The organism is Pseudomonas sp. PAMC 26793 (genome assembly GCF_000313235.1).
GTDB lineage: Bacteria > Pseudomonadota > Gammaproteobacteria > Pseudomonadales > Pseudomonadaceae > Aquipseudomonas > Aquipseudomonas yamanorum.
On sequence record NZ_AMXG01000041.1, the window covers coordinates 1 to 55377 of the forward strand.

Genomic DNA, 55377 nt, shown 5'->3' on the forward strand with positions numbered 1-55377 from the left:
GTGTACATATCCGTTGCTGCGGTAACGGCGACTTAGGGTTCCGCTCTTACAGCGGGTCACTTTTGGCAAACGCCCCAAAAGTAACCAAAAGGTCTTTGCCCCACCACTCGGTGCCTCGCTTAGGCTCGGCATGCCCGCACTCCGGCACGATTCCGCGGGCCGCCGCGACGGGCCATCCATGGCCCGGCGCGGGTAAATCGGCATCCTTGCCGATTTACCCGCTCCACCGTGCCTACTTGCGGCCATCGTGGTTAACGGGGCCCGCAGATCAAAATCAAAAGCAGAGCACAGCGGCCTCCGGCCGGCTTGAGTGTTAAAAGCCAGATCAAAAGCCAGGCGAAAGCAAGCTGCTTTTCTGTGGGAGCGGGCTTGCTCGCGAAAAACCTGAGAGCGCCGCGTTGAATCAGGATGCCCACGTCATCGTTAACGACCTTCGCGAGCAAGCCCGCTCCCACATTTTTTGGACCGTGCCCGCTTTAGCTTTTGATTGTGCTGTTGCTCTAAAACACTCAAGCCGGCCGGGAGGCCGCTGTGCTCTTGCTTTTGATCTTGATCTTAGGCGCCCCGTTAAACCACGCTGGCCGAACGCAGGCTTTGGAGCGTGGGTAACCTGGCAGGACGCCAGGTTAGCCGTCCTGGGCCAGGGATGGCCCATGACGGCGGCCCACGGTCCAAAGCCGGAGTGAGGGCACACCGAGCCTGGGCGAGGTGCCGAGTGGTGGGGCAAGAGCGTTTTGCTTACTTTTGCGCTGTTCAAAAGTGAGCCGCTGTAAGAGCGGAACCATAGGCAGCCGTTACCTAAATAACGGATATACCCCCTAACCCAACAACGCCCGAGCAAACTCATCAGACGCAATAAAGTCCATGGCCTTGCGCAACTCGCAAGCCGCCTCAGCCCCAAACACCTCATCAAACCGCACCGCCATCTGCCTGGACACCACCCGCGCCTCCTCGTACTTACGCTGCCCCGCATCGGTCAACAGCACCCTCCGGCTCCGGCGGTCCAACTCATCCACCCGCAACACCACCAACCCATCCCGCACCAGCGGCTTGAGCGTATGCCCCAGGGCCGACAAATCCATCACCAACGACTGCGCCAAGTCACGCATTTTGGGCGCGTCCCCATTGGCAATGTGGTTCATCAACGAATATTGAGTGGCCTTCAGCCCAAACGGCAAAAACGCCTCATCATAGATTTGCGCCATCCGCCGGGACGCACGACGCACGGCTCCATTGGAACAGGTGCTGGGACTATTGAGGACGGGCGGTGCGCATTTCACAGGCTGATCACTCGCTACAGCTAAAGGGTTAACCGAACGTTAATCCGGCAAGATGAATATTGACACATATTGCAACAAATTAGTTGCGTATGCCTCTAAACGCTATATCGTGGCATATGCCTCTATATTGACCGGATGTCAGTGCAGTTGGCCCGGATTACAGACGGGCGGGGCAGGAGGGAAGCGCTGTTTGGTACCTCCTTCAGTCATCAACTTCCTGTCTGGATCACATCTATGCTCAACCTCGTGCGCATCGCATTACGGCGCCCCTATACCTTCCTGGTATTGGCTATTTTCATTCTGATTGTGGGCCCGCTCGCGGCCTGGCGTACCCCGACCGACATCTTCCCCGAAATTCGCATTCCTGTGATTGCCGTGATCTGGCAGTACACCGGCTTACCACCGGATCAGATGGCCGGCCGGATCACCTCGCCGTTCGAGCGGGTGCTGACCACCACGGTCAACGACATCCGCCATATCGAGGCGGAGTCGTTGAACGGCTTCGGCATCGTCAAGGTGTACTTCCAGCCGGGGGTCAATATCAGTACGGCCAACGCACAAGTGACTTCGGTTTCCCAGGCCATCCTGCGTCAATTGCCACCGGGCACCACGCCGCCGCTGATTCTCAACTACAGCGCCTCGACGGTGCCGATCGTGCAACTGGCATTGTCCGGCAAAGGCCTCAGCGAACAGAGGCTGGGCGACCTGGGCCTCAACACCGTGCGGCTGATGCTGACCACGGTGCCCGGCGCGGCGCTGCCGTATCCGTTTGGCGGCAAGACCCGTCAGGTGCAGATCGACCTCGACTCGGCGCGGATGCAGGCGCGCGGGCTGTCGGCGCAAGACGTTGCCACCGCCCTGGCCACCCAGAACCTGATCACCCCGGTGGGCACGCAAAAGATCGGCAGCTATGAATTCAACCTGCAACTGAACAACTCGCCGACGGATTTCCACGACCTGGAAAACCTGCCGATCAAGACCGCCGACGGCACCACCGTGTTGATTCGTGACGTGGCCACCGTGCGTGACGGCAACCCGCCGCAAACCAACATCGTGCACGTCAACGGCAACCGTTCTGTATTGCTGCCGGTGCTCAAGACCGGTTCGGCGTCGACCCTCGGAGTGATCGCCGGGATCAAGGACAAACTGGCCGACAACAAAGGCGCGTTGCCGCCCAACCTGAATATCGACCTGATCGGCGACCAGTCGCTGTTCGTGCGCTCAGCCATCAGCGGTGTGGCCCGTGAAGGGGTGATTGCGGCGGCGCTGACTAGCCTGATGATCCTGTTGTTCCTCGGCAGTTGGCGCTCCACGGTGATCATCGCCACTTCGATTCCCCTGGCCATCCTGTCGTCGATTGCCACGCTGTCGGCGCTCGGCGAAACCCTCAACATCATGACCCTCGGCGGCCTCGCATTGGCCGTGGGGATTCTGGTGGACGACGCCACGGTGACCATTGAGAACATCAACTGGCACTTGGAGCAGGGCAAGCCGGTGGAGACGGCGATCCTCGACGGTGCGGCGCAGATCGTCACGCCGGCGTTCGTGTCGCTGCTGTGTATCTGCATCGTGTTCGTGCCGATGTTTTTCCTGGAAGGGGTGGCGCGCTTCCTGTTTGTGCCGATGGCGGAAGCGGTGATCTTCGCGATGATCGCCTCGTTCATCCTCTCGCGAACCCTGGTGCCGACCCTCGCCAATTACCTGCTCAAGCCTCACGAACATCATGCCGACGGCACGCCGGTGGTCGCGCCGTCGAGTAACCCGTTGGTGAAATTCCAGCGTGGGCTCGAGCGCCAGTTCGAGGCGTTTCGCGGGGTTTACCACGGGGCACTGGAGAGTGCCTTGCATCACCGCCGTATCGTGGTAATCGCGCTGCTGGCGTTTGTCGCCGTGTCGTTTGCGCTGGTGCCGTTTCTGGGGCGCAACTTCTTCCCCGAGGTCGACTCCGGGCAGATCCTGCTGCATGTGCGTGCACCGATTGGCACACGGGTCGAAAGCAATGCGCGGCTGGTGTCGCAGATCGAAAACACCCTTCATAAGGTGATTGAGCCCCAGGAGCTGGCGGCTATCGTCGATAACATCGGTCTGGCCATCAGCGGGATCAACGTGGCCTATAACAACACCGGCACCGTGGGCTCCCAGGACAGCGATATCCAGATCAGCCTGAAAGAGGGCCATCGTCCCACCGCCGAATACATGCGCGAACTGCGGGAACGACTGCCTCGCGAATTCCCGAGTGCGGTGTTCTCGTTCCCGGCGTCGGACATCGTCGGGCAGATCCTCAACTTCGGTTCTTCGGCGCCGGTGGATGTGCAAGTCAGCGGCAATAACCTGCCAGCCAACTTCACCTATGCCAGCACGTTGCTGCGGGAAATCCGGCGGGTGCCGGGGGTGGTGGATGCGCGTATCCAGCAGTCGCGGCAGCTGCCAACCTTCAATATCAACGTGGACCGCACTCAAGCCCAACTGGTGGGCCTGAACGAGCGTGACGTGACCAACAGCCTGGTGGTTAACCTCGCCGGTTCCAGCCAGGTGGCGCCGACGTTCTGGCTCAACCCGGCCAACGGCGTGTCCTACCCGATTGTGATGCAAACCCCGCAGTACGGCCTCGACACCCTGGCCGCGTTGCATAACCTGCCGTTGAGCGGCAGTGCCGGTGCGGCAGCGGACCAGACCCTCGGCGGCCTGGCTTCCATCGACCGCAGCCACAGCAACTCAGTGGTGACCCAATCGGATATCCAGCCGGTGGTGGAGGTGTTGACCGCGATCCAGGGCCGTGACCTCGGCGCCGTCGCCGCCGACATCCAGAAAATCCTCGCCGCCCACGCCAGCGAGGTGCCCACCGGTTCCAAGGTGCTGTTGCAGGGCCAGGTGCAAACCATGAACGCAGCCTTCAGTGGCTTGCTGTTTGGCCTGCTCGGCGCCGTGGTGCTGATCTACCTGTTGATCGTGGTCAACTTCCAGTCCTGGGTTGACCCGTTCGTGATCATCACCGCCTTGCCGGCGGCGCTCGCGGGCATTGTGTGGATGCTGTTTATCACCCACACGCCGCTGTCGGTGCCGGCGCTGACCGGGGCGATCATGTGCATGGGGGTGGCCACCGCCAACGCCATCCTCGTGGTCAGCTTCTGCCGGGAACGCCTGGCGGTGCACGGGGATGCGGTGCAGGCGGCGCTTGAAGCCGGCTTTACCCGTCTGCGCCCGGTATTGATGACTGCGATTTCGATGATCATCGGTATGGCGCCCATGGCCCTGAGCCTGGGGGAGGGCGGCGAACAGAACGCTCCGCTGGGCCGTGCGGTCATCGGCGGGTTGGCCTTCGCCACCATTGCCACGCTGTTCCTGGTTCCGCTGATTTTCAGTCTTGTGCACGGGCGGCGTCAGCACGCCACGCTTGCGACCACCGCCACTCAAGGGGTTTGACATGTCCACTTCCGTTTCCAATCCGGGTTCACCCCGCCGTAAATCCCCTGGCCTGCTCTGGCTGGTGCTGGGGCTGGTGGTGCTGGTCGCCGTGGTGGTGTTCGGCATCGGCGTGCGCGCCAGCGAATCCCGCGACCTGAAAACCTGGACCGACGCCCAGGCCTTGCCCAGCGTGATACTGATCACCCCGAGCGTGCAGCCCCAAGGGCCGATCCTGAATTTGCCGGGGCGCCTAGAGGCGTATTCGCGGGCGTCGATTTTTGCCCGGGTCAATGGCTACCTCAAGACCTGGAACGTCGACATCGGCGACCACGTAAAGGCCGGGCAACTGCTGGCTGAAATCGACACGCCAGAGCTCGATCAACAACTGCTGCAAGCCAAGGCTGTACTGGCTTCGGCCCAGGCCGACGAGTCGTTGGCGCAGACCACCGCCAAGCGCTGGCAGGCGATGCTGGCCTCGGATTCGGTGTCGCGCCAGGACGTGGATGAGCGCACCGGCGACCTCACCACCAAGCAGGCCAAAGTGGTCGCGGCCAAGGCCAACGTCGACCAGTTGATTGCCACCAAGGGCTTCCAGCGGTTGACCGCACCGTTCGCCGGCGTGGTCACCGCGCGTTCCACCGATGTAGGTGCCTTGATCAGTGCCGGTGGCGCCACCGGCAAAGAGCTGTTCGCAGTCTCCGATGTCAGCCGCCTGCGGGTGTACGTGCAGGTGCCGCAGTCGTCGGCGCCGCAGATCAAGGTTGGCACCGTGGCCCGTCTGAGCGTGCCGGAATATCGTGGCGAAGCCTTCACCGCCAAGGTGATCGCCACCGCCGATGCGGTCAATGCCGCGTCCGGCAGCACCCTGGTGCAACTGCTGGTGGACAATCCCGGCAGCCGCCTGTTGCCGGGCGGCTACACCAGCGTGCAGTTCACCTTGCCAGTGCAGACCGACGTGCTGCGCCTGCCTGCCAGCGCCCTGGTGTTCGATGACAAGGGCATGCGCGTGGCCACTCTCGACGCGAATAATCATGTGCACTTCAAGACCGTGACCATCGCCCGGGACTTTGGTGACAGCGTGGAAATCGGCAGTGGTCTCGTCGCCACTGACCGAGTGATCGACACCCCGCCCGACGGCCTGGCCGACGACGATTCGGTGCAACTGGCCGCCAACCCCGTAGAGGCCAAACCCCATGGCTAAGCGTACTTGCCTGGTATTGATCGCGACCCTGGGCCTGGGCGCCTGCCACCTGGCGCCGCCGCTGGACGTGCCGGAGGTACCCGTGGCCACGCAGTTCCATACCCAGGGCCCGTGGACCGTCGGCACACCGAACGACCAAGCGAGTCGCGACGGTTGGTGGCACATCTACAAGGACCCGCAACTGGACGCCATGGAGCAGCAGTTGCTGCAAAACAACCCGGACTTGAGCGCGGCATTGGCTCACTATTCCCAGGCCCAGGCGTTTTTGGCCCAGGCCCAATCCGGGCTGTTTCCGAAGCTCATCGGGTCGGGCAATGCCCAGCGCATTCGCCAGTCGGACACCCGGCCACTGCGCTCGGCCAGCCCGCCGAATGTCTACGATTCCGGGACCGTGGGGGTAGAGCTGGACTATGAAGTCGACCTATGGGGCCGCGTGCGCGACACCGTTGCCGCCGGCACCAGCGACGCCCAGGCCGCCAAAGCTGACCTGGCCTCAGTACGTCTGAGCTTGCAGGCGCAATTGGCCGACAGCTACATCCGCCTGCGTGGCATCGACCGGCAAGACCAACTGCTACAGGAAACCAGCGACGCCTACGCCAAGGCCCTGAGCCTGACCGAGGGCTTGCACGGCGGCGGTATCGTTTCCGGCCTGGACGTAGCGCGGGCGCGTACCCAACTGTCGACGGTCAAATCGCAACTGAGCCAGAATTTGGTGCAGCGTGCAGTGCTCGAACACTCGATAGCGGCGATGCTGGGTGAGTCCGCATCGACTTACGCGATTGCCCCCAGCGTCGCGGATATCGCCTTGCCCGGCGTGCCCACCGGTGTACCGTCTACGCTGTTGCAGCGCCGGCCGGACATCGCCGCTGCCGAGCGCCGGATTGCCTCGGCCAATGCACGCATAGGCGTCGCGAAAGCCGCGTGGTTCCCGGCCCTCACCCTGAGTGCCCAAGGCGGTTTCCAGAGCGATGAGTTCGCGCACTTGTTGAGCGCGCCCAACATCTTCTGGGCCATTGGCCCGTCGCTGGTGGGGACAATCTTTGACGGCGGCGCGCGCCAGGCCGGCGTCGACAGTGCCAAGGCGGCAACCGATGAAGCCGCGGCCAAGTATCGTAGTGTAGTGTTGACCGCGTTCGAGCAGGTGGAGAACAACCTGTCGATCCTCTCCGGGCTCGACGCCGCGCTGGTGGATCAGCGCGATGCCGCCGCTGCCGCGCAGTACGCCGAGGACTTGTCCCTGGCGCGCTATCGCCAGGGCGGCGCGGCGTACCTGGATGTGGTGACGGCGCAGGTAGCGTCGTTGCAGGCACAGCGAACTGTGCTCGATCTACAGACTCAACAGTTAAGCGCCAACGTAGGGCTGATCAAGGCCTTGGGTGGCGGCTGGAATATCGCCCAACTGGCGCAAAAGAACCTGTAGGAGCGAGCTTGCTCGCGAAGGTCGTCAACGATAACGCGGGCATCCTGAAAGCACACGGCGCTCTCGAGTTTTTCGCGAGCAAGCTCGCTCCTACCGTTAGTTGTTGTGAACATTGAATCCAAGGAGTAGTGGCATGACTGATTACGTACCGCCAAAAGTCTGGACCTGGAAAACCCAAAACGGCGGCACCTTCGCCAGCATCAACCGGCCCATCGCCGGCGCGACCCACGACAAGGAATTGCCGGTCGGTCGTCATCCGTTGCAGCTGTATTCGTTGGCAACGCCCAATGGCCAGAAGGTCACGATCTTGCTGGAAGAGCTGTTGGCCCTGGGTCACCAGGGTGCTGAATACGATGCGTGGTTGATCAAGATCGGTGACGGCGACCAGTTCGGCAGTGGCTTCGTCGGCGTGAACCCGAACTCGAAGATTCCCGCGCTGCTGGACCGCAGCGGGCCCAAGCCGATTCGAGTGTTCGAGTCCGGGGCGATCCTGCAATACCTGGCCGAGAAGTTCGGCGCGTTCCTGCCCACCGAACCGGCGGCCCGTGCCGAGTGCCTGTCGTGGTTGTTCTGGCAGATGGGCAGCGCGCCGTACCTGGGCGGTGGCTTTGGGCATTTCTATGCCTACGCGCCGACCAAGATCGAATACGCCATCGACCGTTTCGCCATGGAAACCAAACGCCAACTGGACGTGCTGGACAAGCAACTGGCCGAGCACGAATACATCGCCGGCGACGACTACACCATCGCCGACATGGCGATCTGGCCGTGGTATGGCGGCCTGGTGAAAGGCCGCTTGTATGAGGCGGGGGAGTTTCTCTCGGTGCAGGATTACAAGCACGTCGTGCGCTGGGCCAACGCCATCGAAGCGCGGCCGGCGGTGCAGCGAGGGCGCCGGGTCAACCGCGTGTCGGGCGATCCTTCAGAGCAACTGCGCGAGCGTCATGAGGCGTCGGACCTCGACTGACCCACCACACCCGCCCCTTGTGGCGAGGGAGCTTATCGAATCGTCGCACCGTCCCGCTGGGCTGCGAAGCAGCCCCAACACCTGCGCCACGCTCTACCTGAAAGAATGCGGGATGCTTATTGGGGCCGCTTCGCAGCCCAGCGGGAGCAAGCTCCCTCGCCACAGGTTTCTGCGGTGCTCTCTCGCCTTTCCCACTTGGCAATCACCAGCGGTGCCAGGGCATTGCCCAGCACGTTCAACGCGGTGGTCGGCATTTCCATCAGGCGATACACCCCGGCGATAAAGGCGATGCCCTCCAACGGCAAGCCCGCACTCGCCAGGGTCGCCGACAAGATCACGAACATGAACCCCGGCACCCCGGCCGCGCCCTTGGACGTCAGCACCATGGTCACCACCAGCAGTGCCTGGTCGCCCAGGCTCAGGTCGATGCCATACAACTGCGCCACGAACAGCGTGCCGATCCCCAAAAACAGCGACGCACCGTCCAGGTTGAACGAGTACCCCACCGGCACCACAAAGCTCACCAGCGAAGGCGGTACGCCGTAGGTTTCGAGCTTCTTCATCAGTTGCGGCATCACCGCCGCCGAGCTGGCGGTGGAGAACGCCAGGATCAGTTCGTCCTTGATATGCCGCATCAACGCAAACAGGTTGATCCCGCACAGCCGCGCCACCAGGTTGAGCACCACCAGCACGAAGAACGCAATCGACACGTAGCTGACCATGATCAACTTGGCCAACGGCAGCAGCGAACTGAAGCCGAAGTTGGCCACGGTCACCGCGATCATCCCGAACACGCCGATGGGCGAGTAGGCCATGATCATCGACGTGACCTTGAACATTGCCTCCGACACCCCGCGCAGCAGGGCAATCACCGGGTCCTTGCGCTCGGCGGGCAAGCGTGAAACCCCGAGGCCAAACATCACCGCGAAGAACAGTACCGACAGCAGGCTGCCCTGGGCCATGGCGTTGATCACATTGTCCGGAATGATCCCGACAATGATCTGCCCCAGGCTGTGGCCGCCGCTGGCGCTGCTGGTGGGCAAGGTCACGGCACTGGCTTTCAGGCTGGCCAGTTCGGTGCCGGCGCCCGGCTGGAGCAGGTTGCCCATCACCAGCCCGACGATGATCGCCAGGGTGGTGATGCAGAAGAAATAGCCCAGGGACTTGGCCCCGATGCGTCCTAACGATTTACCGTCACCGTGCCCGGCGATGCCCACCACCATGCAGGCAAACACGATGGGCACGACGATCATCTTCATCAGCTTGATAAATATATCGCCCGCCGGTTGCAGCAGGTTGTCCACCAGCCACGGCCGGGATTCGGGAAAACGGTGCAGCAGGGCACCGACGGCGATGCCGGCGAGCAGGCCGATCAGGATTTGCCAGACCAGCGCGATGCGGGGCTTGTGCATGGGAATGCCTCATTTTTATCAATGATTATGAGTGTTGTTCTAGGCAGTCAATGAGCGGCCATCCCTGGCCGCCGGGTGGGGCGAGAATCCGTCAGCGCAATCGATGGCACGCTTCATTCAGGCGACGGCAACCTTCGTCAATCACTTCAAGGGAGCTGGCGAACGACAGCCGGATATACGGCGACATGCCGTACGCCGCACCACTCACGGTGGCCAGGCCGTATTCGCGCAGCAGGTGCTCGGCCAGTTGTGTGTCGCTGTCGATCCGCTCGCCGTGCTCGGTGGTCTTGCCCATCAGCCCGGCGACGTTGGCGAACACGTAGAACGCGCCATCCGGCGGGGTGAAGCTCACGCCGGGAACCTCTTCGAGCAGGCTCAGCATGTGTTCGCGGCGTTGTTGGTACACCTCGCGCATCCCGGCGATGGGCGCCTGGTCGCCGGCGAAGGCGGCAACTGCGGCAGCCTGGCTGAGGGAACTGGGGCAGGTGGTGGTTTGCGAAAGCAACTTGGCAATGGCCGCGATCAGCCAGGCCGGGCCTGCACCGAAACCCAGGCGCCAGCCGGTCATGGCATAGCCCTTGGACGCGCCGTTGACGATCAGCGTGCGCGGCTTCAGGTCCGGTGCGAGTCGGGTCAGGGAAACGTGGCGGGCATCGTCGTAGACGAAGTGTTCATAGATCTCGTCGGCCATGATCAGCACATGGGGATGACGCCGCAGCACCTCGGCCAGGGCCAACAGCTCGGCTTCGTTATACACCGCGCCGCTGGGGTTGTTCGGGCTGTTGAGGATCACCCATTTGCTGCGCGGGGTGATCGCCTGTTCCAGGGCTTGCGGTGACAGCTTGAACCCCAGTGACTCATCGCCGGGAATGATCACCGGCGTCGCGTCATTCAGCCGTGCGATGTCCGGGTACGACACCCAATACGGTGTGTGCACGATGACTTCGTCGCCGCGATTCAGGGTCGCCGCCAGGGCGTGATAGATGATGTGCTTGCCACCGCAGCCGGCAATCACTTCGTCCAGCCCATAGTCCAGCTGGTTATCACGCTTGAGTTTGAGGCAGATCGCCTGGCGCAGGGCGAGGGTGCCATTGGTGGCGGTGTAGTGCGTGTCGCCACTGTGCATCGCGACGCTGGCTGCTTCGAGGATATGCGCGGGCGTATCGAAATCCGGCTCGCCCACGGTGAAGTTGACGATGTCCCGGCCCTGGGCGCGCAGTTCGCTGACCAGTGCGTTGGCGGCGATGCTCGGGGAAGGCGCAATGCCCAGCACCCGATCGGACAGAAAGGCAGTACTCATGATGATCCCCTTCAGCCCGCCAGGCCGGCCTGTTGCAGCACCTTGTCAATCCAGCTCTGGCGCACCGCACCGCTGGAGATTTCGGCTTTGACTTCTTCTTCATGGGCCGCGTGTTGCGCCGCCTTGCGCAGTACTTCGGGGGCGTCGGCCTGGGAGAAGGCGACCAGGCCGTCTTCGTCACCCACCAGCACATCCCCCGGGTTGATCAGCATGCCGCCGATGGACACCGGCACATTCACCTCGCCCGGGCCGGTCTTGTACGGCCCGCAATGCACCACGCTGCGGGCGTAGCAAGGCGTGTCCTCGAAGCTCGCGACATCCCGGATCGCCCCGTCAATCACAAACCCCACGCAGCCGCGTTGCTGGGCGTAGAGTTTGACCAACTCGCCGATCACCGCGTTGTGGGTGTCGCCCTGGGCGTCCACCACCAGCACGTGGCCAGGCTCGAGCATGCTCAAGGCCTTGTAGATCAGCAGGTTGTCGCCGGGGCGGGTTTTCACCGTGAGCGCGGTGCCCACCAGCTTGCCGGTGCGGTTGTAGCGGTTCAGCCCACGGGCGCCGATGTGCCGGCCGAGGTTGTCGCTGATGTGCGGGGTGACCACGTGGGCAAACGCTTCAAGCACTTGCGCAGAAGCCAGGGGAGGGTTGGGCAGGATGCGGGAACCGGGCAAGGACATGGCGTATCTCCGATTGATCTTATGGGCCAGTGGCTAGATCTTAGGAGCGATGAACATACAGTTTTAGCGATATTTTATTATCTGATATGATCGCTTTTTTTCATGTTAGTTGGCCGATGATCACGTTCAAGCAAATCGACGCGTTGTACTGGATTGCCGAGCTGGGCAGTTTCGAGGCCGCGGCGAACAAGCTGAACATGTCGCAGTCGGCGATTTCCAAGCGCATCCAGGAGTTGGAAGAAACCTTCGATGTGGAGATTTTCGACCGCAGCAAACGCAATGCCCGGCTGACCGAAAAAGGCGCCGAGTTGCTCGACTACGCCAAGGACCTGCTGGAGCGTCGTGACTACATGCTGGAGCGGGTCAGCACCCGTGAAGTGCTGGTGCGCAGGTTTCGTTTGGGGGTGACGGAGTTGACGGCCTTCACCTGGTTGCCGGCGCTGGTGGAGGCGTTGCGCGAGGCCTATCCCAAGGTGCAGATCGAGCCGTCGGTGGAGTTGAGCAGCGAGCTGTTTCGCAAGCTGGAGAGTGATGAACTTGACCTGGTGATCGTGCCCGATGCCTACAGTGATTCGCGCTTCCTGAGTACACCGTTGGGCAGTGTGGAAAACGCTTGGATGTGCGCCCCGGGGCTGGTCAGCGAGCCTGATCCGGTGGGGCTTGAGGCATTGGCCGGGTATACGGTGTTGACCCAGGGTTCGCACTCGGGGACGGGGCTGATTTATGAGCGCTGGCTGGCGGCGCATGCTGTGCAGATGCCGCGTAAGCTGACCAGCCACAACTTGCTGGTGCAGGTCGGGCTCGCGTTGTCGGGGGTGGGGGTGAGTTACTTGCCCAAGGCGTGCTTGTCGCATTTGATCGAGCGCGGAGAATTACGCGCATTGGAGACGGAACCGGCGCTGCCCAAGGTTGGGTATGTGGCGTTGCATCGGGGTGATCGGCAGTTTGGCTTGAACCAGAACGTGGCGCAGCTGGCGGTGCAGTGTTGTGATTTTTCGCGGTTGTTGTTTTAGTTTTTCGAAGCAGTGCGTGAGTCCTTAAATACCTACCCGGTGTAATCCATCATGAAACGCCATTTCGAAGATTTGCAGCTGGGCAGCATCGAGCTGTTCTGCCTGGCCGCCGAGGCCAGCAGCTTTACCGCCGCCGCCCAGGTGGCAGGCGTGACCCCGGCGGCGGTGAGCCGCAGCATCTCGCGGCTGGAAGAGCGCCTGGGTTCCCGGTTGTTTGTGCGCACCACCCGCAGCATCCGCCTGACCGATGGCGGCCGGACGTTTTTCGAGCAATGCCGCCAGGCCCTCACGCAACTGGTGGAAGCCCAGCAGGAAATGATGGGCGCGCAATCGGTGCCGTCCGGGCTGTTGCGCATCAGTATCCCGACCACCTACGGCCATCACCGGATCCTGCCGCTGCTGCCGAAATTTCGTGCGCTGTACCCGCAAGTCACCGTGGATATCCACATCAGCAACCGCAACATCGATTTCGTCGCCGAAGGCTATGACCTGGCCATCCGCGTGCGGGCCCAGCCGGACTCGACGCTGATTGCGCGGTTGCTGGAAGACGCCAAGCTGGTGGTGGTCGCGACGCCGGCGTACCTGAAGCGTGCCGGCACACCCCAGACCCTGGAGGATTTGCCGGCCCATGAGTGCATCCAGTACGAATTGCCGAGCAATGGGCGGCGCATTTCCTGGTTGTTCCAGGTGGACGGCAAGGAGCGGGAGTTTGCCGGGGAAGCAGGCTACAGCTGCTCTGACGATGTGCTGGGTGGCGTGACCCTGGCCAAGCATGGCGCCGGGTTGTTCCAGACCTACAAGTTCATCGTCGAGGAGGAATTGGCCAACGGCAGCCTGGTGGAGGTGTTGCAGCCGTACGGCGGCCGTTCGCGGCCGTTTACCTTGCTGTATCCCCACGGCCGCTTCGTACCCCATCGGGTGCGGGCGTTTGTGGATTTTCTGCTGGAGCATCGCGCCGAATGGGCGGCGCTGTAGCGGCGGATAAATCCCAGGTCAGCATCAGTTGGCCGATGGCCGTGTCGATGGCTTCAGCGTCGACGCCATCCCGGGCGAGGATCGACACACCCTGCAGGAAACTGTCGTAGACCGTGGCCATTGCGCGGGCGTTGGTCTCGGCCGGTAACTGGCCCGCCCGGATGCCGCGCTCTACACAATGCACGATGCCTGCCCGGGTGCGCTCCCGCGACTGAGTCAGCCCATGGGTGACTTGTGCGTTCTCGGGGGAGGGCGCGCTCATCACGCCCAGGGCTACCATGCAGCCTTTGGGATGCCCCTCTTCACACTGCATGCGCGCCGATTGGCGCAGAGCGGTCTCGATGGCCTGGCGCGGTGGCAGGCTGTCATCCCACAGGCATTCGGTGACCTGGGCGAACGTCGCCAGATAACGCTGCACGCACTCCTGGAACAGCGCGTCCTTGGAGCCGAACGCCGCGTAAAAACTCGGCGCGGAGATGCCGCCACCCAATCCGGCTTTCAACTGGCTCAGGGACGTCGCGTCGTAACCGTGCTGCCAGAACAGGTGCATGGCCTGTTCCACGGCCTGGTCGCGGTCGAAAGTGCGGGGGCGGCCCATCTGCGCCATGGGGGAATCCTCTCGGGTGATGAGATAAATACTAGTCGATACATAAGTCGTTGACAACGCCGGTTGGCGCGCCCAACATTTATATCGATCGATATTTAAGTCCTCTCACTCAAGGAGTTTCCCTGTGACCCCCTCAACCACCTTATCGGCAGACGCCGCTCCCGACCGCTTGCCCATCGGCGCCTTGCTCGCCCTGGCCATGACCGGTTTTATCTGCATCGTCACCGAAACCCTGCCGGCGGGCCTGTTGCCGCTGATCAGCGACGGCCTGGGAATTTCAGCGTCCATGGCCGGCCAGATGGTCACCGCGTATGCGCTGGGCTCGGTGCTGGCGGTGATCCCGCTGACCATCGCGACTCGCGGTTGGCGTAGACGCAATGTGCTGCTGCTGACCATCCTCGGTTTTCTGCTGTTCAATTCCATCACGGCGCTGTCGTCCCACTACGGGCTGACACTGCTGGCGCGGTTCCTTGCCGGGATGGCGGCGGGGCTGGCCTGGAGTTTGTTGGCCGGCTATGCGCGGCGCATGGTTGAGCCACATCAACAGGGCAAGGCGTTGGCGCTGGCCATGGTAGGAACGCCGATTGCCCTGTCACTCGGCGTACCGCTGGGCACCTGGCTGGGTGGGCTGGTGGGCTGGCGCACCACGTTCGGGATCATGTCGGCGCTGACCCTGGTGTTGATTGTCTGGGTGCTGGTGAAAGTGCCGGATTATCCCGGCCAGTCGGCCCATCAGCGCATGCCGTTGCGCAAGGTGCTGACCACGCCGGGCGTACGGCCAGTGCTGGCGGTGGTGATCTCATGGATGCTCGCCCACAACATTCTCTATACCTACATCGCACCCTTCGTGGCCCCGGCGGGCTTGGTGGATCGTGTGGACCTGGTGTTATTGGTGTTTGGTATAGCGGCGCTGCTCGGGATTTGGGTAACCGCCCGGTTGGTGGATGGGGCTTTGCGCAAGACGGTGCTGGTCAGCCTGGCGGGCTTTGCGGCGACGTGTTTGGTGTTTGGTTTTCTGGCGCAGGTGCCGGGCGTTATTTACCTCGGTGTGACGGTGTGGGGCTTGAGTTTTGGCGGCGCGGCGACGTTGCTGCAAACGGCATTGGCGGATGCTGCCGGGGATGGTGCGGACGTGGCGCTGTCGCTGAATGTGGTGGCCTGGAACAGCGCGATTGCCGGAAGCGGCGTGGTGGGCGGAGTGTTGCTGGATACCTGGGGCGTGGCGTCTTTCCCATGGGCAATGTTGGTGTTGCTGGCGGTGGGCTTCGCGATTGTGTGGTGTGCACGATTCCATGGCTTCAAGCCGGGACACCGGGCCCACGGTAAACCTGTGGTTGGCGGGCACTGATATTTCCAAAGTCTTTGGAAAAACCGCTTCTAACATCAGACAAATCTTAAAATAACCTGCTGCTCGGCCGATATCCCGGGGCATAGGCTTTATCACCCCCGGGAGTATCGGCATGCGCATCAAGAGAATGTCTGCAATCCATGTTGGCCTGTTGTTCAGCCTGTCCGGTGCCTGCATGGCCGCGAGCCCGGTGGGGCAGGGAGTCATTAACTTTCACGGCAGCATTGTCGAGACGTCTTGCACGCCGCTGACCATGGCCGACGGATTAAAACTCAGCAATTGTCCGAGCCTGGCACGCGGCAGCGCCATCAGCGTCCGTAACGTGGAACCTGTGAGCTCGGTCACCGCCCTTGATCACAGCGCCGTCAGCGTGAAACTGGTCGCCGACAGCGGGCGGTCGGGGCCTTATTACCAGCAGCAATACACATTGGTGGATGGGCAAGGGAAGCCTGTGAATTCAGGAAAGTATCTGGTGACATTGACCTCCCCTTAAGCGGAAAAAAAACCGGCTTATTCAGGTGCCTTGATCAGCATGTACTTGCTGAAATTGTTGATGTGATCATCAAGATTATCCTCAAGCATCATCCGGTACTGATCACAGAAATACTTCAGCATCGCCTCACGCGCCTGGGCCATTTCTTCGCCGGATTTAAAGCTGCGTGCGCTGACCCAGGCATTGAAGCGTGTGGTGCCGAACATCATCGAGGCGCTGACTTTGCCCAGGTCGGCGAACGCCCTGAACTGCTCGTTGGACAGCTCGATGTGCGCGTCCGCGCGATCATAGAAGCCGTTGTCGGTGGTGTCTGGCATTGCGGTTACCTTCCTGTTCGTGAGTGCGGCGAAGGTACCGCCGCGCTCCACAGGAAGGCAACCACGTTGACCGCTTCAGGCCTTATTTATTGCGCGTCACCCGCCACACCGTGTTGGCCAGGTCATCGGCAATGATCAGCGCACCCTTCGGGTCAACCGTGACCCCCACCGGCCGCCCGCGAGTCTTGCCATCGTCCCCGCGGAAACCCGTGGCGAAGTCCAGCGGCTCACCGGCAGGCCGGCCATTGCTGAACGGCACGAAGATCACCTTGTAGCCCACCGGATTGTCCCGGTTCCAACTGCCGTGCTCGCCGACGAAGACGCCGTCGGCATATTTCTCGCCCATGGCCGGGATGGAAAAATCGACGCCCAGCGCGGCGACGTGGGAACCCAGGCTGTAATCCGGCTTGATCGCGGCGGCGACCTTGGCCGGGTTCTGCGGTTGGGCGCGGGTGTCGACGTTCTGGCCCCAATAGCTGTAGGGCCAGCCGTAGAACTCGCCTTCGCGCACCGAGGTCAGGTAATCCGGCACCAGGTCCGGCCCCAGTTCATCCCGTTCGTTGACCACCGCCCACACCTGCCCGGAGCCCGGTTGAATGGTCAATGCCGTCGGGTTGCGCAAGCCGGTTGCATAAGGCTTGTGGGCACCGGTGGCGGCGTCGATCTGCCAGACCATCGCCCGGTCGATCTCGACCTCCATGCCGCGTTCGGTGATGTTGCTGTTGGACCCGATGCCCACATACAGCGAGCGGCCATCGGGGCTGATCGCCAGGGATTTGGTCCAGTGGTGATTGATCGCGGCGGGCAGCTCGGTGACGGTGGTAGGCGGGCCACCGGCCTTGGTCTGGCCGTCTTCGTAGTCGAAGCGCACCAGCGCATCCTGGTTCGCCACGTACAGCTTGCCGTCGGCGAACGCCAAACCGTAGGGCGCGTTGAGGTTGTCGGCGAACACGGTTTTCAACTCGTAGGTGCCGTCACCGTCGGCATCCCGCAGCAGGGTCAGGCGATTGCCGCCCTTGACCTTGGTGTTGCCCTCGGCCTTGATGACGCTGGCGATCACGTCCTTGGGCTTGAGCTTCGCCGCGCTGCCGCCCCGGCCTTCGGCGACGAGAATGTCGCCGTTGGGCAGCACCAGGGTCTGGCGCGGAATCCGCAGGTCGGTGGCGATGGCCGTGATGCTGAAACCCTCGGGCACGGTGGGTTTCTGCTCGCCCCAGGCCACTGGTTTGGCGATCTTCATGCTGGGCAACAGGCCGCGTTGGGGTTCCGGCAGCTTGGGGTCGGGGCCGCGAGCCTGAGTGCTGTCGGCTTCGCCACCGCAGGCGCTCAACAACATCGCCATGCTTAAAACGGTCAGCGTGCTGGAAGGCTTCATTGGGCACCTCCCGAGCGCAGGTTGGTCAGCCCGACCCATGTGGTCACGCAGGCCAGCAGGGTCACGACGGCAGACAGCACCAGGCCCGAAGGCATTACGGCCCAGGCATCCTTCGCATGCTCAAAGGCATTCACCAGGCCCAGCGCCCAGGTCACCAGCAACAGCAGGAAGTACACCGTGGGGCGTCCGGCCTTGGGCTCGGCACGCAGCAGGTTGGCCAGCGCAAACAGCCACGCCAGCCCACAGAACACCAGGCCACCGGCGATCAGCCAGGCGGCGAAGTTGCTCCATTGGATCTGGTAGGTCTGGTAGTAGGCAATGTCACTCAGCAGGGCGCCGAGAAACAGCGGGACGGTACCGGCCAGCAAGGTCGCGTGAAGCGGGCCAGGCGTGCAGCGGTAGGTGAGGGCGGTGGTGACGGTCACGGGCGGCTCCTTATCGTTGAGCGGCCCTGATGAGGGTCATCAGGGCCGCGCTGACTGCGATTAAGGAAGGAGCCTGCTGCTTGCGCGTTAGTTCACCCTGTATTCGTTTCCAAATATGTTGCGTCAGTTGATGCGTGGGTGCTGCTGCACCAGGTTTTCGCGCTTGGCTTCCAGCTCGGCGATTTGTGCGTCGATGTCTTCGATCTTCTGCTCGATATTGTCTTCGTGCTCCTGCAGCAGCTCCTTCGCTTCTTCGATATCCGAAGCTGCTGGTGCCGCGCCGCGCAGGGGTTTGTTGGCGGTTTCTTTCATGGTCAGGGCGGTGAAAAGCCCCAGCACCGCGAACACCATCAGGTAGTAGGCCGGCATGTACAGGTTGTTGGTGGTCTCCACCAGCCAGGCCATGGCGGTCGGCGTGAGGCCGGCCACCAGGATCGAGATGTTGAAGGCGCTGGCCAACGCGCTGTAGCGGATGTGGGTAGGGAACATCGCCGGCAGGGTAGACGCCATTACGCCGATAAAGAAGTTGAGCACCACCGCAATGATCAGCAGCCCGGAGAAAATCAGCCCGAGCTTGCCGCTGTTGATCAGCATGAACGCCGGAATGGCGAGGAAGAACAGGGCAATGCTGCCGACGAGAATGAAGGGTTTACGCCCGATCTTGTCACTGACAAAGCCAATCAGCGGTTGCACGAACAACATGCCGACCATGATCGCGATGATGATCAACACGCCGTGGTTTTCGCTGTAGTGCAGGTTGTGGGACAGGTAGCTCGGCATGTAGGTGAGCAGCATGTAGTAGGTGACGTTGGTCACCACCACCACGCCGACGCAGGTCATCAGGCTGCGCCAGTGCTTGGTGGCGACTTCCTTGAACGAGACTTTCGGGCCGCCTGCCAGGCCTTCGCGATCGCCTTGTTCGAGTTGTTCCACATGCTGTTGGAAGGCGGGTGTTTCTTCCAGGGCATGGCGTAAGTACAGCCCGATCATGCCCAATGGCAGCGCGAGGAAGAACGGCAGGCGCCAGCCCCAGGACTGGAACGCCTCTTCGCCGATCACCGCCGAAATCAACACCACGACACCGGCGCCGAGGACAAAGCCGGCGATGGAGCCAAAGTCCAGCCAGCTGCCGAGGAAGCCGCGCTTGCGGTCGGGGGCGTATTCGGCGACGAAGATCGACGCGCCGGTGTATTCACCGCCCACCGAGAAGCCCTGGGCCATCTTGGCCAGCAGCAACAGGATGGGCGCCCAGATGCCGATCGAGTCATAGGAGGGGATCAGCCCGATGGCGAAGGTGCTCAGGGACATGATCACGATGGTCGCTGCCAGGACCTTTTGCCTGCCGTACTTGTCCCCCAGTCGGCCGAAGAACAGGCCGCCCAGCGGGCGAATCAGGAACGGCACCGAGAAGGTCGCCAGGGCGGCGATCATCTGTACGCTGGGGGACGCCTCGGGGAAGAACACCTTGCCGAGTACATAGGCGACAAAGCCATACACCCCGAAGTCGAACCATTCCATGGCGTTGCCCAGTGCTGCGGCGGTGATCGCCTTGCGCATCTTGGCGTCGTCGACGATGGTGATGTCATCCAATCCAATCGGATTGACGGTTTTCTTGCGTGATTTCATGGGAATTACTCAGCCCTGGTCCATTTCATTGCCATTGTTTTAATGGCACGTGCTCTTTGGTCAGATACATGCGGACACTGAATAATTCACCGTTGGCTGGATTTTTTTGTTAATGGCCCGGCAAGGCTCAACGGATCCGCTCGCCCCCCAGTGAGTCACGCTGCATCGATTGCAGGTTTTTCTCGATGGTTTCGCAGAGAGCCTCCATCTGAATCTGATGCTCGCTGTCGCGAAACGGGCTTTGCAAATCGGTGCCGATGCGCTCGATGGCCAGCAACATAAAGCCCACCACCGTGGAGGCCAGCGGGGTGAACCAGCCCAGGGATTCCACCAGGCCTACCGGCACGATCAGGCAGAACACCGAGATAAACAGGCGCGGGAAATACACGTAAGGGTAGGGCAGTGGCGTGTTGGCGATGCGCTCCATGCCGCCCTGGCTGTTGGACAAATCCACCAGGGTCGACTCCAGCCGCGCCAGGCGAATGCTGTCCAGGCGCCCGGCCTTGTATTCCTGGGCCAGCAGGGCTGCGGAGCCGTTGAGGATGTCGTTGGAAAAGTTATTGGTACTGGTGCTGCGGGCGAATTCGTCGGCGGGCAGGAATGCGCGGATTTCCTCCGGGCAAGGCTGGCCTCGCAAGTGCGCCGCCAGGCAGTTCACATACGCCACGTGACGGCGCAGCAAGGTCGACTTTATCGGGTTGACCTCATTGTCCGGGTCATCCAGCAGCGTCAGTACTTGCCGCGCAAAGCTGCGGGAATTGTTGACCATCGCGCCCCATAACGTGCGTGCTTCCCACCAGCGGTTATAGGCGCTGCTGTTGCGGAAACTGATCAACACCACCAGCGCCGAGCCGAGCAACGTCAGTGGCATCAGCGGCAGGTTGATCTTGCTGTTGAGGAACAGCATGAAGTCCACGGTGACGGCGATATCCCAGAGCAACAGCCAGAACAGCGCCCAGCCCACATAGCCCATGGTCTTGATGATCAGGCGGTATTTTTTGATGATGGCAGCTTTCAAACGGAAACCTCGCGGCGAGCGGTAAGCATCAATGCCCTAGCTCGGACGGTGTTTACCGGGTAAAGGTTCGCCGGGGCGCTGCGTGTTCAGGCCTGAAGCGACAGGACGAAGCGGTTTTCGCTGTGGGGCATGCCGTCCGGTGCGGGCTGTTCAGGCACGAAACCGCAGCGGGTCAGGACTTTTTGTGAGCCCACATTCTCCGGGTACACGTAGGCCACCAGTTGCTTGAGTGCCCAACGCGCCTGTGCCTCGTGGATCAGATGCTTCAGCGCCAGGGTTGCCAGCCCTTGCCCGCACGAGCGCTCGCCCACGCGGTAACCGACTTCGGCAGAGCCCTTCGGTGTATCGATGCTTTTCAGGTTGGCGCGACCGACGATTTCGCCGCAGGCGTCTTCGATCACGAACGGGTGCCAGGCGCCGGTGGCAAGGCCAGATAAGTAGCCGTCAATATGCTCGGCGACGCCCTGCATTGAGTAAAACGAAGGGTCGCGCGCCTCAATGTGCGACTCGAACCACTCACGGTTACGGGTTTCGAAGGCCAGCAATGCTTCAGTGTCCGTACTGCTCAGCTCGCGAACGCGAAATGACGTCATTGCTCACCTCTTCCTGGCAATTGTGCGGTGAGCAAGCATACCCCATCAGTTATCCTGAACCGACCAGCTCATTCGCGGCAAAAAGGAACGGCAGTTGAACGAACACACATTGTCCATGCGCCTGGAGCGCGTGGCGGCCCATATACACGCCGGGGCGCGCCTGGCGGATATCGGCTCTGATCACGGCTACCTGCCGGTGGCGTTGATGCGTCGCGGCGCCATCTCGGCGGCGGTGGCGGGCGAGGTGGCCTTGACTCCCTTTCGCGCAGCCGAGCGCACGGTGCGCGAGAACGAGCTGGAGCAGCACATCACCGTACGCCTGGCCAGTGGCCTGGCGGCGATCGAGCCGGCAGACGCGATCACCGCGATCAGCATCTGCGGCATGGGCGGCGAGACCATCCGCGACATCCTCGACAGCGACAAGGCACGCCTCAACGGCCAGGAGCGCCTGGTGCTGCAACCCAACGGCGGCGAGCAACCGTTGCGCCAATGGCTGATGGAAAACGGCTACCGCCTCGTGTGCGAAGAGCTGCTGCGGGAAAATCGCTTCTTCTACGAAATCATCGTGGCCGAGCGCGCGGAGCCTGTGAGCTACACCGCTGAAGAGCTGTACTTCGGCCCGCTGCAAATGCAGGCGCGCCGTCCGGAATTCCTGCTCAAGTGGCAGCGCATCCTGCGCCACAAACAGCAGACCCTCAGCGACTTTGCCCAGGCGCGGCAGGCGGTGCCCGAGGACAAGGTGCGAGAGGTTGCCCAGCAGGCGCGGTGGATTACCGAGCTGCTCAGCACTAATGTGAATAGTGATGGTCCATAAGCCCCGCACGGAGCCGGCCGGCTCCGCATTGGTATTTTTGATCAAGGACAATGACAGAATGCTCGCCGCAAAGTGATCAGCCACTGCCTCCATCCGACCCTGTAAATCGCGCCTCGCCTTACGTTTTTCCTCTCACCCATTTGAAGATTTAACCCATGCACCTACGCAAAATTGCAGTTGGGCTGTCGGCCCTTGTTTTGCTCTCCACCGGGGCAGAAGCTCGTGGTCTGCTGGACCTCATCAAGCTGCCTGCCGAGCATCAGCAACACACCTCCCGCTCGGGTTCCATCAGCCAGGGTGCCGCCCTGGCTCTGTATTCAAACAAACAGAAACAGGCCTCGTTCGACGGCTGCGCCGACCTGTTCCCGGCTGCGCAACCGATCAACACGGCCACGGTGCCGGCCACCCTGAAACCCCTGGCGCTGTGCTCGGATAATTTTGCGGTGCTGTACTCGCAAACCAGCAAGACCCCGCTGGTAGTGGTCGAACGCCTGAATGCCCGCCAGTTGCAGGACGCCAAAGGCGAAGAACGCACCAACCAGTTCTACCCCGACCCGCGCATTCCCAAGGGCGCGCGCGCCGAGTTGAGCGACTACCGTGGCCAACACCCGGCCGTGGACCGTGGCCATCAATCCCCGGCCGCCGATGCGCCGAGCACCAACGCCATGGCCCAATCCTTCGCACTGTCGAACATGGTGCCCCAGGACCCGACCAACAACCGCAAAATCTGGAGCAAGGTCGAGGCAGACGTGCGCAAGTTTGCCAAGCGCGCCGACGGCAATGTGTACGTGTTCACCGGCCCGTTGTTTGACCCGGGCTACAGCACCATTGGCGACAACAAGGTCTGGGTGCCGACCCGCCTGTTCAAGCTGGTCTACGATGTATCGTCCAAGCGCGCCTGGGCGTATGTACTGCCCAACGCTGAAACCCGTATCCAGAAGCCGATGGATTACGACACGTTTGTGAAGACTACCGGGCTCAAGTTGCTGGGGAATTTGCCGGTGACGGGGTCAGTCGGGCGTAGTTGATGGCTTGAAGCGGTTGGCGTTACTTGCCCTTTTTCAACGTCTTCAAACGCAACGTTGCGCGCTGCACAGCGGCCATCTTCTCTGGCCGCTTCATCTTTTTCCATTTGCGAATGTCGTCCTTGGTGCGTCCACAACTGACGCACAGCTCACCACTGAGCTGGCAGGTTGAGACACATGGATTCTCGATATCCTTAGCCAAGGCATCACCCCTTCACGGCATACCGTTTCGCCAGGCGCAGACGCCAATCGCCGCCATGCTGGAGGCGGCATTCTTCCTCGGAGTCGAAGCGCACGTAGCGGTCCGAAGAGGGGCGGTCCACGCCGGCGTCTTCCAACGCCGTGGCTGTCAGCTCGCGCATCCGCAGGTCCAGTCCGGTTGCAAGGGCCAGTTCCCTGTTCGCCCGGGTATCAAAGACCCAGATGACCACCAGGCTTTGTGCAAAGGCCTGGTAGTCGACTTCGTGGGACAGCCAGTCGAAGCCGGTGATTTCCGCCTTGGCGATTTCACAGGCTTCGGTCAGGGTCGCGACCAGGCGACGCTCGATGCGTGCGCTGTCGCGTTTGGTTGAAGACATGGGGATTCCTTGAGGAGCGAGGAGGGTGATGATACGCGAGAGATCAACTGAGGGAGCTGTCGAGGTGATCGTTCCCACGCTCTGCGTGAGAATGCCGCCTCGGACGCTCTGCGTCCAGCTGACGATGCAAGGTTCAAGTCCTGTGCAATGGTGACGCGGAGCGTCACAGGATGTATTCCCACGCAGAGCGTGGGAACGATCAGCTGTGCAAGCCTGCGAAGATCAACTGTGGGAGCTGTGTTGCCCATCAGATAGTTTTGGGCCGATCCAGCTTGCGCGTCATGGTGTACACCGCCACTCCGGCGGCCAGGATGCCCGAGGCGGCGCCGACCGCCAGTGCCCAGCGTGGGCCCAGGTGGTCGGCCACCCAACCCACTATCGGTGCTCCAATCGGTGTGCCGCCAAGGGCCACGCCCACTCGCAGGGCGATCACCCGGCCGCGCATGGCAGGATCGGTGGTGAGTTGCATCAGGCTGTTGGTGGTGTTGCTGAAGGTCAGGGCGCCTACGCCGATAATCACCAGCGCCCCGGCGAACAGCCAGTAATTCGGGGCAATCGCCGCCAGGGTGCAACCCACCCCGAACACCAGCGCGCCGTACAGCAGCGACTTGAAGTGCGGCCGCTCACGACCGGCGGCGATCAGGGCCCCGGCGATGGTGCCGATGGCCAGGGTCGACGTCAGCAAGCCATACCCACGGGCATCGGAGTGGAACACGGTGACGGCCATGGTCGAGATAAAGATCGGAAAATTCATGCCGAAGGTGCCGATCAAAAACAGCATGATCAGAATCGCCATCAGGTCCGGCCGCGCCCACACATAGCGCAAGCCTTCGGTGAGGCTGCCCTTGGTGCGCAGCGCCCGCAGGCGGGTGTGCAGCCCGGAAACCCGCAGCAGAAACAGCGACGCCAGCACCGCGAAAAAGCTCGCGCCATTGAGCAGGAAGGCCCAACCGGTGCCCACCGACGCGATGGTCACGCCGGCCACCGCCGGGCCGATCATGCGGGCCATGTTGAACGAAGTGGAGTTGAGCGCGATAGCGTTGGACAGGTCCGCTTCGCCCACCAGCTCCGCCACGAATATCTGCCGCACCGGCGCATCGAACGCCGAGGCACAGCCGGACAAAAACGCGAACACATACACGTGCCACAGCTGCACGATGCCGGTCAGGGTAAACACCCCCAGCATCAGCGCCAGCACACCCATCACGCCCTGGGTAACGATCAGCAGCTTGCGCTTGTCGTAGTGGTCGGCGGCGAAGCCGGTCCAGGGCAGCAACAGCAATTGCGGCCCGAACTGCAACGCCATGACGATGCCGACGGCCGAAGCGTTGTGCGGGGTGAGTTGGGTCAGTACCAGCCAATCCTGGGCGGTGCGTTGCATCCAGGTGCCGATATTCGACACCAGGGCGCCGGCGGCCCAGATGCGGTAGTTGACGCTGCGCAGCGAGCGGAAAATGCCCATCGAACTCACACCGGCCTTGAGGGATTACCACCATTGAAGCGCCCGAAATGCTGCGCCAGGAAAACACTCAGCGCCAAGGCCCCGAGCCCGAGGGCGAGCACATCAGCGGTGCTTTTGAGGTCGAAGTCCCCGACCCGGCAGACCAGCACGTAGCCGAGCACCAGGTTGAGAAAACCCCAGAGCACATTCAGCGTCGAGGAAGACCGCCCCTGGCCGCGCGGCTTGGCAAACGGCGTCTGGAAAGACTGCCCCATCAAGCCACTGACGCAATGGGGCAGCGCGTTGGCTAGAAACACACCGCCGAAGAAATAAGACACCCACTCATGCCATTGCATCGTCATGCACCTCGTGTTTCAAGCAAACCGATGATGTCGTGTGCCGTGCCGGTTTCCCCGAGCTTCGGGAATACCTGGTTCAGGCTGTAGTGATGGGCCTCGGCGTTCGCGTCGGTCATGGCGTCGATGGCCAGGGTCACGTTGAAGCCGGCCTCGTAGGCCTGGCGCGCGGTGGACTCCACGCCGGTCCCGGTGGCAACCCCGGTGATCACCACCTGGGTGACACCGAGCGCCTTCAACTGCGCCTCAAGATCGGTGCTGGCGAAGGCGCCCCAGGTGCGTTTGGTTACCACAATATCGCCGGGTTGCTGGTCGAGTTCAGGCAGCAGGTCGGCCCATCCTGGTGGAAATACATCACTGCGCCGTGGCCGCTCGGTGCGCCCGGGGGCGAAGCCTGTGACGTTGACCAGCACCACCGGCATCCCGCGTTCACGGAACGCGTTGAGCAGCGCACGGGAGCGTTCCACCACACCGCCGATGGGGTGAATGAACGGGTATTCGGCGATGCCTTTCTGCAAGTCCACGATGATCAGCGCGGTGTTGGGATCCAGCAAGGTGACGGCCATGGAATGTCCTCGAACGGGTAGAACGGTTCAGAAATCAGCGAGGCGCTCCAGCAGCTTTACCGCTGCCGCGAGTTCAGCTTGTTCTTCGGCAGACAGTTGCTCCTGCAGCGCCCGCAGCAGCCAATCGTCCTTGGCTGCCCGGCTGGCGATCAGGTGTTTACGAAAGCCGGGAGTCAGCTCGATCAGGGTTTGGCGCCCATCGCTGGGGTCGGGTTTGCCCCTGATCGCTTTCATCGTTTCCAGCCCGGCCACGGTGATGCGCATGGACTGCGGCCGCACGCTCTCCGCCCGGGCCAGGGCCGAGACGGTGCTGGGCCCGTCTCGGTCCAGGCGCAGCAGCACCGACTTCTGGGCCGAGGTGAAATCGTTCGGGTGGGTTTGTTCCCGCAGCCGACGTATCAGCTTGCCCAGGGAGATGCGCAGCTCGGCGGCCAGGGCGGCGGATTGGGTTTCGGAGGTGATGGAAGGTTTGTTCATGCTCGGACGTTAGCATGCGTGCAGAAAAACTGTACAGTTTAGCTGTATGAATTTTTTGTCATAAAACTCGGTCCTAACCGCAACGCTCCGACAAAATGGCTACCCCAGTTTTGCCTTAGGGTATTCATCGGATGTCTCGCCCGTGAGCTTGCGAATTTCGGCCTTTACAGTGGCCAGCCTGGCCTTTCAGATCCTGACACCAGCGCCTCCCTTAGATCGACTGTCGCCGGCTGGCACCCGGCGGCTGCCCGGTAACGCGCTTGAACGCCCGGCTGAACGCGGCCTGTGAGTTATAGCCAAGGCGCTGTGCCACGGTTTCGATCGGCAGCCGCTCCAGCGTCAGCCACTGGCTGGCCAGGCGCATCCGCAGTTCGGTGGCGTAGCGCAGCGGTGGCGTGCCGATGGTGGTTTGAAAGTGCTGGGCGAACACCGAGCGTGAGGTGTGACATTGCGCTGCCAACTCCTCCACCGTCCAATCGCGCCCGGGCTGCTGGTGCAACGCCAGCAGGGCCTTGGCCAGGCGCGGGTCGCGTAGCGCGGCCACCAGGCCGGACGCATTCCCGCAGGCACACTCGACCCAGCCCCGAACAACCATGGCCGCCACCACGTCCGCCAGGCGCGCCAGAATGCCGGCGAAGCCAATGCGGGCGCTGCTGACTTCACGCTCCATGGCCGCCAGGATCGGCATCAGCCCCGGATAACGTTGGCCCTTGGCGTCGATCAGCATCAGGTCCGGCATCAGGCGGCCAAGGCCGTGCAAACTCCCGAGTTCAAACTCCATGCAGCCGCTGAAGAGCAGGGCGCTTTGCGTCACGCCCACGTCGGCCCGGGCATCCACGGCACACACCGCATCGCCGAGGGCTGCCGCGTTGAAGCTGTCGATGTCCTGCACCGGCACCTCCGGGCTGGAGAGCAACTGATGGGCGCCCCCGTGGGAGATGAACACGGCGTTGCCTGGCGTCAGTTCGTACAGGGTGCCGTCCTCGGTACGCAGGGTGACGCCGCCAGCGGCGACAAGGTGGAAGTACGCATGCCCGGGTTTGGCCGCAAAGCCCAGGCCAAACGCCGGCCCGGCCTGGATGCGCCGGTAGTCGACACCCCGCAGGCGCATGCCGCGCAGCAGCTCGTTGATGAGGTCAGAGGACTGGTCGAACGGGTCGGTGGGCATCATTTTCGGGGTTTAGGTAAAGGATTCGAGATTTTGCATCATAGATCATCCTGATCGTCGCACCTAGACTGCCGGTCGCGATCACTTTTGAAGGATGACCCTGATGAGCAGTTGTGTGTGTGGCGCCGTAACCGGTGCAGATGTGGCGCCCGCGACGCCGGCCTGGATGGCGGTGTTTTCGTTGGCGATGGGCGTGTTCGGATTGCTGACGGCGGAGTACCTGCCGGCCAGCCTGCTGACGCCGATGGCGGTCGAGCTTGGCGTATCGGAAGCCTTGGCAGGGCAGGCGGTGACGGTCACGGCGGTGGTCGCGTTGTTCGCAGGGTTGCTGGTACCGGGCCTGACCCGCGGGATCGACCGCCGCGTGGTGTTGCTGTGCTTCAGCGCACTGATGATCTGTTCCAACCTGCTGGTGGCGGTCTCGTCGAGCCTCACGGTGTTGCTGCTTATGCGCGTCCTGCTGGGCATCGCACTGGGGGGCTTCTGGAGCATGGCGGCGGCGGTGGCGATGCGGCTGGTACCGGCGGCATTGCTGCCGCGTGCCTTGTCGATCATCTTCAGCGGCATCGCGGTGGGCACTGTCGTGGCGGTACCGCTGGGCAGTTTTTTGGGCGGGCTGTACGGCTGGCGCAGCGCGTTTCTCGCAGCCGCCGCAGTGGGCGGCGTGACCCTGGTGTTCCAGCTATTCACCCTGCCGCCACTTGCACCCCGCCGGACGGCACGCTTGAAAACCGTGCTTGAGGTGCTGCTGCGTCCGGGCATTGCCGTGGGCATGTTGGGATGTGTGCTGGTGCATACCGGGCACTTTGCGTTGTTCACCTACATCCGGCCATTCCTGGAAAGCACCACTGGTGTCGGCGCCGAAGGGCTGGCGCTGATGTTGCTGGGCTTCGGCGTTGCAAACTTCGCCGGCACGCTACTGGCCGGTTGGCTGCTGGTGCGTCTGCCACGGGGAACCCTGGTGCTGATGCCGGCCCTGGTCGGCGTGGCAGCACTCGCCCTGGCGCTGTTGCCGGCGACCGTGACGGGCCAGGTGTGGCTGTTGATGCTCTGGGGCCTGGCGTTTGGCGGCGTGCCGGTGGCCTGGTCGAACTGGGTGGCGCGGGCAGTGCCTGACCAGGCCGAAAGCGCCGGCGGCATGGTGGTGGCTTCGGTGCAATCGGCGATTGCCGCCGGGGCGGCGGCAGGCGGCGCGATGTTCAGTTTCAGTGGTATCGACGGGGTCTTTGTCGCGGCAGGTATCTTGATGCTGCTGGCGGCACTGTTGATTGCGCTGAAGGTGAAGGTAGAAGCGCCTCCACAAGGTGCAGAGGCGGGGCCGGCGTTTCATCTTTGAAAAGGCGTTACATGGCGTACGAATCAGCGTACGACCTTCAGTCGTCCGAAGAGGGGGCGATTCGAGATGGGGTGAAGCTCAGGTCAAAAGCTGAACTCTGGATACGGTCTACGCGTCTGACCTAATGATAAAATCTATGGCTCTACCGTGACCTCTAGCGTCCTTGAGGCGCCCGAATTCGAATCGATGAGTGTGACGAAAATAGGTTCGGTAGTTATCGCTTTGCCCTCGATGACAAACGACCGGATGTTATTGGATGACTCTAGTTTGGCTACGACATTTGTCGAGTCGGGTGATTTCTTGATTGTGAGGAGTCCGGATCCGTCCAGAATAGTGTATTGCTGCTTGGCGTCTTTCTTAAGTTTAAGTTTTCCATCGGGCGGGAACTCAGCGACGACAAGGTCTGAGCTAAATATAGAGCACTCTGGCTTGAGGTGGTTGGTTTTGATTTGTGTGTGACGCTCAAAGGCGCGAACCATCCAATTGGCTAGCGCTAGAACAGCTTTATTGTTTTCAGCGTCTTGAGTCTCTGAGATAACTAGCTTTGTTGTTAAATCGGATTTAGAAATGCCGGCAATCGATTCATTAATTGATGTTTTAACGGTTGAGTATGACTGTGCAGTAGTTGGCTGAAGAGTGCTAAGTAGCTGGTTTATTGACTTTGCCAAGTTTTGAACGTTTGCTTTGTATTGGTCATCATACATCTCCGCCAAGAACATAATGCTCAAATACTCTGTGCTGATTTTTGCTCGCTGTTCCGGCGTTAGCTTTTTGTAATAGTATTCTCCAACCGCAGGATCCAAGTCGCTGTAGAAGTTGTCGATGCAAGACAGTGCAGCGGAACCCCCCATCCAAACCTGTTCACGAGTAGGCTTATAAAGAGCGACGCCTGTTCCGTACAGCGCCCCCCCACCAGCCGCGAGTGCGACATATTGATGGCCGCTACTGGCGACGATGGATTTGTATGCGCCCAATCCAAGAGCACCAGCCAAAACAATCGTGGATGTCGAAGAAAAGTACGCTGTGTTCTGCGCATTTTTTTCGAATGTTTGGCTGAAATGGCAGGACTCTGCACGACCGGAGCCATCTCTGGGCGGTGGTATAGAATTACAGAATCGTTCAGCAACTGGAGTATATGGAGAAAGCATCGCGCAACCGTTTACGGTCGCGAGGCAAATGGCGAGTGCGGGCGCGCGGAGGCTTCGTATCATGACTGTCCCTGCCTGGAGTGAATGCAAGGAGGATGGCACAGGGCCATGGTTTTTCAAGGCGCATAAGTCGAAAGGTCTCGCAGCTTGGTTTGGTCGAGCTAGGCTCAAGCTGCTGGTAGGCGCAACGCGCGAATACTGCGAGCCCATCCTTCTTTACTTCAGACTCCGCACAAAATAGCCTCTGCCTCACAGGCACCGTCCTGCCCATCCAGACTGGGCAAGGCGCCTCACACTCACCAGCACCGCTTGGCTCCTTACACTTCGATGCAGGTCAGCCGCTCCAGTCGAACAATCAGGGAAGATAATGTTGACGACTACCGATGTTGTTCACACGCTGCGTGCACCGTCAGAGCTTGATTACTACGACACCCGGTCAGCCCCGCTGCCTATTGAAATCACCACGCTGGATGCCTGGAACATCATGACCGGCGAACCGGGGCCGTTGATGCAGGTGGCTTTCCGAATCAGGGATGCCATTTCCTCGTTGTTTGGTGTGAAGCGCATCGGCGGGTTCTCCGGCACCTTGCGCGAGGCTGTGCAGGTCGGCGACCGGCTGGACTTCTTCCTGGTGGAACGCAGCGCGCCCGACATGCTGGTGCTGACCGAGCGTGACCGGCACCTGGATGTGATGATCTGCCTTTCAATCGCTGACCGTGTACTCACGATCACCTCGTCGGTTGTCACCCATAACACCTATGGGCGCCTCTACATGCTGCCGGTGGGGCCGGCGCACAAGCTAATCGTCAACAGCCACCTCAAACGACTGAAACGAACGCTGCAAGAGACCACATAACGCCCGGCGGGTAGGGGGCCAACTACACTCCCTTGGCCTCGCCAATCAGAATATCCTCGAAAAACGCCCCGATCGGTTGGGTGGGATGGCACAGCTGAATCTCCAAAACCCAGACCATCTCGCTCGGCACGATCTCGACCTCAGCCAGCTTGTCTTGCCCGAACAAAGCATGCGGGAAGTCAGCGATGCGGTGCCCGGCCAGGTTGCGCTCAAGGCGCCAGCCCTTGGAGTGGGCGCTGCCCTCGGCGAAGTCGTACAGCTCGCGCCCGGTCAGCCCGCGGTGCCAGGCGTCGCGGGTTTCGTCGAACACTTCATGCAATGCCTTCACGCAGGCGCCATGCAACGGGTGCTCGCCGAAGACGAAGGTGTCGCCGTAATCGCCTTCATAGCCATCCCACACCGGGCCAAGGTCGACCACGGCGATGTCGGTGGCGCGCAGCTTGCGTTGCGGGTCGATGCCTTGGCGCGGTGTGCGGATGGTGTCGTCGCCAAAGCGGATATAGGTGGGATGCCAGGTGTGAGACGCGCCCATGGCCTGCAAGGTTTGACTGGCCATGTCGAGGGCTTGCGCCGTGGTCATGCCGACTTTCAATTGGGTGGCGATGGCGGCCAGGGCTCTTACCGTCTGCTCGCGGGCAGCGAGCATGCCGTCCAGCGAGTAGCGCGGGCCGACTTTTTCCAGCACCGGGTGCCGTGTGTTGAGCGATTCCGCCTGGGTCAATGCACCGCTGGGAACGAAGGCTTCGGCGACAAAACGATGAGCCTGGGCGCCCACTGCCAGGCAGGTTTCGCGGACTTGGCTGATCATCTTGCTGTTACCGCAGGCATAGATCTGGCTCTCCGCCCAGTGGTGTGGCTGTGTCAGCGCGACCTGTTGCACGCGGGCGTCTACCGACTGCACTCGATGCCAGTGAAAGCGTGGATGTGCCTGGCTGGCGCGCTCAAGAAACTCAGCGTCGTAGAAGTCTGCCGGCGACGAGTTACCCCAGTACAGGGTGACTTCGGCCTGGCGGGCCAGGGCCGTCAGTAACAAGGGCTTGATACCGGCATAACCGGTCCCGGTGGCGAACAGCACAACCGGACGCACATCGTCGTGTTGCCAGGTGCAAGCGCCTACGGGGCCTTCGAGTTTCACTGCGTCACCCACTTGCAGGGTCGGCAGGATGCGTTCGGAAAATAGCCCGCCGGGGACCTGGCGAATATGAAACACCAACCGGCCTTGGTCCTGCGCGGGCAGATTGGCCACGGAGAAACAGCGGCTGTCGCCATCGTCGAGGCGAAACCTGAGGTATTGGCCGGCCCGGACGTCGAGTGGCTGGGCGGTCAGCAACACCAGCTCGACGATATCTGCGCTCAACGCGCGTTTGCTGATCACCTGTGCGCTGACTGCCAGTGTTGGTGTGTCCAGTGACCAGCCGGGAATTTCCAGGCGCATGTCGCTGCAGGCATGGCTCTGACACAACAACATCTCGTCAGCCGCGAGTGGGTAGGAGGGCGCCGGGGTGTCGGGTGTGAGCACCTTTTCGCGGAACTGGCCCGACACCACCTTGACCTTGCACGACCCGCAGGCGCCGCGCCGGCAGGAAAAAGGTACGGCAAGACCGCTGGCCAGCATGGCGTCGAGCAGCAATTGGTCGGCGGCTTCGAAGGATTTGCCCGAGGGCAATAATTCAACGACATGACGGTTGTGCATAAACACCTCGGGGCAATTGAGGTTCGATTGTTGCGTTAGACTAGGACCAGAAGAACCTCCAGTTTTGGATAATTCACATGGTCCAGCTTCGCAAATGGCGCCCGCTGCTCAAACTCGACGGGGCGCAGCCGCAGGCCTCCTATAGAAAGATCATCGAGGGCTTGGTAAACGCGATTGTCGAGGGTCGCCTGCGCCCCGGAACTCTGTTGCCCGGCACACGGGAGATGGCGCAACTGCTGGACGTCAACCGCAAGACGGTAATCCTTGCCTACGAAGAAGCGGTGACCAAGGGCTGGCTGGTCAGCATTCAACGTCGCGGCACTTTCGTCAGTACGCAACTGGCGACAGGCGCGGTGACTGCCGCCGGCGCGCCGAAGTCGTTTGCCCCGGCGTTGCGGGACGTGCCTGCGGCTGCCTATTTCACCCCGGGCGAGCAGGTGACAAAACTGCAACACCGGCCGGGTGCGCTGTTTTTCGATAATGGCGCCTGTGACCATCGTTTGCTGCCCCAAGCCGTCCTGCATCGCTATTACCGCAACGCCTTGCGCAACAGCTTTACCACCAACACCGTGCGCCATGGCACCGAAGGCAGCGGCCAGTACCTGCGCAACGCCCTGGCGGAAATGTTGCGCCACAATCGCGGCCTGAATGTCGACGCGCAGCAGATTTGCCTGACCCAAGGCGTGCAGATGTCGCTGTACCTGACCGCCAGCGCGCTGCTCAAACCCGGTGATGTGGTGGTGGTCGAACGCCTGAGTTACCCACCGGCCTGGGAGATTTTCCGCCAGTTGGGCGCGCAACTGGTCACCGTGGACCTGGACGACGAAGGTTGCCGGGTCGACCAGCTCGACGAACTGTGCCGCCGGCACAACGTGCGGATGATGTATGTCACCCCCCATCACCAGTTTCCTACCACCGTCAGCCTGCGTGCCGGACGTCGCCAGCAACTCCTGGAATTGGCCCGGCTGCATGATTTCTGCATCATCGAGGAAGATTACGACCACGAGTACCACTTTGCCGGGCGGCCCTATTTGCCCCTGGCCAGCGACAGCGCGCAGCGTCATGTGATCTACATCGGCTCACTGTCCAAGTCCCTGGGCAGTACCTTCCGTTGCAGCTATATCGTTGCCCCGTCGAACCTCATCGAAGTGCTCGAGCGCACGGCGGCGGTGAGCCTGGGCCAGGGCGATGCCGTGATGCAGCGGATGCTCGCGGACTTGATCAACGATGGCGAGCTGAAGAAGCACCTGCGTCGGGTATCCAAGGAATACCGTCGGCGTCGGGAGACACTGCTGAGTTGTTTGCTGGAGGCGTTTGGCGAGCAGATAGCTGTGCAGGAGCCGGAAGGCGGGCTGGCGTTGTGGGTCAGGTTCTGCGACTCAATCGACGTCAATCAACTGGCTGAAAAAGCCCTGGAGCTGGACCTGGTGGTGCGCAGCGGTCGCCTGTTTTCACCCTTTGATCATCCTGAGAATGCCTTGCGCCTGGGCTTCGCCTCGCTCAACCCGGAGGAAATCCGCGCCGCCACGCAGCGCCTGGCTCAGGCGGCGCGGGCGATTGGGGAAGCGGCTAAATAATGATGCCGGCTGAAAGGTGAATGTGTAAGGATATGTTGCTCAGCTTTTGATACTGCCCATTACAGGAACCGACTCTGATGCTCGCTGCCTTCAGACACTACCCGTTTTCGGTCAATCTGCTGCTGTCGTCTGCGTTGTTCCTGACACTGGGGCGCGCCATTACCCTGCCGTATATGGTGATTTATCTGTCATCCAACTTTACGTTGGGCATCAGCGAGATCGGACTGGTCGTGGGCGGTGCAATGCTGGTCGGCTCGTTGCTAAGCCTCTACGGCGGCTACCTGACTGACAAAATCTCCAGCTACCGATTGATCCTCAGCTTCACGGGTTTTTTCACCGTCGGCTTCATCGGTATGTGCGTCACGTCGCACCTGTGGCTGTTTTTCCTGTTTCTGGTGTCGTTCAATTTTGCCTATTCGGTAATCGATATCGTGGTCAAAGCCGCGTTTGGCAAACTGCTGCCGGAAGCCGAACGCGGCAAAGTATTTTCGGTGCGCTACACCCTGATCAACGTTGGCTACGCGGTGGGCCCGTTCATTGGCGCCGGGCTCGCGCACATGGACATGAAACTGCCGTTCCTGGTGTCTGCGATCCTGGGCATGGGCTTCTTCCTGACCTACATGGTGTGGGGCGACAGGAGCCTCAGCTCCGCCGACCCGGCCAATGCCCCAGTGTCGTTTGTCGCGGTGGGGCGCATCCTGCTCAAGGACTATCGCCTGGTCTGCTTCACGGTTGGCGGCGCGTTGAGCGCCGTGGCGTTCGGCCAGTTCACCGGCTACATCTCGCAATACCTGGTGACCACAAGCACACCGGAATTTACCTACCGGGTCATCAGCTCGGTGGTGGCCGTTAATGCGACGGTGGTGATCTGCCTTCAGTACATCGTGGGCAAGCGCATTACCAATGAACATCTGAATCAATGGCTGACGGCGGGCTTCAGCCTGTTTCTGCTGGGTGTTGTCGGTTTCGCGTTGTCCACCACCGTGCTGCATTGGGCGTTGGCCGTGGCGATCTTCACCGTGGGCGAAATCATCGTCTTCCCGGCCGAGTACATGTTCATCGACCGCATCGCGCCGGACCACTTGCGCGGCATGTATTACGGCGCACAAAACCTGTCCAGCCTCGGCGGCGCGCTGGGGCCGGTGTTATGCGGGTTTGCCCTGGCAACGCAGTCGGCGCATTTCATGTTCTACATGCTCGCGGCGTTTATCGTGGCGGGCGGGTGCTTCTATCTGATGGGAGCCTCGTATTCCAAACGCTACGACACTGGACGTGGTGATCGTGGGCAATGAGAAAAATGGAGAGGGAAAAAGCGGACGCTGAAGCAGGCTATCTTGCAGATACGTAGTGTTTGATTGACCGTTACCTTCCCTGGAAATCGCCCAATAAGGACTACGCACATGGACGTTGGAATGGCTCATGCGATCGAGACCGCAGAAAGCGAGTATCTGTGTTCCCGCGTTGAGAGTTTGTCTCGGATAAGTGGAAACCCTTTTGGTGCTCGTGTGTTTTTCAACGAAGCGTTTCCATGCTTTCAAGTAAAGGCATCGCCCAGCCCAATGTTCAATCGCATCTACGGCGACAGCGCCAGCAAACCCCAGGCACTGTTGACCTTGCTCAAGGAATCAGCAGAGTACTCGACCGTAACGCCTCTTATCGGCAAGGCCTCGACGTTGGAACAGCACGCTTATATGGGGGAGGGGCGACTGGAGCGCCTGAGGGGTTGGACGCACCTGCAGCTCGCGTGCTCCATCGAGGATGTGGCCTTGAATCACCACGCATTCGAAATCGAAGAAGCCACCTCACATACGCTTCCTGAATTCGCCGCCGTTCATGCGAGTGGCTTTCATACCAAGCCAGAGCATCGTCAGATGAGCCAGGCTTCGTTTGCAGGACTGATGGCAAATGACCGTCTGAAAATCTACGTCCTTAAGGCTGACGGACAGGTGGTTGCAGGCGCGTTGATGTACCTGGCCAGCAACGGAGTTGCCTACCTAGGGACGGCTGCCACCCGAAAAGATGCACGAGGCTTGGGTTATCACGCAGCCCTGATATCTCACCGGATAGCGCAAGCAAAGAAGCACGGCAGTCTTGTGGTCGCCGCAACTGCGCTTCCCAGCTCGCAAAGTCGCCGTAATTTGCAGCGCGCAGGGCTTACGGCATCTCACGCTCAGGCGCTGTATCGTTTGGTGGGTAGTTGAGGTGTGTCAGCGTGGGAGCGCCTGCTTTTGGCCGATCGCTGCCTGTCCTAAAGAGTCGCCACCGCCTCATTACTCAGAGCCCCAGCCATCCGATGCCGGTAGATCAGGTCATCAAACACCTGCCCGTTAATTTGATAAGCATCGCCCTCACGTTGCTCAAACACGAAACCGCACTTCTCCAGCAGCCGGCAAGAAGCCGCATTACCCTCTGTCACAACTGCCTTCAGCACCTTCAGCCCGAGTGTGTCGTGGGCGTAATCCATAACCCGTTGCAGCGATTCAAAACCGTATCCCTTCCCGTGTTGCCCGCTGAGGAACAAGTAGCCGACTTCTGCCGTCGCTTCTTCATCGGGCTCCAGCTTCAATCCCGTGACCCCAACGGCACAACCACTTTGCCGGTCGAACACGACCAGGCACAACCAGTGCCTGGAGCCTGGCAACCAGTGCGGTAACCTGGATTCAAATCTCTCGCGGGTTTCGGCTTCGGACGGGGCGTCGCAGACGTACTGGATCACCGACGGGTCGGTGTGCAACGTGAGGAATAAATCCCAGTCGCCGGCTTCCAGTTGCCGCAGGTAAAGCCGCTCAGTGTGTAGCTCCATGATTTGACGCCCCCTGTTGATCCTGGCTCAAGCGGTTAAACAAATCGGGTATCTTTAGCCGCCTCAGCCGCCAGTCTGCCTCAGGCTCAGCGCATGATCGATAGTTTAGGGAAAAATGGAATGACACTCAGGGTGATGGTGGTCGGTGGCTACGGCAATTTCGGTAGCATCGTTTGCCGGCATTTGGCGGTAGCGCCGGGCATTGAGCTGGTGATCTCCGGCCGCGACCCACACAAGTTGCAGCGCAAAGTGGATGAGCTGAAAAGCCAGTCGGGCACCGGGTGCGAAGGATGGTGCGGCGATGGCATGGGCGCCGGGTTCGCGTCCGTTTTACGGTCGATGAACATCCAGTGGGTGATCCACACCGGCGGGCCGTTCCAAGGGCAATCCTATGCGGTCGCCCAGAGTTGCATCGACGCGGGCGTGAACTACTGCGACCTGTCCGACTGCCGCACCTTCGTCAATGGCGTGAGCGTGCTGGATGCACAAGCCCGGCAGGCAGGCGTGGCGATCCTCAGTGGTTGCAGCTCCGTGCCGACGTTGTCTTCCGCCATCATCGATCAGTACCGCTACCGCTTCACCCGCATCGACGCGATCGAACACGGTATTTCCTCTTCGGCCAAGATGCCGGGCCTGTCCACCGTCGAAGGCGTGCTGGCTTACGCAGGCAAACCGATCAAGCAACTCCGGCATGGCCAGGTGCATGAAGTGCTGGGCTGGCAGGACCTGACGCTGCGCAAGATGCCCGAGCTTGGCATGCGGGTGTTGGCGAATGTGGACGTGCCCGACATGGACATCTTCGCCAGCCGTTATGGCGCCCACACCCTGAGCTTCAAGGCTGGCGCGGGGCTCAAGCTTGGCGGTGTCGCCAACTACCTGTTGGCCCAGGCGCTGCGCACGGGAATCGTGCGAGACCATGTCGCCTGGGCCGCGCGCCTGCATCGGCTGGGCACCTGGTTCGAGCGCTTTGGCGATGGCAAAAGCGCGATGTACATCGACGTGCAAGGCCTCGGCACCGAAGGGCAGCCGCTGTCCCTGGCGGTGCAACTGACGGCCCTGAATGACAAAGGCCCGGAAATTCCCAGCTGCGCCGCCGTTGCCCTGGCCCTCAAAATCGCCCAAGGCTACGTGCCCGAACCCGGTGCGCGACCGTGCGTAGGTGAAATCACCGTCGATGAATACATGGCCGCCATCAACGACCCGGCGAACCTCAGCCTGGCCGTGCAGTTCTCTGACGGGCAGGGCTGACCCATGCTCTACCTGGGCCTGAAGTACATTCACATCATCGCGGCGATTTTCCTGTTCGGCTTCGGCATGGGATCCTACCTGTACCTGATCGCCGCTAGCCGTACGGCCAACCCGCAAGTAATCGCCCAGGTGGCACGGATGGTGGTGCAGTTCGATACCTGGATTACCACGCCGGCGGGCTTTATCCAGATCATCACCGGCTTCCTGTTGATCAAGCTTGCCGGGCTGCCGTTTACCACTGAATGGGTGCTGACGTCGCTGATCATCTTCCTGTGCGTGGGCGCACTTTGGCTGCCGGTGCTGGTGCTGCAGAAGCGGTTGCAGCAGATGGCGCTCAGTGCGGTCGAGACGGGCAGGCCGCTCGATGATGGATACCGCGGCGTTTACCGGAAATGGTTCTGGATGGGCGTTTTCGGGTTTTCGGGGATGTTTGTGATCGTGCTGATCATGGTGACGAAGATGACGCCGTGGCAGTTGATTGGGCTGTTGGTATAGGAGGGCGGGCGATCCAGTTGATGCGCACCAAGGTATTCATGGCTGTTCCTTCAAAAAGCGCTGCTCATGATCCGGATCGGGCAACAGGCAAGTGTCGTATTTCCCGAAGAGCCGGTAGCGATTGCGTGCAATGCGATCGTAAGCCCAATCCCGAAGAAAGCGCGGGATGGCGCGCAGGAGCAGCAATGGGCGCCAGCGGGCAGGCAGTTGCGCAATGATTTCGAACACCGCCTCCGAACGCTCCCAGTAATGCCTGTCGCGGATCACTGCGATGGTGTCGAACTGATCCAAAGGTAACCTGGCCCAGGCCAATAGCGCCTGACCTTCGGGCGACTGAACGGCCGCCAACCGCACGCGCCGGTCGTGGTCGTGGCGAATCAGGAACCTTGCCCAGCCGTTGCACAGCTTGCACACACCGTCGAACAGCACCACGGTTTCGCCGGGCTTGAGGAGTGGTGCGGGGGTAGGGCGTGTGTGGGCGGCGGGCATCAGCGTGGGTCCAGTCGAGCCGGGTTAGCCTGGATCATACCCGCGTTCGCCCACACTGCTCAGTCCGGAAGCGGAGATCTAACAAGCAAACAAAATCCAGTGTGGGAGCGGGCTTGCTCGCGAATGCGGTGGCTCAGTCCGCACATTTTTCACTGACAGACCGCATTCGCGAGCAAGCCCGCTCCCACAGTTGATCTTTGTTGGATTGGGCATTGCGTTCACAACAGCCGAACCTAGCGCGACAACACCGGCGCTGCGCCTTTTTCCTCCGCGCCCACCTCATGCAGGGAAATTCGCGAGGTCTCCGGCAACGCCAACCCACCCGCCAGCGCCAGCACCGCCACCGCAATCAGATAAAACGCCGGCGACAGATTGCTGCCCGTGGTGCTGATCAACCACGTCGCCATCAACGGCGCCGTGCCCCCAAAGATCGTATAAGCCATGTTGTAAGTAATCGCCGAAGCGGTATACCGCGTGCGGGTCGGAAAGGTCTCCGACAGCAAGGCCGCTGTCACCACTCCACACAACACCGCGCCCACCGCCAGCAACATCACCCCGACGATAGACGCCGCGAACGAGCCGGAACTGGCCATCAGGAATGAGGGATACACCACCACCATCAACAACACACACGCCGTCATCACCGTGACCCGACGTCCCACCCGATCCGAATACAACCCCGCCAGCGGGCAAATCGCCGCCGCGAAGATCAGTGCAATCAGCGACACCAGCAACGCCATCGCGCGGCTCAGCCCACCCGCCACCTGCAGATACGTCGCGAAGTAGGTGGTGAACATATAAAACGACAGCGCCGTGAGCGACACAAAAGCGCCCAGGCAGCAGATTGCTGCACCATGGTTGCGCAGGGTTTCCTTGAGTGGGGAGTGGGCGACCGCGTGTTCCTGCTTCACCGCCTGGAACGCCGGCGTCTCATCCAGCTTCCAGCGCAGGTAAAGCCCCACCAGACCCAGCGGCGCGGCGATCAGGAACGGCAGGCGCCAGCCCCAACTGCCCATCGCCTCGGCGGACAACGACGCTTCAAGTGCATAAGCCACCACCGCTGCGGCGGCGAACGCAGAGAACGTCGACACCGGCACAAAGCTGCCATACCAGGCGCGTTTGTCACTCGGCGCGTGCTCCATCAGATAGGCACAGGCGCCGGCGTATTCACCCCCGGCGGAGAAGCCCTGGGCGCAGCGGATCAGCGACAACAGAATCGGCGCCGCTACACCAATGGCGGCGTAGGTGGGCAGCAGGCCGATCAGCGTAGTGGCGCCGGCCATCAGCAAAATCGTCATGGCCAGCGTGCGTTTGCGGCCGATCCGGTCGCCGAGCATGCCGAAGAAAATTCCGCCCAGGGGCCGAAACGCGAAGGCCACGGCAAATACCGCGAAGGTCTTGAGCAGCGCCGCACTGGCGTCGCCGCTGGGGAAAAATTGTTGGGCGATGGTGGTGGCGAGGAAGCCGTAGACGGCGAAGTCGAACCACTCGACGAAGTTACCGATGCCGGCGGCGATGATCACTCTTCGCAGGGTTTGCGGGCTGACCTGTTCGGTGGAGGGGCTCGTCATGGGGGAAGGCCTCGGCGGTGGTAGGGGGATGCTTGATTATCGGGGGCGGCCGTTGGGCGACGGGGCTCAAAAGAGTCGTCCGCGTAGTCAGTAGCGACTTGATGGGGTAGGGGAGAGGCAGGAATTGGGCCAGGCAAGGCGGGCGCTATCGACGGGCGGCGCTGGTAACTCGCCGTTCAGCCTTGGTATTACTCAACCCGGCCCCATAACTAGGGCTGTATCCATCCAGGGGAAGAACACGCCATGAGCAACCAAACTGAAACCGCCATCCTCGCCGGCGGCTGCTTCTGGGGCATGCAAGACCTGTTGCGACGCTACCCCGGCGTGCTGCAAACGCGCGTCGGCTACACCGGCGGCGATGTGCCGAACGCCACCTACCGCAACCACGGTAACCATGCTGAAGCCATCGAGATTGTTTTCGACCCGACGGTGATCACCTACCGGCAGATTCTCGAGTTCTTTTTCCAGATTCACGACCCGAGCACGCCCAACCGTCAGGGCAATGACCTTGGCCCCAGCTATCGTTCGGCGATCTATTACCTCAGCGAACAGCAACGCGACGTGGCGGAAGACACCGCCGCGGATGTGGATGCCTCCGGGTTGTGGCCAGGCCGTGTCGTGACGGAAATCGAACCGGCGGGGCCGTTCTGGGAAGCGGAGCCGGAGCACCAGGATTACCTGGAGCGGATTCCGAATGGCTACACCTGCCACTTCATCCGCCCGAACTGGAAACTGCCGAAACGCGGTTAAAAATGTGAGAGCGGGCTTGCTCGCGAATGCGGTGGGTCAGTGAAGAATTTGCTGACTGACACACCGCATTCGCGAGCAAGCCCGCTCCCACATAAAGCAGCTCCTGCATAAAGCGCCTCTCTCACAAGGCGCCTTTCCCCTCAGCGCATCTGCAGAATGATCGGGCTGCTGCTCGCCGGGCCCGTGTGCTCACGCAACTTGCCCACCGCCTTCGCGTCCACCGCACCGCCCTGATTGCCCCACGTGCCGCGCACAAAGGTCAGCACTTCAGCAATCTCCTGGTCCGACAACTGCTCCCGAAACGCCGGCATGCGATAAGCATCCGCCACATTCGCCGCCACCACCCGCTGCGAGCCGTTCAGGGTGATGTTGATCGCCGAGGCATTCTCCTTGGCCAACGCCGAAGTCGCACCCGCCAGCGGCGGCATCCAGTCCGGTTGCCCTTTGCCTTCCAACCCGTGGCACGAAGCACAACGGGTCACATAGGTATGGGCGCCCGGTGCATCCAGGCGTTCCGCGGCCGACACCGCCTGATACTGCCAGGCCTTACCATCACGCTGCTCATCCCCCGGCAACGACCTGAGATACCGCGCAATCGCCGCCAGGTCATCGTCGGTCATGAACTGCGTGGAGTTGTTGAACGCCTCGGTCATCGACCCATAGACCACCGCATGCTTATTGCGACCGGTCTTCAGGAATTGCACCACTTCCGGCTCGCTCCAGCGCCCCAGGCCCGTGTTGTGATCGTCCCGCAGGCTCGGTGCGTACCAGCCATCCAGCAAACCACCGGCCAGGTACGGCTTGCCGCTTTCATCCAGAGCCTTCTCGTTAAAGGCCAGGCCCCGTGGCGTGTGGCAACTGCCGCAATGCCCCGGCCCTTGCACGATGTAAGCGCCGCGGTTCCACAGCTCATCCTTCCCGGCCTTCGCTACGTAGGGCTTGCTGTCGGTAAACACGCCATTCCACAGCGCGATGGGCCAACGCATATTCAATGGCCACGGGATCGAACTCTTGATATTCGCCTGCCGCACCGGCGCCACGCCCTTCATGAAGAACGCGTACAAGGCGCGCACATCCTCGTCGCTGAGCTTGGCATAGGACGGATACGGCATCGCCGGATACAGCCGACGCCCACCCGGCGCGATACCCTGGCGCACCGCGCGGTCGAAGTCGGCGAGGCTGTAGCGGCCGATACCCGTTTCCGGGTCTGGCGTGACGTTAGTGGCATGGATCGCCCCCAGCGGCGTGGCCATTTCCAGCCCACCGGCAAAAGGCGCGCCGTTGGGCACGCTGTGGCACGCCACACAGTCGCTGAGCCGGGCGACGTACTCACCTCGGGCGATCAGCGCGGGGTCTGCGGCGACAGGCTCGGCGCCCAGCGGCGAAACCGGCTCACGGGTGACATACCAGGCCAGCAGGCCTGCCGCGACCAGGCACGGCAGCGCCAGCCAGCCAACGGTTCTTGCGAATCGACGGTTGTTCATAAGTGCTCAGGCCCCGGTCAGGTGAAGGAGTAGCGGCTTAACGGCATGCTGCGAATGCGCTGCCCCGTCAAGATCGCCACGGCGTTGGCCACGGCAGGTGCCACGGCTGGCAGCGGCGGTTCGCCGATGCCACCCATTTTTTCCCCGCTCTCGATCACGCGCACATGCACCCGCGCCATCCGCGAAGGTGGCAGCACCGGGTACAAATCGTAGTTACGCGCCCGAGGCAAGCCGTCCACATACACCGCCTCTTCCAACAGCACCTGGGACAAGCCCAAGGACACCGCCCCATTCACCTGCGCCTCGACAATCGCCGGGTTGACGATGCTGCCCGGGTCGATCGCCTGCCAGATGTCATGCACCTTGACCTGCCCGTTCTCGATCGACACCTCGGCGATCACCGCCGTCTGCGTGCCGAACGGCGACGCCATCGCCACCCCACGGGCGCGCTTGCTGCCGTCTTCGGCGACAAACGGGCCACGTTTCCAGCCTCCCGACAACTCGCCCACGGCCTTCAGCAGCGTGGTCAGCCGTTGGTTATCCCGCAACAGATGCAGGCGCAACTCGAATGGGTCTTTGCCGCCCTTGTCAGCCATTTCATCCAGAAAGGCTTCATAGAAAAAGTCATTCAGCGAGTTACCCACCGACCGCCAGTAACCCAGCATCACCGGGCCCTTCACATAAATCTGCGCGATGCGCTTATTGGGAATCGCATACGACTTCCCGGACAGCCCCTCCAGCGCCGTCGGGTCGAGCTTCTCGCCCTGTTTGCCGGCCAGAGCCTCGGTCGGCCCCTCAGTGGCACTCACCGCTTCAATCGCCACCGGCCAGCCATCACTGTCCAGCGCCCCACGGAAATTCACCGACGCCACAGGGCGCAGTACATCCCGCAGAAATTCTTCTTCACGGCTCCAGATCAACTTCACCGGGCGCCCGACCGCCTTGGCCAACTCAATGGCCTGCGGGTAAGGGCTGGCGGAGTCATACAGAAAATGCCGGCCGAAAAACCCACCCAACAGCGGCGAATGCAGGGTAATCCGCGACGCGTCCAGACCGGTGCGCTTGGCGATATCGGCCAGGAACATATCCTGCGCCTGATTCGGCAACCAGATCTCCAGCGAACCGTCAGGATTAAAACGCGCCAGCGCCGAAGGCGGCTCCAGCTGCGCATGGTGCAGATACTGGTTGTGGTAAGTGGCCTCGATCCTGGTCTTGGCATTGGCCAGCGTACCGGCCACATCACCCTCGTTCTCATCATCCCGGGCCGGGCCGGTTTCCGCGGCCAGGCGCTTGAAATGCTCGTCGCTGGAAAAGTCCTTCGGCATCCCGCGCACTTTCGAATCCGCCGTCGGCTCCAGCCAATCGACCTGAATCGACTCCACCGCACGCTTGGCATGCCACCAACGCTCAGCCACCACCGCCACCGCACCCGGCAGGCGATGCACCGAATGCACCCCCGGCATGGCCTTGACCTGGTCCTCATTGCGCAGGCTGCCCACCGTCATGCCCAAGCGAGGCGCATGCTGCACCGCCGCGTGGAGCATGCCGTCCACCTTCATATCAATGCTGTACAGCGCCTTGCCGGTGGACTTGTCATACGCATCCAGACGCTTCACCGGCTTGCCGATCCAACGGAACTGGCTCGGATCCCGCAGCTTCACACTGGCCACATCCGGCACCGGCAGGTCCATCGCCCGCCCTGCCAGCTCGCCATAGGTAAGGGAGCGCCCGGACGCCGCGTGCACCACCTTGCCTGGCTCGGTCGACAACTCACCCACCGGCACCTTCAACGCCTGCGCCCCGGCCTCCAACAACATCGCCCGGGCCAGCGCACCCAGCCGACGCATCGTCGGGTAACTCATGCGCACCGACATACTGCCGCCGGTGATCCGCATGCCGTTCTCCATCACCACAAAGGCTTCACCGGGCGGGGCGCACTCAACCAGGAACGTGGCCGGGTCGGCGTCCAACTCCTCGCCGACAATCTGCGCCATCGCCGTGAACGTGCCCTGGCCGCCTTCAATAAAGGGGCTGAGCAAACGAATCGTGTTATCAGGACGAATCTCCAGGAACGCCGGCACCTGCGTACCGCGCTCACCAGCCGCGGCAGCAGTGGCCGCCTGCACCCGGCCAGAACCCAACGGCAGACCAAAACCAATCACCAGCGCACCCACGGCCGTACTGGCCAGGAAGCGGCGGCGGGACAGATTCACCGGGTCATTCAACGCCGCGACCAAAGGCAGGGCAGCGGGATCAATGCGAACGTTCATCAGGCCTCTCCCTTCGCAAGGTCATGCACCGCCGCATGAATCGCGTTATAGGTGCCACAGCGGCAGAGATTGACCATCGCCGCGTCGATTTGCGCATCCGTCGGCTTGGGCGTTTCCTTGAGCAGCGCCGTCGCCGCCATCACCTGGCCGGACTGGCAATAGCCGCATTGAGCGACCTGATACTCGACCCAGGTCGCGACCACCCGCTTACCGACATCATCGGACTCGATCGCCTCGATAGTCGTGATCTCCCGACCGACCACACCGGAGACCGGCGTGACGCAGGAACGGACCACATTGCCGTCCACAAGCACCGAACACGCACCACACTGCGCCAGACCGCAGCCATATTTGGTGCCGGTCATGCCCAGGTTGTCGCGGATGACCCAAAGCAGAGGCGTGTCGGGTTCTGCATCGACTTGGTGGGTCTGCTGGTTAATTCGTAATTCCATGGCTCACCCGCTGATCATCGGTTGGTTTTGCATTTTTTTAGTATTTTTGGGCGGTGAAGTGGGGCTTCGCCGCAGGGCATCGTTGGCCCGTTATGGTTCACGCGCGCGTGGTTGGAGTAGTTTAGCGGGCGTTTGGATTGACTCTAGACCGTAGGTCAGGGGGGCGCTATGCGGAGGGTGAAAGGTCGGAGGATTAGGCAAGTATTCGACAGGATTGCGATAGGGGAGGCGGGAGTATGCGCGTAAGCGTCAATCGGTGGACGTTCGATCCACGAAGCTCCGTGGTTGCCTTGCTCAGCGCAGAAGCTGTAACTTCGATCTTCAGTTAGCGAGGATATTTCATTGAACGACTCTGAACACCTGGAAGAACTGTGCGCCCGTTTCAACTCTGGAGAACGCTTGAGTTTTACGTTTTTCTGGGGGCACCAACGCAGCAAAGCGGCCATCACCGCTTCGTGCTTCAGCCAATGGTTCGAGGCTGGGTTTATTGTCGAGGGGCAACATTACCCTACAGCCGAACACTTCATGATGGCCGAGAAAGCGGCCTTGTTCGACGATCAGGGAATTCGTGCGCAAGTGCTCCGCGCTCCTACACCTAATGCCGCCAAAGCACTTGGCCGCAACGTGCGCGGATTCAATGACAAGGTTTGGCTGCAACACCGATACGACATCGTCGTTCGAGCGAACCAGGCCAAGTTCTCTCAGAATCCACCGTTGAACGAATACCTTCTACAAACCGGTTCAAGCGTTATTGTCGAAGCCAGCCCGGTTGATAACATCTGGGGTATAGGGCTCGCACAGGACAACGCGGATGTGAACAATCCGAATCTGTGGAAAGGTTTGAATCTGCTGGGATTTGCGCTGATGCAGGTGCGGGATGGGACAAGTATTCCAGCCTCAAGGTAGTGCCCTGAGCTTACTCAAGGAAAACGCACAAGCCCTGGTATACGCCAGGGCTTATTGCATGCGGCCTTATCGAAGACAGCGCGTTAATCAACAGAAGCTGAGTCGCCCGAGTTTTCGTCGATGCGTTCGAGCGGCGGCTTTTGGCCAAAAGCAATCACCGCTTTAGTCGTCCGCGCCAAGCTTCTCGACGCCCTATGCGGCGAGTCATCGGGCTAGTGAGTTGCAGGGTTAGTCATTAGCCAGGGCAGGGCGCTTTGCGGTCGAGGAGCCTGGCGTTGATTGGTCAAGAGTGGGTTGTTATCAAGGTGCTGGTAGCTGGACAATAGGTCCGGACGAGCCGGCAACCATGGACCAAGTGTGCGTACTTTTGGTTCGCTCGGCTGGGATCTACGAACTGCAAGATTACTGATCGGAAAAAAGACCAATGCTAGGGAAAGTCAGCAAAAAATATCTCGTCTGGGGCGCGGTTGCACTCTGCGCGACCCTTCTGTCCGGGTGCGCGACGTCGCGCTACGACGGCAAGCACGCACCGGACCCGAGTAAGGCGATCATCGTGGGTTCGATTGGTGAGAGCTATCTGATGCAGCCGCATGGGCTGGTGGTAGAGATCAGGCAAAAGGGAGGGCCCGGCACCGTACTGCGGCTGACGACGTTGGGCAATGAAGATGACCAGCCGTCACCAAATATACTGGGCCATTTCTTCATGTATGAAGTGCCGCCTGGTGAGTATGAGTACACGCAGTGGAGTTACGTGTATTACGCGGGAAGATCCATGCCGCGCCCTGTGCCTGCGGTGTTCTCGGTGAAGGCCGGGGAAACCCTCTATATCGGCGATCTGCGCGCCGATGCCCTGCGCTTCTGCCTGTCCAACGTGAATAACGCCGAGAACACTGTGGAGGAGCTGAAGCGCAAGTACCGGATGCTCAAGGATCGGAACATCGTGAATTTGACGGCAAAGAGCGGTTTTGCGCCTTGGCCGAGTTCTGATGCCACTGACTTCGGTAAAGGGCTCTGCACGCTCTGAATCCGGTACCGGTGACAGTCACCGATACCGCCGCCCATTGATCCAAGTTCAAGGAGTTCCATGCCATGAAGCGCTGCACGCTACTCTGGGCCAGCCTGTTCGCGGCCCTGGCCTCACTGACCGGCTGCATCAGCGGTCCGGACCTGACAGGCCAACCATTCTTTACGTCACCGGCAGAACCCCGTCCGAACGAGGCCACGGTGTACTTCTATCGCACGTCGGCCAGCATCGGTAACGGAGTCGCCCCGACCATTCTGGTCGATGGCCGCGCCATCGGCAGCTTGCCCTCCGGTAGTTTTTTCAAAGCCGGCATTCCCGCCGGCAAGCACAGCGTCGCCTCCACCTCGCCACCTATCATCAGCGGTATGGTTAACAAACGTTTCGATATCACCGTCGAGAATGGAAAGGTGTATTACATCGCAGACCAACTCAGCACTTCTGTCTACAAGGACGGACAGACCTTGGGCGAAGTAGATGAGGGTCGTTTCGGTGGAACAATGTTTTACTCGCGCTACGCGCTTGTACCTGCCGAGGAAGCGCTGCGTTCTATCAAGTGGTGCCAGGAGCTGCCGGCAACCGCACCGTAGCCATGCGTAACCCATGCTCCGGCCAGCCTCGTTCCAAGCCTGCCGTGGCAGGATAGATTGTTGAGGGAAAATCCGACCAGCCCTACGGGGCTGCATTGGAGAGCGTGACCACGATAGAAAATCGTGAGACGTGATCTGATCTTCCTATACTGGCCATCCCAGCATGCTAGGCGAAGCGCAACCTATGCCCATCAAACCCAATCAAATCTCCCCAGTGACGTTAGTCCGCGCTCAACAAATCGACTTGGACGATCTTGCCGCCATCCGAATTGAGGCCATGCGCGAAAGCCTGGAGCGCGTCGGGCGATTTGATCCAGTACGGGCGCGCGAGCGGTTTGTTAGCGGTTTTGAAGCCCACAACACACATCACATTGAGGTGTCTGGAGAGCGGGTTGGCTTTGTAGTGGTCAAGCATCACCCCAATGAACTCGTGCTCGACCACTTATACGTGAAGCCCAGCGCGCAAGGATCAGGGATCGGCTCTGCTGTGCTCACTCAGATTTTCAAAGTGGCGGATGCGGCGGCACTCCCGATTAAAGTTGGTGCCCTCAAAGGCAGCGCCTCGAATCGTTTTTACACCCGCCATGGTTTCCAGTTCGTCGAAAGCAATGAGTTCGACAATTATTATGTCCGTCAGCACCTTACGGCAGGCAACACACCTTGCCTGCCAGGTGAAATGATTTGAATCCGGCGCGCTCCTTCTAGACAATCCCCGCCTTTGGCTCGAAAGGATGCGTGCGATGAAGTTCGAAGGGACTTTCCAATACATGGGCAATCACGGGATCGTGTTCAACGTCTCGCAGATCACCCTCACCGACAGCGAACGCGGACGTCTGAGCGAGCTGCATTTTGGCGAAGCGAAAAGCGCCCACTACGAGGTCAACCGCAAAGTCGTCGAGGTTTACGACAAGATGCTGGCCAAGAATCTGCCGTGCCTGATGATGATCGGCATCTCCAAGCCGCTGACCCGGCAACAGGGCGACGTGCTCAACGCCCAACGCACCAAAATCGCCAACCTTGCGGCCTCGGCCTTTGCTGGCGCCACCTCTTACATAGCGTCCCCCTACGTGGGTGCCCCTGTCGGCGCCGGAGTGCGCATGTATGTGAATGACACCCTGCCCACCTATCATGCAGGCGACATACTGGTCAGCATCGAAGCGCAGGTGAACGGCGGCATCGGCCCGCAACGCAGTGCGTCGACACTGATCATCAAGACCTGACGGGAGAAACACATGTCTGACATTACCCAACTGGTCATTGCCCTGGTGCTGTTCTTTCTGCTTGATCGGTTTATCAAGTCGTACCCGCTTCGCAAATGGCTAGGGGTGCTGTTGGTTGCGATGGGGGCGGTCGGCTGCGTGGCTGTGAGCCAAATCCGCTTGTTTGGGGTTGACCTGGGGCTGCTGTCGATCTTTGCCGTTGCACTGGGGGGGGGGTTGTTCCTGAAGCGGCGGCGGTTCGAGCCGATTGGCTGAAGGAGGGCAGGAATTTCCCCACGCCCGGCAGTAAAAAGGGACGGACTGATCTGAAAAAAGATCCGTCCCTTTTCCGATTCGCCTTTCGACCTACGCAGCCTGAGCCTTGACGACCGGCTGGGGCGACTTGCGATACGTCAGCAGCACAATCCCCGTTACCACAATCACCCCGCCCACCACCTGCCCAGCGCTGAGCATCTGGTCGAGCACGATCCAGCCCATCAACAACGTCGCCAGCGGCTCAATGTTCATCACCGGCGCATTACGCGGCATATCCAGGCGCGGCACCGAAATGAACAGCACGATAAACCCCGTGCCATACAGCACCACCAACGTGGCCAATGCCAACCAACCGGTACTGGTGGCCGGCAGGTTCAGGCCATCGACAAGCGCACCGCTCAAGCCCGCGAGGTTGACGCTGCTGAACACAATGAAAATCGTCAGCAGACTGCGCACCGAACCGCGTACCTGAGACAGCTTGTGGTCGGTGATCCACAGCGCGCAGGCGAATACGAACGCGGCGCAAAAGGCCAGGGAGACGCCGACCAGCCATTCCGGGCCGAGGGTGGTGTTGGCGGAGAGACGGCCGGGTACGTCCAGCACAAAGACCAGGCCCACCAGAATCAGGCCCATCAGCAATGCGGTGCGTGCGGTGGGGCGTGGGCCGCCGAGTGCCCAGGTGAGCAGGGCCAGCAGGATAGGGAAGACGTTGGCGACCAGTAAGGCCAGCGCTACCGGCACGCGGGCGACGGCGGAGTAGAGGCAGAGGCTTTGGGTGGCGATGAGCAGACCCAAGAGAACTTGCCAGCGCCATGCACCTGGGGGGAGGCGGAGGTTTTGGCGTTGGTATAGAACCAGTATCGCCAGAACCAACAAGGTGCCGCCGGAGCGCATGAGGATTGCGAGGAGGACTCCGGCGCCGTCGTCGAAGGCTACGCGCGCGGCGATGTGGTTGCCGGCGAAGGCGCAGCCCATGCAGAGGAGGATTAGGACGGCGATGTGGCGGGGGAATTGGGTGGGGGCAGGGGGAGTCATGGTTGGGGCTCGGGGAGTTGGCGCCATCGTCGGGGATGGGGATTTATTTTAGGTTGTCGTACAACTTGGTAGTGGGATTTGTAGCGTGTTTGGTACGAGGGGGCAAGGGGGTGTTTGAGTTTGGTTGGCTGAGAATGCCTACCGAAGCAGCTTCCACCGAAATTCGTAGGGGGCGCAGGGCCTGGGACGGATAGCTCTAATTCAGCTGGTCGTTAGAAGGAGGTCGTATGAGTCGTTTGGCGGAAGCGTCCCAGCGTGTTTTCGGCAACTAGGTCGGAAAGGGATGGATTTATTGATTTGGAATAGATCGCTTTTGTCCCAACAATGGAGATAAGTCGAATAGTTCGTGATGGTCGAGAACGGCTGTTCGCGAAAGACCACTTTCGGCCCAGAGTGTGTCAAAACCCTTGTTAGCGGCTTCCACTCTAGTGTTTTTTCCTACTCAGCCCAGGTCAGACATCAGTTGCTCAGATTCAGTATAAGATTCCGGAAATCAGCAGGTACGCCGACAACGTGGGCTAGAGGCTAGAAATCTGGGGGTTGGATGATTGCAAGCAACGTTTCATATCTTTGTCCGGTTTGTGGATACCCCGGGCTTGAAGAGCCTCCATACGATGAGGTTGGCTGCTCTTCGTTTGGCATGTGCCCGTCCTGCGGTACGCAGTTCGGCTATGATGACGCAACATCTGCTCATGCTGATTTGCGGAGATTATGGATCTCTAAAGGAATGCTTTGGTGGAGCAAAGCTCAAGCGTCGCCGAGTGGTTGGGACCCGGTAAAGCAACTACAGGCGGTTGAAAAACGCATCAATATCTGAACAGAACACCGCTCTTAGCCCTGCTATGATTTCTGAGGATTTCATCGCAGGGATCGCCCATGAAGCGCTTTATCCAAGGTGAACATCGAGGCCAAGAAACCTTCCTTCCCGCGAGCCTCGACGATTACGTCACGGATGCCAATCCGGTGCGCGTAGTCGACATCTTTGTCGACGAACTGGACCTGGTCAAACTAGGTTTCGAGGGCGCCTTACCTGCTGATACAGGCCGGCCGGCTTACCATCCCTCGGTCCTGCTGAAGATCTACATCTACGGCTATCTGAACCGCATTCCATCGAGCCGGCGTCTTGAACGAGAAGCCCAACGCAACGTCTAGCTGATGTGGCTGACCGGGCGTTTGATGCCCGATTTCAAGACCATCGCCAACTTCCGAAAAGACAACAGCAAGGCCACCCAGCAAGGTAGAAGCGGCGCCAGGGGCTCCCAGACCTTCGTGATGATCCGCAGGACTTGTTGTGAGCGATTACTCAGCTAACAACCGTCAGCGCTGCGCGCCGACAGTGCATCAGCGCGTTTTTACACACTCTGGGCCGAAACCAGCCCTTTAATTCCCATACCGGACTACCATGCCACCCCCGGCAGTGGTTCCACGCGCTACCGACCTCAATCTCAAGGTATCGCCCATGACCTCGTTTACCCGCGCCACCCCATCCCGCACCTCATCCGAGGCATCCCAATGAGCATCGACCAAATCAGCCTCCCAAAAGGTGTGGGCCCGCAGGCCATCAAACTTCTTGACGCCATCACCGGTGCTGACACCAAAGAAGACCTGAACCGCGCAGGCGGCAAAGCCGAAGGTTTTGTATTGGGGCTGGAAAGCGCCAAGGCCATCAAAAGCCAAATCGCCGAGTCGCTGTATGTGGCATACGACGACGCGGCGAGTAATCGGTTGGGTGAGTTGAAGGGCTAGTTCCGCTGGACCGCGTTAGGCTCTATGCCCGAGGTGTTTCGCGGTCCATCAGTTTACCGATCAGCAGTACGCTCAATTCGCTCAGTTGGTGTATGGCCAATGCCACGTCGCGGTCTTTGCCGGTCAGTTCGTCGGACAGGTCGAGCAGCAGGGCGCTGATGGAGGAAACGGTTTCGTAGCTGTTGGCGATCAGGATTTCGCTGCTGACGCCGGAGGTGACGCTGAAGAGGGCGGTTGTCTCTGGGACTGTCTCGGCATCGGTGCCGGGATTGAGGTAGTGATCAATGGCGCGCTGGGCAGCCTGGTGGAGTTTTAGATCCGGCTTGTTTGGCGGATTCGGCGTTATTTTGAACATCTATAGATACCCTGGATGAGGCGGCCACCTTGTCGCTACTAAACGATAGGGTGGCAGCTGTGCACAGGTTAGTAGACCGGTGGATATCTAGAGCCGGCGCGCCCGAAGGCGCCCTGCACACAGCCACCATCAAGCACAGACAACTTGTCTGAAGAAGGTGAAGCTCATGCACAGATATCCAAACTCAGGCTACTAAACCCGATCACTGAGTTTTCAGCGACCGAGCAACCTTAGAGATGGCCACCCAGGTGCACAAGCCGGCGGATTCTGACGCAAGCGTAGGCAATGGAGCAAGGTGCTACGGCCTACGCAAAGTCTCCTTTATCCCGCAAATGGAAGCACCAGCCGGTACGCCCTCAACCCCAAATCACTAAACCCCTCCAGGCTCTCGCCCTGGCCAGGCATGAGCAGGCTGATCCCCAAATAATGCTCAAGGTGCAGGGTGAGGGTCTGGCCTTCGACGCACAAATCCCAATAGCGCTGATCCAGCCCGTCGGCCTTTACGGTCCATTCGCCTTTCAAACCGTGCTCCAGCGTTTCGGCGATGGCGGCGAACAATTGCCAGTCGGACGTTTCCGAAATCTGTATTTCCATAAGGGATCATCGATAGGGTGAAAGGGCGTGTTCCGCCGTGAGATGCTTGTCATAGAATGTGACAGAACCTGCGCAGCTTTCAAAGGAATGAACCCCTGGCAAGCCACGCCCCACCGCACGGAAGCCTGTTTATGAAAATCCCCCTCTGGATTGCCCTGTTCATGGGCTGCCTGTTACCGCAACTGTGCACGGCCAACAGCCCGCACATCGACCCGCACGCCGAGAGCCTCTATCAGCAAGCGGTGCCGTACCTAAAACAAGCAGATGCCAAGCTGGAAGCGGTGCCTGCGAACTTTCCCACCGCCAGCGCAGACGAGAAAAAGCGTTCCCAAGTGCTGGTGGAGGAGGCAGGCGAGTTGCTCAAGCCGGCGATCAAGTTGCTTGAACAAGCTGCCGCGCTGGACCACCCGGTGGCCCAGCATCGCCTCGCGATGATCTACGTGATGTTCTACCCGGTCGACGAGATCAAGGAAAAGGCCTGCCCGTTGTTTCAAAGCAGCTTCCTACAAGGCTTTGCACCACCGGCGCTGCAGCTTTCATCCTTTTGCTTTGAATTTACGGACACGCCTGAATTCCAGACAACGCTGAAGGCCATTGCGACCAGCGCACCTGGGTATGAGCAGTATTATCCGCAGCCTGCGGTGAAGCTTGAATGCAGGGCCGAGATGCCTCAGGGCATGGCGTTGCAGTGGGGCAGCAGTCGGGATTATCAGGCTGAAATGTACCGGCTGCTGGGGGACAGTAACCGTGCGCAGCGTACGGAGTATTACCAGCAGGCGATCGCGATCAATGATTGCTACAAGGCGAAAAAGCGCCTGGGGTTAAGTCAGTAAAAATTTCGGACTTTTGCCGCTGCCTGGCGTCCAACCCTGAAACCGCCGTCAAGGCTTTCATCTCCAGGCAGCTGCTCTCAGCTAAGGACCGATTATGGTGACGTTGTTTATTTTTCTTCTGGCCTGCGGTGCTGCGGCGAGCACCGGCATTATCTTCAAACCGGGCGACTGGTACGCCTCCTTGGTCAAACCAAGTTTCACGCCACCCAACTGGCTGTTCCCGGTCGCCTGGACCATCATCTACCTGCTGCTGGCTTGGGCCGGCTACCGCCTGACCCTGATCCCCGGCAGCGAAATCGTGCTGGCTCTATGGGCTGCGCAGATCGCACTCAACACCCTGTGGACGCCGGTGTTCTTCGGCGCCCACCGCATTCTCGCCGGGATGGTGATCATCACGCTGCTGTGGCTGGTGGTCGCCGCCATGGTGTTGCTGACGGTGCGGCTGGATTTGATCACGGGGCTGATCCTGTTCCCGTACCTGGTGTGGCTAAGCGTTGCGGCTGCGTTGAATTTCTCCATCCTGCGTAATAACCGCTAAGCCTGGCGACGTGGGCAGAGGGCGGAAACATCATTGCCATGATGCCCACGCACACTGGCCAAGGTGAACATCTCTTTTAGAGATAGAGGGAATACAGATTGGGAACTCATACGCTGTGGCCTGCTGAAGAACATGAACTGGCGCAAATGCAGCGCTTCAACCAAAGGCTCGCGTGGTTGCCGCGCTTTCGCATCCGCAACCGCGTGACGCCCCGGGTGATCCAGGCGCTGTTGCG

Annotated in this window: 57 protein-coding genes and 1 pseudogene (1 of these 58 only partly in view); 29 read left to right on the top strand and 29 right to left on the bottom strand. The window is 60.9% G+C overall.

Annotation, left to right across the window (positions count from 1 at the left end; all coding sequences use genetic code 11):
- Positions 1-818 precede the first annotated feature (818 nt).
- Complete coding sequence (locus D109_RS0121760; RefSeq protein WP_017478718.1) at positions 819-1205, bottom strand: MarR family winged helix-turn-helix transcriptional regulator; 387 nt, start codon at positions 1203-1205, stop codon at positions 819-821.
- Between the two features lie 309 nt (positions 1206-1514).
- Here D109_RS0121760 and D109_RS0121765 point away from each other — a divergent pair, with 309 nt between their 5' ends.
- The 4 genes from D109_RS0121765 to yghU all read left to right on the top strand — a co-directional run bounded on the left by D109_RS0121765 (position 1515) and on the right by yghU (position 8273).
- Positions 1515-4703 carry an efflux RND transporter permease subunit gene (locus D109_RS0121765; protein WP_017478719.1) on the top strand — a complete coding sequence of 1063 codons (3189 nt, stop codon included), beginning with the start codon at positions 1515-1517 and terminating at the stop codon, positions 4701-4703.
- A 1-nt stretch (position 4704) separates the two neighbouring features.
- Positions 4705-5886, top strand: coding sequence for an efflux RND transporter periplasmic adaptor subunit (locus D109_RS0121770; protein ID WP_017478720.1), 1182 nt, complete (start codon positions 4705-4707; stop codon positions 5884-5886).
- Positions 5879-7306, top strand: coding sequence for an efflux transporter outer membrane subunit (locus tag D109_RS0121775; protein ID WP_017478721.1), 1428 nt, complete (start codon positions 5879-5881; stop codon positions 7304-7306). Before D109_RS0121770 ends, D109_RS0121775 begins: the two co-directional genes overlap by 8 nt.
- Positions 7307-7439: 133 nt before the next feature.
- A complete protein-coding gene (gene yghU, locus D109_RS0121780; RefSeq protein WP_017478722.1) occupies positions 7440-8273 on the top strand; it encodes a glutathione-dependent disulfide-bond oxidoreductase in 834 nt (277 codons plus the stop codon).
- A gap of 116 nt (positions 8274-8389) precedes the next feature.
- Here yghU and D109_RS0121785 read toward each other — a convergent pair whose 3' ends face one another.
- The 3 genes from D109_RS0121785 to D109_RS0121795 form a co-directional block, all read right to left on the bottom strand.
- Complete coding sequence (locus tag D109_RS0121785; protein WP_026078140.1) at positions 8390-9685, bottom strand: cation:dicarboxylate symporter family transporter; 1296 nt, start codon at positions 9683-9685, stop codon at positions 8390-8392.
- Positions 9686-9776: 91 nt separating this feature from the next.
- Positions 9777-10985, bottom strand: coding sequence for a pyridoxal phosphate-dependent aminotransferase (locus tag D109_RS0121790; protein ID WP_017478723.1), 1209 nt, complete (start codon positions 10983-10985; stop codon positions 9777-9779).
- An 11-nt stretch (positions 10986-10996) separates the two neighbouring features.
- A complete protein-coding gene (locus D109_RS0121795) occupies positions 10997-11662 on the bottom strand; it encodes an RraA family protein (RefSeq protein WP_017478724.1) in 666 nt (221 codons plus the stop codon).
- A 116-nt stretch (positions 11663-11778) separates the two neighbouring features.
- Between D109_RS0121795 and D109_RS0121800 the strand changes: the two genes are divergently transcribed.
- Both D109_RS0121800 and D109_RS0121805 read left to right on the top strand, forming a co-directional pair.
- Complete coding sequence (locus tag D109_RS0121800) at positions 11779-12675, top strand: LysR family transcriptional regulator (RefSeq protein ID WP_017478725.1); 897 nt, start codon at positions 11779-11781, stop codon at positions 12673-12675.
- Between the two features lie 51 nt (positions 12676-12726).
- A complete protein-coding gene (locus tag D109_RS0121805) occupies positions 12727-13650 on the top strand; it encodes a LysR family transcriptional regulator (RefSeq protein ID WP_017478726.1) in 924 nt (307 codons plus the stop codon).
- Here the strand turns inward: D109_RS0121805 and D109_RS1000000133095 are convergent.
- The gene (locus tag D109_RS1000000133095; protein ID WP_081585376.1) at positions 13553-14257 is read right to left on the bottom strand and encodes a TetR/AcrR family transcriptional regulator; all 705 of its coding nucleotides are present in this window, start codon (positions 14255-14257) and stop codon (positions 13553-13555) included. The two genes, D109_RS0121805 and D109_RS1000000133095, sit on opposite strands and share 98 nt — an antisense overlap.
- Before the next feature lie 124 nt (positions 14258-14381).
- Here D109_RS1000000133095 and D109_RS0121815 point away from each other — a divergent pair, with 124 nt between their 5' ends.
- Complete coding sequence (locus tag D109_RS0121815) at positions 14382-15605, top strand: MFS transporter (protein WP_017478728.1); 1224 nt, start codon at positions 14382-14384, stop codon at positions 15603-15605.
- A gap of 112 nt (positions 15606-15717) precedes the next feature.
- Positions 15718-16098: a type 1 fimbrial protein gene (locus D109_RS0121820; RefSeq protein ID WP_017478729.1), complete on the top strand. Its 381-nt coding sequence runs from the start codon at positions 15718-15720 to the stop codon at positions 16096-16098.
- A 17-nt stretch (positions 16099-16115) separates the two neighbouring features.
- Here D109_RS0121820 and D109_RS0121825 read toward each other — a convergent pair whose 3' ends face one another.
- From D109_RS0121825 to D109_RS0121850, 6 genes are all read right to left on the bottom strand, one after another.
- Positions 16116-16415 carry a DUF3144 domain-containing protein gene (locus D109_RS0121825; protein WP_017478730.1) on the bottom strand — a complete coding sequence of 100 codons (300 nt, stop codon included), beginning with the start codon at positions 16413-16415 and terminating at the stop codon, positions 16116-16118.
- A gap of 82 nt (positions 16416-16497) precedes the next feature.
- Entirely contained in the window at positions 16498-17790 is a 1293-nt protein-coding gene (locus tag D109_RS0121830) for a sorbosone dehydrogenase family protein (RefSeq protein ID WP_017478731.1), read from the bottom strand.
- Positions 17787-18215 carry a DUF2231 domain-containing protein gene (locus D109_RS0121835; RefSeq protein WP_017478732.1) on the bottom strand — a complete coding sequence of 143 codons (429 nt, stop codon included), beginning with the start codon at positions 18213-18215 and terminating at the stop codon, positions 17787-17789. Before D109_RS0121835 ends, D109_RS0121830 begins: the two co-directional genes overlap by 4 nt.
- A 123-nt stretch (positions 18216-18338) precedes the next feature.
- Positions 18339-19841 (bottom strand): glycine betaine/L-proline transporter ProP, encoded by a 1503-nt coding sequence (gene proP / locus D109_RS0121840; protein WP_017478733.1) that lies wholly within the window; start codon positions 19839-19841, stop codon positions 18339-18341.
- Positions 19842-19968: 127 nt separating this feature from the next.
- Complete coding sequence (locus D109_RS0121845) at positions 19969-20859, bottom strand: bestrophin family protein (protein ID WP_017478734.1); 891 nt, start codon at positions 20857-20859, stop codon at positions 19969-19971.
- A gap of 86 nt (positions 20860-20945) precedes the next feature.
- A complete protein-coding gene (locus tag D109_RS0121850) occupies positions 20946-21452 on the bottom strand; it encodes a GNAT family N-acetyltransferase (RefSeq protein ID WP_017478735.1) in 507 nt (168 codons plus the stop codon).
- 94 nt (positions 21453-21546) lie between these two features.
- On the opposite strand from D109_RS0121850, the gene D109_RS0121855 reads away from it, so the two are divergent.
- Positions 21547-22266, top strand: a complete 720-nt coding sequence (locus tag D109_RS0121855) for a tRNA (adenine(22)-N(1))-methyltransferase TrmK (protein ID WP_017478736.1) — start codon at positions 21547-21549, stop codon at positions 22264-22266.
- Positions 22267-22421: 155 nt separating this feature from the next.
- Positions 22422-23294 carry a DNA/RNA non-specific endonuclease gene (locus tag D109_RS0121860; protein ID WP_017478737.1) on the top strand — a complete coding sequence of 291 codons (873 nt, stop codon included), beginning with the start codon at positions 22422-22424 and terminating at the stop codon, positions 23292-23294.
- Positions 23295-23313: 19 nt separating this feature from the next.
- On the opposite strand, the gene D109_RS1000000133100 is transcribed toward D109_RS0121860, so the two are convergent.
- The 7 genes from D109_RS1000000133100 to D109_RS0121890 form a co-directional block, all read right to left on the bottom strand.
- Positions 23314-23493: a DUF1289 domain-containing protein gene (locus D109_RS1000000133100; protein WP_003207939.1), complete on the bottom strand. Its 180-nt coding sequence runs from the start codon at positions 23491-23493 to the stop codon at positions 23314-23316.
- Between the two features lie 4 nt (positions 23494-23497).
- Positions 23498-23869, bottom strand: a complete 372-nt coding sequence (locus tag D109_RS0121865) for a hypothetical protein (protein WP_017478738.1) — start codon at positions 23867-23869, stop codon at positions 23498-23500.
- A gap of 247 nt (positions 23870-24116) precedes the next feature.
- Positions 24117-25331 (bottom strand): MFS transporter, encoded by a 1215-nt coding sequence (locus D109_RS0121870; RefSeq protein ID WP_017478739.1) that lies wholly within the window; start codon positions 25329-25331, stop codon positions 24117-24119.
- Between the two features lie 5 nt (positions 25332-25336).
- A complete protein-coding gene (locus D109_RS0121875) occupies positions 25337-25672 on the bottom strand; it encodes a hypothetical protein (RefSeq protein ID WP_017478740.1) in 336 nt (111 codons plus the stop codon).
- Entirely contained in the window at positions 25669-26232 is a 564-nt protein-coding gene (locus D109_RS0121880; RefSeq protein WP_017478741.1) for an isochorismatase family protein, read from the bottom strand. Before D109_RS0121880 ends, D109_RS0121875 begins: the two co-directional genes overlap by 4 nt.
- Before the next feature lie 27 nt (positions 26233-26259).
- Positions 26260-26709: a MarR family winged helix-turn-helix transcriptional regulator gene (locus D109_RS0121885; RefSeq protein WP_003214523.1), complete on the bottom strand. Its 450-nt coding sequence runs from the start codon at positions 26707-26709 to the stop codon at positions 26260-26262.
- A 211-nt stretch (positions 26710-26920) separates the two neighbouring features.
- Positions 26921-27880 (bottom strand): AraC family transcriptional regulator, encoded by a 960-nt coding sequence (locus tag D109_RS0121890; protein ID WP_017478742.1) that lies wholly within the window; start codon positions 27878-27880, stop codon positions 26921-26923.
- 100 nt (positions 27881-27980) lie between these two features.
- Between D109_RS0121890 and D109_RS0121895 the strand changes: the two genes are divergently transcribed.
- Entirely contained in the window at positions 27981-29213 is a 1233-nt protein-coding gene (locus tag D109_RS0121895) for an MFS transporter (protein ID WP_017478743.1), read from the top strand.
- Between the two features lie 134 nt (positions 29214-29347).
- Here the strand turns inward: D109_RS0121895 and D109_RS0121900 are convergent, their stop codons facing one another.
- The gene (locus tag D109_RS0121900) at positions 29348-30361 is read right to left on the bottom strand and encodes a hypothetical protein (RefSeq protein WP_152416395.1); all 1014 of its coding nucleotides are present in this window, start codon (positions 30359-30361) and stop codon (positions 29348-29350) included.
- Positions 30362-30728: 367 nt separating this feature from the next.
- Here D109_RS0121900 and D109_RS0121905 point away from each other — a divergent pair, with 367 nt between their 5' ends.
- Complete coding sequence (locus tag D109_RS0121905; protein ID WP_017478745.1) at positions 30729-31217, top strand: DUF2867 domain-containing protein; 489 nt, start codon at positions 30729-30731, stop codon at positions 31215-31217.
- A 22-nt stretch (positions 31218-31239) separates the two neighbouring features.
- On the opposite strand, the gene D109_RS0121910 is transcribed toward D109_RS0121905, so the two are convergent.
- Positions 31240-32910 (bottom strand): M24 family metallopeptidase, encoded by a 1671-nt coding sequence (locus tag D109_RS0121910; RefSeq protein WP_017478746.1) that lies wholly within the window; start codon positions 32908-32910, stop codon positions 31240-31242.
- Between the two features lie 77 nt (positions 32911-32987).
- Here D109_RS0121910 and D109_RS0121915 point away from each other — a divergent pair, with 77 nt between their 5' ends.
- From D109_RS0121915 to D109_RS0121925, 3 genes are all read left to right on the top strand, one after another.
- On the top strand, positions 32988-34487 hold the full coding sequence (locus D109_RS0121915) for a PLP-dependent aminotransferase family protein (RefSeq protein ID WP_017478747.1): 1500 nt from the start codon (positions 32988-32990) through the stop codon (positions 34485-34487).
- A 77-nt stretch (positions 34488-34564) separates the two neighbouring features.
- Positions 34565-35779, top strand: a complete 1215-nt coding sequence (locus D109_RS0121920; protein ID WP_017478748.1) for an MFS transporter — start codon at positions 34565-34567, stop codon at positions 35777-35779.
- Positions 35780-35887: 108 nt separating this feature from the next.
- Positions 35888-36688 (top strand): GNAT family N-acetyltransferase, encoded by an 801-nt coding sequence (locus D109_RS0121925; protein WP_017478749.1) that lies wholly within the window; start codon positions 35888-35890, stop codon positions 36686-36688.
- Between the two features lie 47 nt (positions 36689-36735).
- Here the strand turns inward: D109_RS0121925 and D109_RS0121930 are convergent, their stop codons facing one another.
- Positions 36736-37290 (bottom strand): GNAT family N-acetyltransferase, encoded by a 555-nt coding sequence (locus D109_RS0121930; RefSeq protein WP_017478750.1) that lies wholly within the window; start codon positions 37288-37290, stop codon positions 36736-36738.
- Between the two features lie 120 nt (positions 37291-37410).
- On the opposite strand from D109_RS0121930, the gene D109_RS0121935 reads away from it, so the two are divergent.
- Entirely contained in the window at positions 37411-38538 is a 1128-nt protein-coding gene (locus D109_RS0121935) for a saccharopine dehydrogenase family protein (protein ID WP_026078143.1), read from the top strand.
- A 3-nt stretch (positions 38539-38541) separates the two neighbouring features.
- Complete coding sequence (locus D109_RS0121940; protein WP_017478752.1) at positions 38542-39033, top strand: DUF2269 domain-containing protein; 492 nt, start codon at positions 38542-38544, stop codon at positions 39031-39033.
- 36 nt (positions 39034-39069) lie between these two features.
- On the opposite strand, the gene D109_RS0121945 is transcribed toward D109_RS0121940, so the two are convergent.
- Both D109_RS0121945 and D109_RS0121950 read right to left on the bottom strand, forming a co-directional pair.
- Positions 39070-39522 (bottom strand): thiol-disulfide oxidoreductase DCC family protein, encoded by a 453-nt coding sequence (locus D109_RS0121945; protein WP_017478753.1) that lies wholly within the window; start codon positions 39520-39522, stop codon positions 39070-39072.
- 233 nt (positions 39523-39755) lie between these two features.
- A complete protein-coding gene (locus tag D109_RS0121950) occupies positions 39756-41093 on the bottom strand; it encodes an MFS transporter (protein ID WP_017478754.1) in 1338 nt (445 codons plus the stop codon).
- A gap of 243 nt (positions 41094-41336) precedes the next feature.
- Between D109_RS0121950 and msrA the strand changes: the two genes are divergently transcribed.
- Positions 41337-41843 (top strand): peptide-methionine (S)-S-oxide reductase MsrA, encoded by a 507-nt coding sequence (msrA, locus tag D109_RS0121955; protein WP_017478755.1) that lies wholly within the window; start codon positions 41337-41339, stop codon positions 41841-41843.
- 140 nt (positions 41844-41983) lie between these two features.
- Here the strand turns inward: msrA and D109_RS0121960 are convergent, their stop codons facing one another.
- Genes D109_RS0121960 through D109_RS0121970 form a run of 3 tightly spaced genes read right to left on the bottom strand, consistent with a single transcriptional unit; the run spans position 41984 to position 46049 of the window.
- Positions 41984-43327: a cytochrome c gene (locus D109_RS0121960; protein WP_017478756.1), complete on the bottom strand. Its 1344-nt coding sequence runs from the start codon at positions 43325-43327 to the stop codon at positions 41984-41986.
- A gap of 17 nt (positions 43328-43344) precedes the next feature.
- Positions 43345-45597 (bottom strand): molybdopterin cofactor-binding domain-containing protein, encoded by a 2253-nt coding sequence (locus tag D109_RS0121965; RefSeq protein WP_017478757.1) that lies wholly within the window; start codon positions 45595-45597, stop codon positions 43345-43347.
- A complete protein-coding gene (locus D109_RS0121970) occupies positions 45597-46049 on the bottom strand; it encodes a (2Fe-2S)-binding protein (protein ID WP_017478758.1) in 453 nt (150 codons plus the stop codon). Before D109_RS0121970 ends, D109_RS0121965 begins: the two co-directional genes overlap by 1 nt.
- Before the next feature lie 342 nt (positions 46050-46391).
- On the opposite strand from D109_RS0121970, the gene D109_RS0121975 reads away from it, so the two are divergent.
- From D109_RS0121975 to D109_RS0122000, 6 genes are all read left to right on the top strand, one after another.
- Positions 46392-46955 (top strand): NADAR family protein, encoded by a 564-nt coding sequence (locus tag D109_RS0121975; RefSeq protein WP_026078144.1) that lies wholly within the window; start codon positions 46392-46394, stop codon positions 46953-46955.
- Between the two features lie 424 nt (positions 46956-47379).
- Positions 47380-47979: a hypothetical protein gene (locus D109_RS0121980; RefSeq protein WP_017478760.1), complete on the top strand. Its 600-nt coding sequence runs from the start codon at positions 47380-47382 to the stop codon at positions 47977-47979.
- Positions 47980-48044: 65 nt separating this feature from the next.
- A complete protein-coding gene (locus D109_RS0121985) occupies positions 48045-48566 on the top strand; it encodes a DUF2846 domain-containing protein (protein ID WP_017478761.1) in 522 nt (173 codons plus the stop codon).
- Between the two features lie 184 nt (positions 48567-48750).
- Positions 48751-49251, top strand: coding sequence for a GNAT family N-acetyltransferase (locus D109_RS0121990; protein ID WP_026078145.1), 501 nt, complete (start codon positions 48751-48753; stop codon positions 49249-49251).
- 55 nt (positions 49252-49306) lie between these two features.
- Positions 49307-49786: a hypothetical protein gene (locus D109_RS0121995; RefSeq protein ID WP_017478764.1), complete on the top strand. Its 480-nt coding sequence runs from the start codon at positions 49307-49309 to the stop codon at positions 49784-49786.
- Positions 49787-49798: 12 nt separating this feature from the next.
- Positions 49799-50041 carry a hypothetical protein gene (locus D109_RS0122000; protein WP_017478765.1) on the top strand — a complete coding sequence of 81 codons (243 nt, stop codon included), beginning with the start codon at positions 49799-49801 and terminating at the stop codon, positions 50039-50041.
- A 90-nt stretch (positions 50042-50131) separates the two neighbouring features.
- Here the strand turns inward: D109_RS0122000 and D109_RS0122005 are convergent, their stop codons facing one another.
- A complete protein-coding gene (locus D109_RS0122005; protein ID WP_085988737.1) occupies positions 50132-51076 on the bottom strand; it encodes an EamA family transporter in 945 nt (314 codons plus the stop codon).
- Between the two features lie 876 nt (positions 51077-51952).
- Between D109_RS0122005 and D109_RS0122010 the strand changes: the two are divergent.
- Positions 51953-52303 (top strand): annotated as a pseudogene (locus D109_RS0122010) (transposase); the annotation flags it as partial.
- A gap of 285 nt (positions 52304-52588) precedes the next feature.
- On the top strand, positions 52589-52822 hold the full coding sequence (locus D109_RS0122020; RefSeq protein ID WP_003214497.1) for a hypothetical protein: 234 nt from the start codon (positions 52589-52591) through the stop codon (positions 52820-52822).
- Between the two features lie 22 nt (positions 52823-52844).
- Here the strand turns inward: D109_RS0122020 and D109_RS0122025 are convergent, their stop codons facing one another.
- Both D109_RS0122025 and D109_RS01000000132080 read right to left on the bottom strand, forming a co-directional pair.
- Complete coding sequence (locus D109_RS0122025; RefSeq protein ID WP_017478770.1) at positions 52845-53177, bottom strand: DUF6124 family protein; 333 nt, start codon at positions 53175-53177, stop codon at positions 52845-52847.
- 321 nt (positions 53178-53498) lie between these two features.
- Positions 53499-53771, bottom strand: coding sequence for a DUF3630 family protein (locus tag D109_RS01000000132080; RefSeq protein WP_017478771.1), 273 nt, complete (start codon positions 53769-53771; stop codon positions 53499-53501).
- Between the two features lie 131 nt (positions 53772-53902).
- Here D109_RS01000000132080 and D109_RS0122035 point away from each other — a divergent pair, with 131 nt between their 5' ends.
- From D109_RS0122035 to D109_RS0122045, 3 genes are all read left to right on the top strand, one after another.
- The gene (locus D109_RS0122035) at positions 53903-54604 is read left to right on the top strand and encodes a hypothetical protein (RefSeq protein WP_017478772.1); all 702 of its coding nucleotides are present in this window, start codon (positions 53903-53905) and stop codon (positions 54602-54604) included.
- A gap of 97 nt (positions 54605-54701) precedes the next feature.
- Positions 54702-55142: a TspO/MBR family protein gene (locus D109_RS0122040; protein WP_026078147.1), complete on the top strand. Its 441-nt coding sequence runs from the start codon at positions 54702-54704 to the stop codon at positions 55140-55142.
- A gap of 146 nt (positions 55143-55288) precedes the next feature.
- Positions 55289-55377: the 5' portion of an alpha/beta hydrolase fold domain-containing protein gene (locus D109_RS0122045; RefSeq protein WP_017478774.1), read on the top strand. It continues 805 nt past the right edge of the window; 89 of the gene's 894 nt are visible here — the first part of the coding sequence; its start codon is at positions 55289-55291; its stop codon lies off the right edge, out of view.

Excerpts from the sequence above, each read along its gene's own strand:
- D109_RS0121760 (WP_017478718.1), bottom strand. The coding sequence starts at position 1,205 with ATGGCGCAAATCTATGATGAGGCGTTTTTGCCGTTTGGGCTGAAGGCC.
- D109_RS0121765 (WP_017478719.1), top strand. The coding sequence starts at position 1,515 with ATGCTCAACCTCGTGCGCATCGCATTACGGCGCCCCTATACCTTCCTG.
- D109_RS0121770 (WP_017478720.1), top strand. The coding sequence starts at position 4,705 with ATGTCCACTTCCGTTTCCAATCCGGGTTCACCCCGCCGTAAATCCCCT.
- D109_RS0121775 (WP_017478721.1), top strand. The coding sequence starts at position 5,879 with ATGGCTAAGCGTACTTGCCTGGTATTGATCGCGACCCTGGGCCTGGGC.
- yghU (WP_017478722.1), top strand. The coding sequence starts at position 7,440 with ATGACTGATTACGTACCGCCAAAAGTCTGGACCTGGAAAACCCAAAAC.
- D109_RS0121785 (WP_026078140.1), bottom strand. The coding sequence starts at position 9,685 with ATGCACAAGCCCCGCATCGCGCTGGTCTGGCAAATCCTGATCGGCCTG.
- D109_RS0121790 (WP_017478723.1), bottom strand. The coding sequence starts at position 10,985 with ATGAGTACTGCCTTTCTGTCCGATCGGGTGCTGGGCATTGCGCCTTCC.
- D109_RS0121795 (WP_017478724.1), bottom strand. The coding sequence starts at position 11,662 with ATGTCCTTGCCCGGTTCCCGCATCCTGCCCAACCCTCCCCTGGCTTCT.
- D109_RS0121800 (WP_017478725.1), top strand. The coding sequence starts at position 11,779 with ATGATCACGTTCAAGCAAATCGACGCGTTGTACTGGATTGCCGAGCTG.
- D109_RS0121805 (WP_017478726.1), top strand. The coding sequence starts at position 12,727 with ATGAAACGCCATTTCGAAGATTTGCAGCTGGGCAGCATCGAGCTGTTC.
- D109_RS1000000133095 (WP_081585376.1), bottom strand. The coding sequence starts at position 14,257 with ATGGCGCAGATGGGCCGCCCCCGCACTTTCGACCGCGACCAGGCCGTG.
- D109_RS0121820 (WP_017478729.1), top strand. The coding sequence starts at position 15,718 with ATGCGCATCAAGAGAATGTCTGCAATCCATGTTGGCCTGTTGTTCAGC.
- D109_RS0121825 (WP_017478730.1), bottom strand. The coding sequence starts at position 16,415 with ATGCCAGACACCACCGACAACGGCTTCTATGATCGCGCGGACGCGCAC.
- D109_RS0121830 (WP_017478731.1), bottom strand. The coding sequence starts at position 17,790 with ATGAAGCCTTCCAGCACGCTGACCGTTTTAAGCATGGCGATGTTGTTG.
- proP (WP_017478733.1), bottom strand. The coding sequence starts at position 19,841 with ATGAAATCACGCAAGAAAACCGTCAATCCGATTGGATTGGATGACATC.
- D109_RS0121850 (WP_017478735.1), bottom strand. The coding sequence starts at position 21,452 with ATGACGTCATTTCGCGTTCGCGAGCTGAGCAGTACGGACACTGAAGCA.
- D109_RS0121860 (WP_017478737.1), top strand. The coding sequence starts at position 22,422 with ATGCACCTACGCAAAATTGCAGTTGGGCTGTCGGCCCTTGTTTTGCTC.
- D109_RS0121865 (WP_017478738.1), bottom strand. The coding sequence starts at position 23,869 with ATGTCTTCAACCAAACGCGACAGCGCACGCATCGAGCGTCGCCTGGTC.
- D109_RS0121870 (WP_017478739.1), bottom strand. The coding sequence starts at position 25,331 with ATGGGCATTTTCCGCTCGCTGCGCAGCGTCAACTACCGCATCTGGGCC.
- D109_RS0121875 (WP_017478740.1), bottom strand. The coding sequence starts at position 25,672 with ATGACGATGCAATGGCATGAGTGGGTGTCTTATTTCTTCGGCGGTGTG.
- D109_RS0121880 (WP_017478741.1), bottom strand. The coding sequence starts at position 26,232 with ATGGCCGTCACCTTGCTGGATCCCAACACCGCGCTGATCATCGTGGAC.
- D109_RS0121885 (WP_003214523.1), bottom strand. The coding sequence starts at position 26,709 with ATGAACAAACCTTCCATCACCTCCGAAACCCAATCCGCCGCCCTGGCC.
- D109_RS0121890 (WP_017478742.1), bottom strand. The coding sequence starts at position 27,880 with ATGATGCCCACCGACCCGTTCGACCAGTCCTCTGACCTCATCAACGAG.
- D109_RS0121895 (WP_017478743.1), top strand. The coding sequence starts at position 27,981 with ATGAGCAGTTGTGTGTGTGGCGCCGTAACCGGTGCAGATGTGGCGCCC.
- D109_RS0121900 (WP_152416395.1), bottom strand. The coding sequence starts at position 30,361 with ATGCTTTCTCCATATACTCCAGTTGCTGAACGATTCTGTAATTCTATA.
- D109_RS0121905 (WP_017478745.1), top strand. The coding sequence starts at position 30,729 with ATGTTGACGACTACCGATGTTGTTCACACGCTGCGTGCACCGTCAGAG.
- D109_RS0121910 (WP_017478746.1), bottom strand. The coding sequence starts at position 32,910 with ATGCACAACCGTCATGTCGTTGAATTATTGCCCTCGGGCAAATCCTTC.
- D109_RS0121915 (WP_017478747.1), top strand. The coding sequence starts at position 32,988 with ATGGTCCAGCTTCGCAAATGGCGCCCGCTGCTCAAACTCGACGGGGCG.
- D109_RS0121920 (WP_017478748.1), top strand. The coding sequence starts at position 34,565 with ATGCTCGCTGCCTTCAGACACTACCCGTTTTCGGTCAATCTGCTGCTG.
- D109_RS0121925 (WP_017478749.1), top strand. The coding sequence starts at position 35,888 with ATGGACGTTGGAATGGCTCATGCGATCGAGACCGCAGAAAGCGAGTAT.
- D109_RS0121930 (WP_017478750.1), bottom strand. The coding sequence starts at position 37,290 with ATGGAGCTACACACTGAGCGGCTTTACCTGCGGCAACTGGAAGCCGGC.
- D109_RS0121935 (WP_026078143.1), top strand. The coding sequence starts at position 37,411 with ATGACACTCAGGGTGATGGTGGTCGGTGGCTACGGCAATTTCGGTAGC.
- D109_RS0121940 (WP_017478752.1), top strand. The coding sequence starts at position 38,542 with ATGCTCTACCTGGGCCTGAAGTACATTCACATCATCGCGGCGATTTTC.
- D109_RS0121945 (WP_017478753.1), bottom strand. The coding sequence starts at position 39,522 with ATGCCCGCCGCCCACACACGCCCTACCCCCGCACCACTCCTCAAGCCC.
- D109_RS0121950 (WP_017478754.1), bottom strand. The coding sequence starts at position 41,093 with ATGACGAGCCCCTCCACCGAACAGGTCAGCCCGCAAACCCTGCGAAGA.
- msrA (WP_017478755.1), top strand. The coding sequence starts at position 41,337 with ATGAGCAACCAAACTGAAACCGCCATCCTCGCCGGCGGCTGCTTCTGG.
- D109_RS0121960 (WP_017478756.1), bottom strand. The coding sequence starts at position 43,327 with ATGAACAACCGTCGATTCGCAAGAACCGTTGGCTGGCTGGCGCTGCCG.
- D109_RS0121965 (WP_017478757.1), bottom strand. The coding sequence starts at position 45,597 with ATGAACGTTCGCATTGATCCCGCTGCCCTGCCTTTGGTCGCGGCGTTG.
- D109_RS0121970 (WP_017478758.1), bottom strand. The coding sequence starts at position 46,049 with ATGGAATTACGAATTAACCAGCAGACCCACCAAGTCGATGCAGAACCC.
- D109_RS0121980 (WP_017478760.1), top strand. The coding sequence starts at position 47,380 with ATGCTAGGGAAAGTCAGCAAAAAATATCTCGTCTGGGGCGCGGTTGCA.
- D109_RS0121985 (WP_017478761.1), top strand. The coding sequence starts at position 48,045 with ATGAAGCGCTGCACGCTACTCTGGGCCAGCCTGTTCGCGGCCCTGGCC.
- D109_RS0121990 (WP_026078145.1), top strand. The coding sequence starts at position 48,751 with ATGCCCATCAAACCCAATCAAATCTCCCCAGTGACGTTAGTCCGCGCT.
- D109_RS0121995 (WP_017478764.1), top strand. The coding sequence starts at position 49,307 with ATGAAGTTCGAAGGGACTTTCCAATACATGGGCAATCACGGGATCGTG.
- D109_RS0122000 (WP_017478765.1), top strand. The coding sequence starts at position 49,799 with ATGTCTGACATTACCCAACTGGTCATTGCCCTGGTGCTGTTCTTTCTG.
- D109_RS0122005 (WP_085988737.1), bottom strand. The coding sequence starts at position 51,076 with ATGACTCCCCCTGCCCCCACCCAATTCCCCCGCCACATCGCCGTCCTA.
- D109_RS0122020 (WP_003214497.1), top strand. The coding sequence starts at position 52,589 with ATGAGCATCGACCAAATCAGCCTCCCAAAAGGTGTGGGCCCGCAGGCC.
- D109_RS0122025 (WP_017478770.1), bottom strand. The coding sequence starts at position 53,177 with ATGTTCAAAATAACGCCGAATCCGCCAAACAAGCCGGATCTAAAACTC.
- D109_RS01000000132080 (WP_017478771.1), bottom strand. The coding sequence starts at position 53,771 with ATGGAAATACAGATTTCGGAAACGTCCGACTGGCAATTGTTCGCCGCC.
- D109_RS0122035 (WP_017478772.1), top strand. The coding sequence starts at position 53,903 with ATGAAAATCCCCCTCTGGATTGCCCTGTTCATGGGCTGCCTGTTACCG.